Here is a 56,460-nt window from a genome sequence, read left to right on the forward strand (position 1 = left end):
GCCTTCGCGAGCAAGCCCGCTCCCACAGGGTCTCTTTCGGCAGGGAAAACATTCGGTTTTCCGAACACGACCCGCCGGTCAGTTCGGCCAGCCGGATAAACAACCGCCGAACAAACCTGAAACAAAACATTAATTAGCTTCTAAAACATAGACTTAACCAGTCGCGACTGGCCTGGCACGAGTCATGCTCTACACTCCTCGAGACGAATGCCTGTAGCCAACACAACAGGAGCTGACAGGCACTTCGAAGTACTCAGGGCCGACGAACCGGCCGGAATAAAAAAAACAATGTCGAGGAAACATCGATGCGTATCGTTCCCCATATCCTGGGCGCAGCCATTGCTGCCGCTCTGATCAGCACCCCGGTTTTCGCAGCCGAACTGACCGGCACGCTGAAAAAGATCAAAGAGTCCGGCGTCATCACGCTCGGGCATCGCGACGCTTCCATTCCGTTCTCCTACATCGCGGACGCTTCCGGCAAACCGGTCGGCTACTCCCACGACATCCAGCTGAAAGTCGTCGAAGCGCTGAAAAAAGACCTGGACCTGCCCAACCTGCAAGTCAAGTACAACCTGGTCACCTCGCAGACCCGTATCCCGCTGGTGCAGAACGGCACCGTGGACCTGGAATGCGGCTCCACCACCAACAACGTCGAGCGTCAGCAGCAGGTTGACTTCTCCGTCGGCATCTTCGAGATCGGCACCCGCCTGCTGTCCAAGAAAGATTCCAAGTACAAGGACTTCGACGACCTGAAAGGCAAGAACGTCGTGACCACCGCCGGTACCACCTCCGAGCGCCTGCTCAAGGCCATGAACGCCGACAAGCAGATGGGCATGAACGTCATCTCCGCCAAGGACCATGGCGAATCCTTCCAGATGCTGGAGTCGGGTCGTGCCGTCGCGTTCATGATGGACGACGCCCTGCTGGCCGGTGAAGCGGCGAAGGCCAAGAAAGCCGAGGACTGGGCCGTCACCGGTACCCCACAGTCCTACGAAATCTATGGCTGCATGATGCGCAAAGGCGACGAGCCGTTCAAAAAGGCCGTGGATGATGCCATCAAGGCCACCTACGCGTCGGGCGAGATCAACAAGATCTACGACAAGTGGTTCACCCAGCCGATCCCACCGAAAAACCTGAACCTGAACTTCCCGATGAGCGACGAGCTCAAGGCCTTGATCGCCAATCCGACCGACAAAGCGGCTGACGACAAGAAGTCCTGATTTTCCTGACTAACCTTATCTCCTGAAGGGGCCCGGCCCTTTCAGGGGATGGTCACTCCCAGCTGACAACAAGGAAACACTCGAACCGGTGGCTGTCGAGCCCCACGGGTGTGCCTGACCCTCAAGGTCGGGCGGGAACGGAGCTTCCCCAGGCGGGCACTTGTACATCGAACGATCTGAGGGGAGACCCTAATGAATTACAACTGGGACTGGGGCGTGTTCTTCAAGTCCACCGGCGTTGGCAGCGAGACCTATCTCGACTGGTACATCGCCGGCCTGGGCTGGACCATCGCCATCGCCGTCGTCGCCTGGATCATCGCCCTGATGCTGGGCTCGATCCTGGGCGTGATGCGCACTGTGCCGAACCGGCTGGTGTCGGGTATCGCCACTTGCTACGTGGAACTGTTTCGTAACGTACCGCTGCTGGTCCAGCTGTTCATCTGGTACTTCCTGGTGCCCGACCTGCTGCCGGAAAACCTGCAGGAGTGGTACAAGCAGGACCTGAACCCGACCACCTCGGCCTACCTGAGCGTCGTCGTCTGCCTGGGCCTGTTCACCGCCGCGCGGGTTTGCGAACAGGTGCGCACCGGTATCCAGGCACTGCCACGCGGCCAGGAATCCGCCGCCCGGGCCATGGGTTTCAAGCTGCCGCAGATCTACTGGAACGTGCTGCTGCCCCAGGCCTACCGGATCATCATTCCGCCGCTCACCTCGGAATTCCTCAACGTCTTCAAGAACTCTTCCGTGGCCTCGCTGATCGGCCTGATGGAACTGCTCGCGCAGACCAAGCAGACCGCCGAATTCTCCGCCAACCTGTTCGAAGCCTTCACCCTGGCGACGCTGATCTACTTCACCCTGAACATGAGCCTGATGCTGCTCATGCGCATGGTCGAGAAGAAAGTCGCGGTGCCCGGCCTGATCTCCGTGGGGGGTAAATAATGGAATTCGATTTCAGTGGTGTCGTCCCGGCCATTCCCGGCTTGTGGAACGGCATGGTGATGACCTTGAAACTGATGGCCCTGGGCGTCGTTGGCGGGATCGTCCTGGGGACCATCCTGGCGCTGATGCGCCTGTCCCACAACAAGCTGGTTTCCAACATTGCCGGCGCCTACGTCAACTACTTCCGCTCGATACCGCTGCTGCTGGTGATCACCTGGTTCTACCTGGCGGTGCCGTTCGTGCTGCGCTGGATCACCGGCGAAGACACGCCAATCGGTGCGTTCGGTTCGTGCGTCGTGGCGTTCATGATGTTCGAGGCGGCGTACTTCTGCGAGATCGTGCGGGCCGGCGTGCAGGCGATCCCCAAGGGCCAGATGGGCGCCGCCCAGGCACTGGGGATGAATTATGGCCAGACCATGCGCCTGATCATCCTGCCCCAGGCGTTTCGCAAGATGACCCCGCTGCTGCTGCAACAGAGCATCATCCTGTTTCAGGACACCTCGCTGGTCTACACCGTCGGCCTGGTGGACTTCCTCAATGCCTCGCGGGCCAATGGCGACATCATCGGCCGCTCCAATGAGTTCCTGATCGTCGCAGGTCTCGTGTACTTCACAATCAGCTTTGCCGCCTCGCTGCTGGTCAAGCGTCTGCAAAAAAGGTTCGCCGTATGATCTCTATCAAGAACATCAACAAGTGGTATGGGGACTTCCAGGTACTGACCAATTGCAGCACCGAGGTCAGCAAGGGTGAAGTGGTGGTGGTCTGCGGCCCATCGGGTTCGGGCAAGTCCACGCTGATCAAATGCGTGAACGCCCTGGAGCCGTTCCAGAAAGGCGACATCGTGGTCGACGGCACCTCCATCGCCGACCCGAAGACCAATCTGCCGAAACTGCGTTCGCGGGTGGGCATGGTGTTCCAGCACTTCGAACTGTTCCCGCACCTGACCATCACCGAAAACCTGACCATCGCGCAGATCAAGGTGCTGGGCCGGAGCAAGGAAGAGGCCACCAAGAAAGGCCTGCAACTGTTGGATCGGGTCGGCCTCTCCGCCCACGCCCACAAGCACCCTGGCCAGCTTTCCGGCGGCCAGCAGCAGCGCGTGGCGATTGCCCGTGCGCTGGCGATGGACCCGGTGGTGATGCTGTTCGACGAACCGACCTCGGCCCTCGACCCGGAAATGGTCAACGAAGTGCTCGACGTGATGGTGCAACTGGCCCACGAAGGCATGACCATGATGTGCGTGACCCACGAAATGGGCTTCGCCCGCAAAGTGGCGAACCGGGTGATCTTCATGGACCAGGGGCAGATCATCGAAGACTGCAAGAAGGAAGAGTTCTTCGGCGACATCAGCGCCCGCTCCGAACGTGCGCAGCATTTCCTTGAGAAAATCCTGCAGCACTAAAGCACCACTTCCTTTAGACGAGCTCCTGTGGCGAGGGAGCTTGCTCCCGCTGGGACGGTCCGACGCTTCGGGCGCAGCGACCCAAAACCGGCGAATGCGGTGTACCTGGAAGTATCGCATTTGCCGATTTTACGACTGCTTCGCAGCCGAGCGAGAGCAAGCTCCCTCGCCACGGGACCGTGTTCGAAGGGCGACCACGGCCACACTGGTTGACCCAAGGCTTCTGTGATGAAATGCGACCCCACCCTCTATCGCGCCGCGCCGCCATCACTCGCCGTGAAACCCCGCCTGATCCGCCATCTGTTCCTGCCGCCGCTGATCATCGCCCTGACGATCGGCCTGGGATATCTCGGCTTCTGGATCAGCGAGCACTATGGCGTGCGCGGCCTGGCGGAGAACGGCGAGCGCCAGCTGGAGCTGCATGCCCGGGCGGTGGAAAGCGAGATCAGCAAGTACACCTACCTGCCCAGCCTGCTGGAGCTGGAGTCCGGCGTCTCGACCCTGCTCGACGACCCGACGCCCGAGCACCGCAAGGCGGTCAATGAATACCTCGAAGGCCTGAACCGGCGCAGCCGCAGCCGGGCCATCTATGTGATGGACACCACCGGCCGGGTCATGGCCACCAGCAACTGGCGCGACGTCGACAGTTACCTGGGCGAAGACCTGTCCTTTCGCGCCTATTTCCAGAACGCCGTGCGCGGCGAACCGGGGCGCTTCTACGGCATCGGCAGCACCAACGGCGAGCCCGGCTACTACCTGGCCCATGGCCTGGAACAACAGGGCAAGATCATCGGCGTGGCCGTGGTCAAGGTCCGCCTCGAAGCCATGGAAGAGCGCTGGCAGCGGGCGCGCCTGGAGGCTTTCGTCAGCGATGAGAACGGCATCATCATTCTCTCCAGCGACCCCGCCCGACGGCTCAAGTCAGTCCGCCCGCTGAGCGACGACACCAAGGAACGCCTGGCCCGCAGCCTGCAGTACTACTGGTTCCCACTGAACGAACTGGTGCCCCTGGCCCGGGAGCGGTTGGCCGAAGGCATGGAGAAGGTGACGTTCCCGGCCAACACCGAGCTGGTATCCGATGAGCGTGCCATCAGCTACCTGTCGCAGACCCGGCCCCTGAGCGATACGCCGTGGAACTTCACCCTGCTTACCCCCCTTGAAGACCTGCGCCGCCAGGCGATCAACCAGGGAATCCTGGTGGCTGTCGCTTTCGCCCTGGTGGCGTTCCTGCTGATTGCCTGGAACGAACGGCGCAAGGTCATCGCCACCCGCCTCGCCGCCCGCGAAGCGTTGCAGGAAGCCAACAACCAGCTCGAGCGTCGGATTACCGAACGCACCACCGACCTGCGGGCCAGCAACGAACGACTCAAGAGTCAGATTCGCGAACGGCGCCAGGCCGAGGAAACCCTGCGCCGAGCCCAGGACGAGTTGGTTCAGGCCGGCAAACTGGCGGCCATCGGCCAGATGTCCACCAGCATCGCCCATGAGCTCAACCAGCCGCTGGCGGCGCTGCGGACCCTGTCCGGCAACACCGTGCGCTTCCTGGAGCGCGGCCAGCTGGACATCGCTAGCACCAACCTCAAGACCATCAACGAACTGGTTGACCGCATGGGCCGCATCACCGCCAGCCTGCGCGCCTTTGCCAGGCGTGGCGACGACCAGGGCAGGGCCAGCCTGGGCAAGGCGGTCGACGCGGCCTTGCAATTGCTCGGCGAGCGTCTCGAAAAGCTCGACCTCCAGATCCACAACGGTTTCGACGACGTACAAGTGCAAATCGACCAGACGCGCCTGGAGCAGATCCTGGTCAACCTGATCGGCAATGCCCTGGACGCCATGCAAGCCCAACCCGAGCCGCAGCTGTGGCTCGAAGGCCAGGCCGCCGATGGCAAATACCGCCTGCGGGTGCGGGACAACGGCCATGGCATTGATCCAGAAGCACGCAAGCATCTGTTCGAACCGTTCTTCACCACCAAACCCGGCGAACAAGGGCTGGGCCTGGGCCTGACGCTTTCGGCAAGCCTCGCGGCAGCGGCCGGCGGGCACCTGGGTGTCGAGTTCCCGGTGGAGCGTGGCACCACCTTTGTCCTGAGTTTACCGTTGGTAAGCCTTTTACCTGCCGAGCAGCCATGAACAACGACTTGAGCGTACTGATCGTCGAAGACGACCCCCATGTCCTGCTGGGCTGCCAACAGGCGCTGAGCCTGGAAGACATCCCGTGCATTGGCGTGGGCAGCGCCGAAGAAGCCCTGGAACGGGTCGGCGATGATTTCGCCGGCATAGTCATCAGTGACATTCGCCTCCCCGGCATCGACGGCCTGGAGCTGCTGACCCGCCTCAAGGCTCGTGATCGCAGCCTGCCGGTGGTGCTGATCACCGGCCACGGCGATATTTCCATGGCCGTTGGCGCCATGCAAAAAGGCGCCTACGACTTCATGGAGAAACCCTTCTCCCCCGAACGCCTGGTGGACGTCGCCCGCCGTGCCCTGGAACAGCGCAGCCTGGCCCGTGAGGTTTTTTCCTTGCGTCGGCAATTGGCCGAACGCGATTCCCTGGAAGGCCGGATCATTGGTCGCTCACCGGCCATGCAGCATTTGCGCGAGCTGATCGCCAACGTCGCCGACACCTCGGCCAACGTGCTGATCGAAGGCGAAACCGGCACCGGCAAGGAACTGGTCGCCCGCTGCCTGCATGACTTCAGCCGACGCCACGACAAACAGTTCGTAGCGCTGAACTGCGGCGGCCTGCCGGAGAACCTGTTCGAAAGCGAGATTTTCGGTCACGAAGCCAACGCCTTCACCGGCGCCGGCAAACGCCGGATCGGCAAGATCGAGCACGCCGATGGCGGCACGCTGTTTCTCGATGAAGTGGAAAGCATGCCCCTGCCCTTGCAGATCAAACTGCTGCGGGTGTTGCAGGAACGCACCCTCGAACGCCTGGGATCGAACCAGAGCGTGGCCGTGGATTGCCGGGTGATCGCCGCCACCAAGTCGGACCTGGACGAACTGGGCCGGGCCGGGCAGTTTCGCAGCGACTTGTACTACCGCCTCAATGTGGTGACGCTGGAATTGCCGCCCTTGCGCGAGCGGCGCGAAGACATCCTGCAATTGTTCGAGCACTTCCTCCAGCAGTCCTCGTTGCGCTTCGACCGCACGGTGCCGCAGTTGGACAACCAGACCCTGTCCAACCTCATGAGCCACGATTGGCCCGGCAACGTGCGCGAGCTGCGCAACGTCGCCGAACGCTATGCCCTCGGCCTGCCGGCCTTCAAGAAATCCGGCGCCAGTTCCGGCAGCCACGACCTGAGCTTCGCCGAGGCAGTGGAAGCGTTCGAGCGCAATCTGCTGATTGACGCCCTGCAACGCAGCGGTGGCAACCTGACCCAGGCCAGCCAGGAACTGGGCATGGCCAAGACCACGCTGTTCGACAAAGTGAAAAAATACGGCCTGAGCCACTGACCGGGACGCTGACTGTGGACTTGATTTTCAAAGCGGCGCTCGGCGCCGCCGTAGTGGTCATCCTGGCCATGCTGGCCAAGACCCGCAATTACTACATCGCCGGGCTGGTGCCGCTGTTTCCCACCTTCGCCCTGATCGCCCACTACATCGTCGGCAAGGGCCGTTCGGTGGACGACCTGAAGACCACCATCGTCTTTGGGATGTGGTCGATCATTCCGTATTTCGTGTACCTGGCGACGTTGTATGTAATGGTCGACCGGCTGCGCCTGGAGGCGTCGCTGGCGGTGGCGGCGGTCGCGTGGTTGATGGCGGCGACAGTGCTGATCAGCGTCTGGGTGAGAGTCCACGGCTGAGTGTTGGGGTCATACAGAAATGCTGGGGGCGTGTGGGAGCGAGCCTGCTCCGGGCGGCGATCCGACGATGGCGTCGGATCAGTAGCCCACAGTAAACCGCGCACGCGAAAACTGCGGCTTTTCCACCTCATCGATCAACGCAATGGCGTAGTCGGCGAAGCTGATCCAGCTGCGCCCGGTGGCGTCGAACAACAGGTGATCCTTGCCGACCCGGAACTGGCCGGTGCGCTCGGTTTCGACGAACTCCGCCGAGGGCGAGAGGAAGGTCCAGTCCAGGTCCTGTTCCTTGCGCAACACGTCCAGGAACAATGCACCTGCGGTGGCTTCGGCGAGGTACTCCTCGGGGAAACCCTCGCTGTCGATCACCCGGCTGTTGTCCGGCAGCAACAACGAACCGGCCCCGCCCACCACCAGCAGACGCTTGACCCCGGCGGCCTTCACCGGCGCGATGACCTTGTCGGCCGGCACGGTGGAGAAGTGCGCGGCGCTGACCACCACGTCGTGACCGGTGATGGCCGCGATCAGTGCCTCGCTGTCCAACACGTCCAGTTGCTTGCTGACCACCCCGGCCCTTTCACCGATTTTCGCGGTGTTACGGGCGATAGCCGTCACGCTGTGGCCGCGACGCAGGGCTTCTTCCAACAGTTGGCTGCCGGCGCGACCGGTGGCGCCGATGATTGCGATTTTGCTCATGGTGTTCTCCAGTGATTACTCATAAATGCCAGGCATGCAAACCCCTGTGGCGAGGGAGCTTGCTCCCGCTCGGCTGCGAAGCAGTCGCAAGATGGTGGGGCCGCTGCGCGACCCAGCGGGAGCAAGCTCCCTCGCCACAAAGGCTCTTCAACCAAGCTGATTCATTGCTGCGAAAGCGTCATCCACCATCGGGCCCTCACCACTTCATCTCCCCCTTGGCCACCTTGGCACTGAGCTCCAGCGAACTGTCTTCGCCCAGGTCCGGGAAGCGTTGCTTCATGGCGGCGATCAAGGCAGCGGAATCCTTGGCGCGGGCGGTCTCTTCGTCGAAGGCCTGGATGTAGGCAGCGGTGAATTTGACCGGTGCCAGGGAGCGCTCGCTCTCGCCCAGGTAATGGCCGGGAATCACCGTGCTCGGTTGCAGTTTCTCGATGCTCGCCAGGGTCGCCAGCCAATCCTGATGGGACTTCGGCGTCTGGGTGTCGGCCATCCATACATGAATGTTCTCGGCCACCACCACCCCGCCCACCACGGCCTTGATCGATGGAATCCACACGAAGCTGCGCTCCGGTTGCGGGCCGTCAAGACCGATGATCTGCAAACGCTTGCCCTCCAGGGTCAGGCTGTCGCCCCTGAGCACCTCGGGCACGATGGCTTTGGTCGGCGCGTCAGTCTTCAGGACCGGCCCCCAGTATTTAAGCTTGCCGTCGACGGTGTGCTTGATGTGCTCGACGGTCGGCGCGGACGCCAGGACCTTGGCCTCGGGAAATGCGGCGATCAGGGTTTGCAGGCCAAAATAGTAGTCTGGATCGCCGTGGCTGATGTAGATCGTGGTCAATCGCTTGCCGCTGGCGCGGATCTTTTCCACCACCTGCCCGGCCTGGGTTCTGCCGAACTGAGCGTCCACCAGGATCGCTTCCTTATCGCCACTGACCAACACCGAGCTCACGGGGAAAACCGCTGCCGCGCCAGGGTTATAGACGTCGAGGGTCAGATCGGCCGCCCAACTGTGCGCGGCGAAAGCCAACGCGGCCGTCGCCAGCAGCAGGCGCTTGAAAGAGGTCAATCCGCTCATGGTGTGCTCCGTTGTCCAAAATCCGAATGCAACAGAGCTTAGTTACCTGATTGATTCCAAAAAATGCGATGCTCCGACATAGTTTGTTTCTGAAAGCGTGCAAATCATGGACCGTCTACAAGCAATGCGAGTGTTCGTCACGGTGGTGGACCTGGGCAGCCAGTCCGCCGCAGCTGAGTATCTGGACCTTTCCAGGCCGGTGGTCTCGCGGTACCTGGCGGAGCTGGAAGACTGGGTCGGCGCCCGGCTGATGCACCGCACCACCCGCAAGCTGAGCCTGACGGCCGCCGGCACCGAGACCCTGCCGCGCTGCCGACAGATGCTGGAGTTGTCCGGTGACATGCAAGCGGCGGTCAGCACGCGGGACGACGCGCCACGGGGCATGCTGCGCATCAGCGCCAGCACCTCGTTCGGCCAGACGCAACTGGCAACCGCCATGGGCGAGTTCGTCAAGCGATACCCCGGGGTGAGTGTCGACCTGCAAATGCTCGACCGCACCGTGAACCTGGTGGATGAGCGTATCGACCTGGCGATCCGCATGAGCAACGACCTGGACCCGAACCTGATCGCCCGACGCCTCTCGGTCTGCCGCTCGGTGATCTGCGCCTCGCCCGCCTACTTGCACGAACACCCGACACCGCAGCGGGTGGAAGACCTCGGCCGGCACAACTGCCTGACCCACTCCTACGTCGGCAAGAGCCTGTGGCATTTCGAGCAGGACGGTGAACAGGTCTCGGTGCCGGTGCAAGGCAACATCAGCGCCAACGAAGCCAGCACCCTGCTACGGGCGACCATGAGCGGCGTCGGCGTGGCGATGCTGCCCAGCTTCCTGGCCGGCGCCCACATCAAGCGCGGCGAGCTGGTTCGCCTGTTGCCTCACGCTGAGCCCCGGCAAATGAACATCTACGCGGTGTACGCCTCACGCAAGCACATGCCTTCGGCGCTGCGCAGCCTGCTGGATTTTCTGGTGGTGAAGTTTCCCGAGATGCCGGAGTGGGATGTGGGGTTGTAGAAAAACTCGCCCCAACACTCCCCCCCCTTGTGGGAGCGGGCTTGCTCGCGAATGCGGCGTGCCAGTCGACATTTGATTACCTGACACACTGTATTCGCGAGCAAGCCCGCTCCCACAAGGGATTGTGCAAGCGTCGAACACTGCACCAGGATTTCACCAAAAGCCCACCCCAAGGCATACTTGCCACCCTCCGCACTCCAGAACCCGAAACCGCCCCATGCGTATCCACGTCAGTTTCATCGACCGCGTCGGCATCACCCAGGAAGTCCTGGCGTTGCTCGGTGGGCGCAATCTCAATCTGGATGCGGTGGAGATGGTGCCGCCCAACGTCTACATCGACGCCCCGACGCTCAGCCCGCAAGTGCTGGACGAGCTGCGCGAGGCGCTGTTCAGCGTGCGTGGCGTGCAAGCAGTGACCGTGGTGGACATCCTGCCGGGCCAGCGCCGGCACCTGCAGCTCGATGCGCTGCTGGCGGCCATGACCGACCCGGTGCTGGCCCTGGACAGCGCTGGCAACGTGTTGCTGGCCAACCCGGCACTGATTGCCTTGTACGGGCGCGAGCCGGCCGGGGAAAGCGTTGCCAGCCTGTTCGGCGACGAAGCGCTGCTCAGTGCCCTGCTGGAGAACGGCTTCCGCCTGCCGCTGCGGGAAATCACCCTCAACGGCCTGACCTTGCTGCTGGACGCCACGCCCATCACCGATGCCGGCGCCCTGCTCACGCTCTACCCGCCGAACCGCATGGGTGAACGCCTGTCGGCCCTGCACCACGACCATGCCGAAGGTTTTGACGCGCTGCTCGGCGAGTCGCCGGCGATCCGCACCCTCAAGGCCCGGGCCCAGCGAGTTGCAGCCCTGGACGCACCGCTGTTGATCCAGGGCGAAACCGGCACCGGCAAGGAGCTGGTGGCCCGGGCCTGTCACGCCATCAGCGCCCGTCACAGTGCACCGTTCCTGGCGTTGAACTGCGCCGCGCTGCCGGAGAACCTGGCCGAGAGCGAATTGTTCGGCTATGCGCCCGGCGCCTTCACCGGGGCGCAACGGGGCGGCAAGCCCGGGCTGATGGAGCTGGCGAACCAGGGCACGGTTTTCCTCGATGAGATCGGCGAGATGTCGCCGTACCTGCAAGCCAAACTGCTGCGCTTCCTCAACGACGGCAGCTTCCGCCGGGTCGGCGGCGACCGGGAAATCAAGGTCAACGTGCGGATCCTCAGCGCCACCCACCGCAACCTGGAAAAAATGGTCGGCGAAGGCTCGTTTCGCGAAGACCTGTTCTATCGCCTGAACGTGCTCAACGTCGAAGTCCCGCCCCTGCGTGAACGCGGCCAGGACATCCTGTTGCTGGCCCGCTACTTCATGCAACAGGCCTGCGCGCAGATCCAACGTCCGGTCTGCCGCCTGGCGCCTGGCACCTATCCGGCGCTGCTGGGCAACCGCTGGCCGGGCAACGTGCGGCAGTTGCAGAACGTGATCTTCCGCGCCGCCGCCATCTGCGAGAGCAGCCTGGTGGACATCGGCGACCTGGACATCGCCGGCACTTCGGTGGCGCGTCAGGGCGACGTGGAAGTCGAAAGCCTGGAGCAGGCAGTGGAAACCTTCGAGAAAAATCTCCTGGAAAGCCTCTACGTCAACTACCCCTCCACCCGCCAGCTCGCTAGCCGCCTGCAAACCTCCCACACCGCGATTGCCCATCGGTTGCGCAAGTACGGGATTTCCAACAAGCCGTAAGCCCACCGCTGGCCCCACTGTTGGAGCGGGCTTGCTCGCGAAAGCGGCGTGTCAGTCGACATGTAGTTACCTGACACACCGTATTCGCGAGCAAGCCCGCTCCCACAGAGTCCGGTATCAAAACCGACCCCCACCCGTACTGAAAGCGCTACAGCGGAACGATATCGCTACACCTGGCGCCAATCTGCGCCGGATAAGGCTTTGATCCCACAAAGATTTTATCCAAGCCTAGAGCTGTAGCGATTTCGCTACAGACAAGTCTACTCGCACCGCGCAGAAATCCGCCAAATCATTGATTCACAAGCACTTATCAACATTGGCCGCATTCTTGCTATCGCCATACCCATTCGGCCGGGCCATGCCCCGCGCCTTTCTTCGCGTCCACCAGACGAATCTGGCCCCAGGAGTTTCCATGAGCGAGTTGCGTTTCACTGAAGATCACGAATGGCTGCGCACCGAAGCCGACGGCAGCGTCACAGTCGGTATTACTGCGTTTGCGCAAAACGCCTTGGGCGATGTGGTCTATGTTCAGTTACCGGAACTGCAAAGCTACGACAAGGGTGCCGAAGCCGCGACCGTGGAATCGGTAAAAGCCGCCAGCGGTGTCTACATGCCCCTCAACGGTGAGGTGCTGGAGGTCAACCCGGCCCTGGAAAGCAATCCGGAACTGGTCAACGAAGATCCGCTGGGCGAAGGCTGGTTTTTCCGTTTCCAGCCCGCCAACGCCGCTGAAGTTGGCCAACTGCTGAATCAGGACGCTTACGACCGCCTGATCAAAGCCAACGCCGAAGCCTGAGGAGCCACGACATGAGTATCAATCTGGGCACCGCCAACGAATTCATCGCCCGTCACATCGGCCCACGGGCCAGCGACGAGCACGCCATGCTCGAGCGCCTGGGCTACGACTCTCTGCAAGCGTTGAGCGCCAGCGTCATCCCTGAGAGCATCAAGGGCACCAGCGTGCTGGACATGGGCGACGGCCAGAGCGAAGCCGACGCACTGGCCTCGATCAAGGCCATCGCCGCCAAGAACCAACTGTTCAAGACCTACATCGGCCAGGGCTACTACAACTGCCACACGCCAGCGCCGATCCTGCGCAACCTGCTGGAAAACCCGGCCTGGTACACCGCCTACACCCCGTACCAGCCGGAAATTTCCCAGGGCCGTCTCGAAGCGCTGTTGAACTTCCAGACCCTGATCAGCGACCTCACCGGCCTGCCGATCGCCAACGCGTCCTTGCTGGACGAAGCCACCGCCGCCGCCGAAGCGATGACCTTCTGCAAGCGCCTGAGCAAGAACAAGGGCAGCAACGCCTTCTTCGCGTCCGGCCACTGCCACCCGCAGACCCTCGACGTGCTGCGCACCCGTGCCGAGCCCTTGGGCATCGAGGTGGTGGTCGGCGACGAACGCGAACTGAGCGACGTCAGCCGCTTCTTCGGCGCATTACTGCAATACCCGGCCAGCAACGGTGACGTGTTCGACTACCGCGAACTGACCGAACGTTTCCACGCCGCCAATGCCCTGGTCGCCGTTGCGGCTGACCTGCTGGCCCTGACCCTGCTGACCCCGCCAGGCGAATTCAGCGCCGACGTGGCCATCGGCAGCGCCCAGCGCTTCGGCGTGCCACTGGGCTTCGGCGGCCCGCACGCGGCCTATTTCTCTACCAAGGATGCCTTCAAGCGCGACATGCCTGGCCGTCTGGTCGGCGTTTCCGTGGACCGTTTCGGCAAGCCGGCCCTGCGCCTGGCGATGCAGACCCGCGAGCAACACATCCGCCGCGAGAAAGCCACGAGCAACATCTGCACCGCCCAGGTATTGCTGGCCAACATCGCCAGCATGTACGCCGTGTACCACGGCCCCAAGGGCCTGGTGCAGATCGCCAACCGCATCCATCACCTGACCGCGATCCTCGCCAAGGGCCTGGACGCGCTGGGCGTCAGCGTCGAGCAGGACAGCTTCTTCGACACCCTGACCCTGCACACCGGCGCGCAAACCGCCGCCCTGCACGACAAGGCCCGTGCCCAGCGCATCAACCTGCGCGCGGTGGACGCGCAACGCCTGGGCCTGTCCCTGGACGAAACCACCTGTCAGGCCGACATCGAAACCCTCTGGAGCGTGTTGGCCGACGGCAAGGCCCTGCCGGACTTCGCTGCCCTGGCCGCCAGCGTGCAAAGCCGCATCCCGGCGGAACTGGTGCGCCAATCGGCCGTCCTCAGCCACCCGGTGTTCAACCGCTACCATTCCGAAACCGAGCTGATGCGCTACCTGCGCAAGCTCGCCGACAAGGACCTGGCCCTGGATCGCACCATGATCCCGCTGGGTTCCTGCACCATGAAACTCAACGCCGCCAGCGAAATGATCCCGGTGACCTGGGCCGAGTTCGGCGCGCTGCACCCGTTCGCGCCCGCCGAGCAGAGCGCCGGCTACCAGCAGTTGACCGACGAGCTGGAAGCCATGCTCTGCGCCGCCACCGGTTACGACGCGGTGTCGCTGCAACCCAACGCCGGTTCCCAGGGTGAATACGCCGGCCTGTTGGCGATCCGTGCCTATCACCAGAGCCGTGGCGAAGACCGTCGCGACATCTGCCTGATCCCGTCCTCGGCCCACGGCACCAACCCCGCCACCGCCAACATGGCCGGCATGCGTGTCGTCGTGACCGCCTGCGATGCCCGTGGCAACGTCGACATCGAAGACCTGCGGGCCAAGGCCATCGAGCACCGCGAACACCTCGCTGCGCTGATGATCACCTACCCGTCCACCCACGGCGTGTTCGAAGAAGGGATCCGCGAAATCTGCGGCATCATTCACGACAACGGCGGCCAGGTGTATATCGACGGCGCCAACATGAACGCCATGGTCGGCCTCTGCGCGCCGGGCAAGTTCGGTGGCGACGTGTCGCACCTCAACCTGCACAAGACCTTTTGCATCCCCCACGGCGGTGGCGGCCCGGGCGTCGGCCCGATCGGCGTCAAGTCGCACCTGGCGCCATTCCTGCCGGGCCACGCCAACATGGCACGCAAGGAGGGCGCGGTGTGCGCGGCGCCGTTCGGCAGCGCGAGCATCCTGCCAATCACCTGGATGTACATCCGCATGATGGGCGGCGCCGGCCTCAAGCGCGCCTCGCAGTTGGCGATCCTTAACGCCAACTACATCGCCCGTCGCCTGGAAGAGCGCTACCCGGTGCTCTACACCGGCAGCAACGGCCTGGTGGCCCACGAATGCATCCTCGATTTGCGCCCGCTCAAGGACAGCAGCGGCATCAGTGTCGACGACGTGGCCAAGCGCCTGATCGACTTCGGTTTCCACGCCCCGACCATGTCGTTCCCGGTGGCCGGCACGCTGATGATCGAGCCGACCGAAAGCGAATCCAAGGAAGAACTGGACCGCTTCTGCGACGCCATGATTTGCATCCGTGAAGAAATCCGCGCGGTGGAAAACGGCAGCCTGGACAAAGACGACAACCCGCTGAAAAACGCCCCGCACACTGCGGCGGAAATTGTCGGCGAGTGGACCCACCCCTACAGCCGCGAACAGGCGGTGTACCCGGTGGCGTCGTTGATCGAAGGCAAGTACTGGCCGCCGGTGGGCCGGGTCGACAACGTGTTCGGCGACCGCAACCTGGTCTGCGCCTGCCCGTCGATCGAAAGCTACGCTTGATTGTTGAGGGGTGGGTCAACCGCCCCTTCCAACAACGCCGCCTATCCCCCTGTGGGAGCGGGCTTGCTCGCGAACGCGGCAGGTCAGTCAACATCTGATTAGCTGACACACCGTATTCGCGAGCAAGCCCGCTCCCACAGGGGGCCCTGCATAACTCTCGATCATAAAAAGAAACCGGAGAAACACCATGTCGTTAAGCGTGTTCGACCTGTTCAAGATCGGTATCGGCCCGTCCAGTTCCCACACGGTCGGCCCGATGCGTGCCGCTGCCCGTTTTGTCGAGGGGCTGCGCCGTGATGACCTGCTTGAAACCATCACCAGCGTCAAGGTCGAGCTCTACGGCTCCCTCGGTGCCACCGGCAAGGGCCACGGCAGTGACAAGGCCGTGCTGCTGGGCCTGGAAGGAGAACACCCGGACACCGTGGACACCGAGACCGTCACCGCCCGTCTGCAGGACATTCGCAGCAACGGTCGCTTGAACCTGCTCGGCCAGCACCCCATCGAATTCAATGAAAAGCTGCACCTGGCGATGATCCGCAAGCCGCTGGCCTTTCACCCCAACGGCATGATCTTCCGCGCCTTCGACGGTGCCGGGCTGCAAGTGCGCAGCCGCGAGTATTACTCCATCGGCGGCGGGTTCGTCGTCGATGAAGGCGCGGCCGGCGCCGACCGTATCGTCGAAGATGCCACCGCCCTGACCTTCCCGTTCAAGAGCGCCAAGGACCTGCTCGGCCACTGCACCACCTACGGCCTGTCCATCAGCCAAGTGATGCTGACCAACGAAAGTGCCTGGCGCCCCGAAGCCGAGACCCGCGCCGGCCTGCTGAAAATCTGGCAGGTCATGCAAGACTGCGTGGCGGCCGGCTGCCGCAACGAAGGCATCCTGCCGGGCGGGCTGAAGGTCAAGCGCCGGGCCGCCGCGCTGCATCGCCAGTTGTGCAAGAACCCCGAGGCGGCGTTGCGCGACCCATTGTCGGTACTGGACTGGGTCAACCTGTATGCCTTGGCCGTGAACGAAGAAAATGCCTTTGGCGGACGGGTCGTCACCGCGCCCACCAACGGCGCAGCGGGGATCATCCCAGCCGTGCTGCATTACTACATGCGCTTCATCCCTGGCGCCAATGAGGATGGCGTGGTCCGCTTCCTGCTGACCGCCGCCGCCATCGGCATTCTCTACAAGGAAAACGCCTCGATCTCCGGCGCCGAAGTCGGTTGCCAGGGTGAGGTCGGAGTCGCCTGTTCCATGGCCGCCGGTGCCTTGTGCGAAGTGCTGGGCGGCACGGTGCAACAGGTGGAAAACGCCGCCGAGATCGGCATGGAACACAACCTCGGCCTGACCTGCGACCCTATCGGCGGCCTGGTCCAGGTGCCGTGCATCGAGCGCAACGCCATGGGCTCGGTGAAAGCCATCAACGCGGTGCGCATGGCCATGCGCGGCGACGGGCATCACTTCGTCTCCCTCGACAAAGTCATCCGCACCATGCGCCAGACCGGCGCCGACATGAAAAGCAAATACAAGGAGACCGCCCGCGGCGGTCTGGCGGTCAACATCATCGAATGCTGATGCGCCTCTCTTCATTTTTCCAGGAGCTGATATGTCCACCGAACCACTGTTGAAAACCCCGCTCCACGCGCTGCACCTCGAACTCGGCGCCCGCATGGTGCCGTTCGCCGGCTACGACATGCCGGTGCAGTACCCGTTGGGCGTGATGAAAGAACACCAGCACACCCGCGACCAGGCCGGGTTGTTCGATGTGTCCCACATGGGCCAGATCCGCCTGAGCGGCGCAGCCGCCGCCAAGGCCCTGGAAAGCCTGGTGCCGGTGGACATCATCGACCTGCCGGTGGGTATGCAGCGCTACGCCATGTTTACCAATGAGAACGGCGGCATCCTCGACGACCTAATGGTCGCCAACCTGGGCAATGACGAACTGTTCCTGGTGGTCAACGCGGCCTGCAAGGACCAAGACCTGGCCCACCTGCGCAGCCATATCGGCAACCAGTGCAGCATCGAGCCGCTGTTCGAAGCCCGCGCCTTGCTCGCCCTGCAAGGCCCGGCTGCCGTCACTGTACTTGCGCGCCTGGCGCCAGACGTGACACAGATGACCTTCATGCAATTCCAGCGCGTCACGCTGCTGGGCGTGGACTGCTTTGTCAGCCGTTCCGGCTACACCGGTGAAGACGGTTTCGAAATCTCCGTGCCCGCCGCCGACGCGGAAAAACTCGCCCGCGCCCTGCTGGCCGAGCCGGAAGTCGCCGCCATCGGCCTGGGCGCTCGTGACTCACTGCGCCTGGAAGCCGGCCTGTGCCTTTACGGCCACGACATGAACACCGAGACCACCCCCATCGAAGCCAGCCTGCTGTGGGCCATCTCCAAGGTACGACGGGCCGACGGTGCCCGCGCCGGTGGTTTCCCCGGTGCCGAGAGCGTGTTCGCCCAGCAACAGAACGGCGTCAGCCGCAAACGCGTCGGCCTGCTGCCCCAGGAACGCACACCGGTGCGCGAGGGTGCCGAGATCGTCAACGAAGCGGGAGAGATTATCGGGACAGTGTGCAGCGGTGGCTTCGGCCCGACCCTGGGCGCCCCGTTGGCCATGGGTTATCTGGACAGCGCCTATGTCGCACTGGATACGCCAGTCTGGGCGATTGTGCGTGGGAAAAAGGTGCCTCTACTTGTAAGCAAAATGCCATTCGTTCCGCAACGCTACTACCGTGGTTGATTGACTGTTTCTATAAGTAACGCAGCTGCGTTATACGTGCACTAATGTGTAACGCAACCGCCATAAAAAGGTGCATCTTTAAGCTATTGAACCGGGCTTATAACGTTCGCTACTTATTGAACTCCCCTATCGTATAAGCCCAGGCCAGCGAAGCGTCCAAATGCCAGCAAAGATGAGTAAATACGGGCTCCTCAGGGGGGTTGTTTTTTTGTTCATAGTTGGCGTAGAGTTTGGTCACTGTGTTTGCATGGGTCGCTTGGAATCGTGACCTGGGCAGTAGCTTATGAAGTTTGCTACATCCCGCTCGACGTCTCTTACTTTCCTGCAACCCAGCCCCAGTACTCTTTCAGGTGAAAGAGGCTGTCATCAATTTTAGCGTCAAAGGAAATAAGAAAATGTCCCAACGTCAGAGCGGTACCGTCAAGTGGTTCAACGACGAGAAAGGTTTTGGTTTTATCACGCCTGAAAGCGGTCCGGATCTGTTCGTGCATTTCCGCGCCATCCAGGGCAACGGCTTCAAGAGCCTGAAAGAAGGCCAGAAAGTCACTTTCGTTGCCGTACAAGGCCAGAAAGGCATGCAGGCTGACGAAGTACAAGCAGAAGCCTGATCTTCTGTAACGAAAAAGCCCCTGATACTGATATCAGGGGCTTTTTTGTGCGCGCAAATCCGTAAAATGGCTTCTTTTTTCATCCGAGGCCGTCATGCCGAAACACCTGCTCACCCCCCAGGGCGACTTTCCCCCCGCCGGCCTGGGTCGTCGCCTGGCAGCGATGTTCTATGACTTCTTGCTGTGCACGGCGCTGCTGATCGTCACCAGCGGCGCGTACAAGATGATTCAGATGGCAATCATCGGCGAAGAAAAAATGCGTGCCCTGACCGAATCCGGCGCCTTGGACGGCGACCCTCTGCTGTCCACGGTGCTGCTGTTCGTATTGTTCGGCTTTTTCGCCAAGTTCTGGACCCACAACGGCCAGACCCTGGGCATGCAGGTCTGGTGCATCCGCGTACAGAACGCCGATGGCACGGCCATCAGCCTGTGGCAGGCGCTGTTGCGGTTTGTGGTGTCGATTGCATCGTTGCTGCTGGTGGGGCTGGGCTTTATCTGGGCGCTGTTCGACAAGCGTAAGCGCAGCTGGCATGACATCTACTCGGACACCCAGTTGGTGCGGGTTCCGAAGAAGACCAAGTGAAGCCTACCTGACCGATGCTGCCCCCTGTGGCGAGGGAGCTTGCTCCCGCTCGGCTGCGCAGCTGCCGAAAAATGGCCTATGCGGGCTCATCTGAAATCACCGGCATCAGGGAAAGGGGCTGCTGCGCAGCCCAGCGGGAGCAAGCTCCCTCGCCACAAAGGTTTTATAGGCCTTGAGACCTTTGCGGTCCCAAAACCTTACTGATCAAGCATTCCCGGCCAGTTTCATCCGCGCAGCCTGGGTAAAGTCCAGCATGCGCTTGAGCGGGCGGATGGCCTGGGGAATCAGCGCCGGGTCGACGAAGATTTCATTGGCACCTTCCTGCAGGCTCTTGAGCGTGCGTTCCAGGGTGTTCATCGCCATCCATGGGCAGTGTGCGCAACTGCGACAGGCCGCGCCGTTGCCGGCGGTTGGGGCTTCGATGAAGACCTTGTCCGGGCACAACTGCTGCATCTTGTAGAAAATGCCGCGGTCGGTGGCAACGATCAACGTCTTGTTCGGCAGGCTCTGGGCGGCGGCGATCAACTGACTGGTGGAACCCACGGCGTCCGCCAGCTCGATCACGGAAGTCGGCGACTCCGGGTGCACCAGGATCGCGGCGTCCGGGTACAGCGCCTTCATGTCCTCCAACTGCTTGGACTTGAACTCTTCGTGGACGATACAGGCACCGTCCCAGAGCAACATGTCGGCGCCGGTCTTGCGCTGGATGTAGGTTCCCAGATGCTTGTCCGGACCCCAGATGATCGTCTCGCCGTTGTCCATCAGGCTTTCGACGATTTCCAGTGCACAACTGGACGTTACCACCCAGTCGGCCCGCGCCTTGACCGCCGCCGAAGTGTTGGCATACACCACCACGGTGCGCTCCGGATGCTGGTCGCAGAACGCCGAGAACTCATCCACCGGGCAACCCAGGTCCAGCGAGCAGGTGGCCTCCAGCGTCGGCATCAGCACGCGCTTCTCGGGGTTGAGGATCTTGGCGGTCTCGCCCATGAACTTAACCCCGGCCACCACCACGGTCTTGGCCGGATGGGCGTTGCCGAAGCGGGCCATTTCCAGGGAGTCGGACACACAGCCGCCGGTCTCTTCGGCCAGGGCCTGGATGATCGGATCACAGTAGAAGTGCGCAACCAGCACCGCGTCCTGAGCCTTGAGCTCGGCGGCGATGGCGGCGCGGTACCAGGCCTCTTGTTCGGCGCTCAGCGGCTTGGGCTGCTTGGCGTCGAGGTGGGCCTGGACCAGAAGGCGTTCGGAAATTTGCGTCATGTTCGCAAGACCTGCAAGCGCGTTTAGCGCGAAAGTCGAGTATACACCCCGGCTCCGGACCACTCGGGTACCGCCGGGAAAGTGGGTATCAATCAGGCACGGGACAGCGTGAAGCCGGCAAGGCTACAGAATATCCCGTCGATGCAAAAGATGATTCTGACCTGTGCCCGACCCTGGACCCGGACGCACGCCCCAGCAAGAGCAAGCTGACCGAAATGTAATCACCTGCCCGGCCGGCTTATGTCATCTTCTTTTCAAAGCGACACCGGGATATTGGCCCGTATTCGCTGCGAATCGACTGACGGACTTACATCGTATGCAAACAAAAACATCCCGGCGAACCTTCGTAAAGGGCCTGGCTGCCGGTGGCATCCTCGGCGGCCTGGGCTTGTGGCGCGCGCCTGTCTGGGCAGTCAACGGCCCGGGCCAGCCCAACGTCCTGAGCGGCACCGAGTTCGATCTGTTCATCGGCGAAAGTCCGGTCAACTTCACCGGCACTCCACGTACCGCCCAGACCATCAACGGCGGCATTCCCGGCCCGCTGCTGCGTTGGCGTGAAGGCGACACCGTCACCCTGCGGGTGCGCAATCGCTTGAAGGATACGACCTCCATCCACTGGCACGGCATCCTGCTGCCAGCCAACATGGACGGCGTTCCGGGGCTGAGCTTCAAGGGCATCGAGCCCGACGGCCTGTACACCTATCAGTTCAAGGTCCGGCAAAACGGCACCTACTGGTACCACAGCCACTCCGGTTTCCAGGAGCAGTCCGGGGTCTACGGCCCGCTGGTGATCGACGCCAGGGAACCGGAGCCCTTCCAGTACGAACGGGACTATGTGGTGATGCTCACCGACTGGACCGATGAGGACCCCGGCCACATCCTCCGCAAGCTCAAGAAACAATCGGACTACTACAACTACAACAAACGCACCGTCGGCGACTTCATTGACGATGTGGGCAAGAACGGCTGGGCTAGCACCGTGGCGGATCGCAAGATGTGGGCGGAGATGAAGATGAATCCCACTGATCTGGCCGATGTCAGTGGCGCCACCTACACCTACCTCATGAACGGCCAGGCGCCGGACATGAACTGGACCGGCCTGTTCAAGCCTGGCGAACGTCTTCGCCTGCGCTTTATCAACGGCTCGTCCATGAGCTATTTCGACGTGCGTATTCCCGGTTTGAAGATGACAGTGGTGGCGTCCGACGGCCAATACGTCAAACCGGTGAGCGTTGACGAGTTCCGGATCGCGGTGGCCGAAACCTACGACGTCATCGTCGAACCGACCCAAGAGGCCTACACCCTGTTCGCCCAGTCCATGGACCGCACCGGCTATGCCCGCGGCACCCTCGCGGCCAGGGCCGGGTTGTCGGCACCGGTGCCGCCCCTGGACCCGCGTCCATTGGTGACCATGGACGACATGGGCATGGGTGGCATGGACCACGGCTCGATGCAGGGCATGGATCATAGCCAGATGCAGGGGATGGGCGACATGGCCGGTATGGATCACGGCGCCATGCAAGGCATGGACGGCATGCTGTCGCATCCCGACACCGAGAAAGACAACCCCCTGGTGGACATGCAGGCCATGAGCGTCAAACCCAAGCTCGACGACCCGGGCATGGGGCTGCGCAACAACGGCCGCAAAGTGCTGACCTACTCAGACCTGCGCAGCGCGTTCCCCGACCCCGACGGTCGCGAGCCGGCCCGTACGATCGAGCTGCATCTGACCGGGCACATGGAGAAATTCGTCTGGTCGTTCAACGGCGTGAAATTTTCCGACGCCGCGCCGCTGCTGCTCAAGTACGGCGAGCGACTGCGCATCGTGCTGATCAACGACACCATGATGACCCATCCCATCCACCTGCACGGAATGTGGAGCGACCTGGAGGACGAGAACGGCCAGTTCATGGTGCGCAAGCACACCATCGACGTGCCACCGGGTGCCAAGCGCAGCTACCGGGTGACCGCCGATGCCCTCGGACGCTGGGCGTACCACTGTCATCTGCTGTTTCACATGGAGATGGGGATGTTCCGTGAAGTTCGGGTGCAGGAATGAGGAGCCGACCATGACCACTGTTTTTCAATACCCCATGGCACTCATTGCCAGCCTGACCCTCGGCGCCACCACCTCGGTCTGGGCGGCGGGCAACGACATGCAAGGCATGGATCACAGTCAGATGCCCGGGATGGACCATAGTCAGATGCAAGGTATGGACTCGATGCAAGGCATGGATTCGATGCAGGGTATGGAACCCATGCAATCAGCGCCGACCAGCAGCCGCACACCGATCCCGGAACTGACCGCCGCCGACCGCGCCGCCGTCTACGAGGATCATGGCGGACACGCGGTGCATGACAGCGCCATCAATTCGTTTTTCCTCATCGACCAGCTGGAGTGGCAGGACGCCGACGACGGCAGCGCCCTGAACTGGGATGCCTCCGGCTGGATCGGTGGCGACATCGACCGCTTGTGGCTGCGCTCCGAAGGTGAACGCCTCAACGGCAAGACCGAAGAAGCGGAACTTCAGGCCCTGTGGGGCCACGCCATCAGCCCCTGGTGGGACGTGGTGGCCGGCGTGCGCCAGGACTTCAAGCCAGGCGATTCACAAACCTGGGCCGCCTTCGGCGTGCAAGGCATGGCGCTGTACAACTTCGAAGCAGAGGCCACCGTGTTCATAGGTGAGAGCGGCCAGAGTGCGGCGCGCCTGGAAGGCGACTACGACATCCTGCTGACCAATCGGCTGATCCTGCAGCCCACCGCCGAGGCCAATTTCTACAGCAAGAACGATCCCGCCCGTGGGGTCGGCTCAGGGCTGTCGGACACCGAACTCGGCGTACGGCTGCGCTATGAGATACGCCGCGAGTTTGCCCCCTACGTCGGCGTCACCTGGAACCGGGCCTACGGCAACACCGCCGATTACGCTCGCGAAGAAGGCGAAGACCGCAGTGAGGCGCGCCTGGTGCTGGGGCTGCGCATGTGGTTCTGACCACTGACCTGTTTCGCTAAAAACTAAAAAACCAAGTTGTAGGAGTCCTTGCATGTCCTTGATCAAAAAAGCGGTCATTGCTGTTGCCCTGTCCACTGGCCTGATAGCCTGCGGTCTGGCCCAGGCCCACCCGAAACTGCTGTCCTCGACGCCCGCCGAAGGTGCGGATGCGACAGCGCCAGCAAAAATAGAGCTGCACTTCTCTGAGAACCTGATGACCAAGTTCTCCGGTGCCAAGCTATTGATGACCGAAATGCCCGGCATGGCGGCTCATTCGCCGATGCCCATGCCGGCCAAGGTATCCGGCAGCGATGACCCGAAAACCATGGTCATTACCCCGAATACCCCACTCACCGCAGGCACCTATCAGGTCCAGTGGCGCGCGGTGTCGTCCGATACTCACCCAATCACCGGTAACGTCACGTTCAAGGTGAAGTGAGTTGATGAGCGACTCGATCAACATCGCCCTGCGTTTTGCCCTGTATCTGGATCTGATGTTGCTGTTCGGCCTGGCCGCGTTCGGGCTCTATAGCCTGCGAGGCCAGGAGCGGGTGTCGGGCGCGCAGTTGCCTTTCACACCGCTGCTGGTGACCACGGCGGTGCTGGGCGGGCTGCTCTCCTTCGCCGCCATGGCGTGCATGGCCTGGGCCATGAGCGGTGTTTCAGACTGGGCCGAACTGTGGCCGCACATTGAAATGATGGTGTTGGAGACCGACGTCGGCTCGAGTTGGACACTGCGGATAGTGGCGCTGCTGCTGGCGGGTGTCGCCGTGACGCTCAATAAACGTTGGCCGACTGCCAGCCTGGGCCTGGTCACGCTCGGCGGGGCCATGGCCTTGGCAACGCTGGCCTGGGCAGGGCACGGCGCAATGGACGAAGGCACGCGCCGCAACTGGCACTTCATCACCGACTTCCTGCACCTATGGGCGGCGGGTGGCTGGGTCGGGGCCTTGGCCGCGTTTGTCCTGCTGCTTCGCCAGGCTGAACCGCAGTTGGCGGTACTGGCCCGGACGTTGACCGGATTTGAAACCGCCGGGGCGGTGATCGTGGCGGTCATCAGCGTGACGGGGGTGGTGAATTATCTGTTCATCGCTGGCCCAAGCGTCGAAGGGCTGCTGGACAGCACCTACGGTCAGTTGCTGGCGCTCAAGCTCATCTTGTTCGCCGCCATGCTGGCGTTCGCCGCGTTGAACCGCTTTCACCTGGGCCCACTGCTGGAGCAGGCTCGAAAGACCGGCGAGCACAGGGTCGCGGTAAATGCCCTGCGGCGCAGCATGGGCCTGGAGTTCGCTGTGGCGGTGATCATCCTGGGGTTGGTGGCGTGGCTGGGGACGCTGAGCCCGCTGCCGGACTAAACCGTCCCCCCTGTGGGAGCGAGCTTGCTCGCGATAACGTTGGGTCAGTTCGTATTGATGTAGAGGTATTGCCGCATCGCGAGCAAGCTCGCTCCCACAAGGAATAGGCATTGCGCTCTTGGGCAAGCGCCTGTAGCGCCATCGAATTTTTAAATAGCTCTTTCCAGTTTTCAGTTTGCCCATCGCAAGGTGCCCTGGCCTAAATGGGGCTTTATCCAGCCAAGGCCCTGCTATGGAAAACATTCGAACCTCAACCACCCACGCCATCTGGCTGATGGTCAGCATCGTCTTGGTAGCGCTGAACCTGCGTCCCTCGATGGCGGCGGTCGGGCCGCTGTTGTCAGCCATTCGCGGTGAGATACCCCTGAGCTTCAGCAGCGCTTCGCTGCTTACAATGCTGCCGGTCATGGCCATGGGGCTGGCGATGTTCGTGGGCATGCGCATCGCCCTGCGCATCGGCGAACACCGCACCATCGTGTTGTCGTTGCTGATCATTGGCATCGCCACGGCCTCGCGCTTGTACCTGGACAGCGCCGCGGGGTTGATTGCCAGCGCTATCGTAGCCGGGATCGGCATCGCGCTGATCCAAGCCGTGATGCCGGCACTGATCAAGTCGCGCTTCACCGACAACGTATCCCTGTTCATGGGCTTGTACGTCACCTCCATCATGGGCGGGGCGGCGATTGCCGCATCGTTTTCACCCTTTGTCCTGACGCAGACTGGCAGTTGGCGCGTCGGCCTGGCGATCTGGGCAGTATTGGCGTTGGTCGCCTTGGGCTGCTGGTACGCCCAGCATTCGAACATCACGCCCTTGCCCGAAACAGCGTCCCGGCGTCACGAAGCGTTTTCCAGCAACGCTCGGGCCTGGCTCCTGGCGATTTTCTTTGGCTTGGGCACCGCCTCCTACACCTGCGTGCTCGCCTGGCTGGCGCCGTACTACGTGGAAAAAGGCTGGAGCGAACAGCACGCGGGCCTGCTGCTGGGGTTCCTCACGGCGATGGAAGTGTTATCCGGCCTGGTCACTCCGGCGATTGCCAACCGCAGCCGGGATAAACGCTGGGTGTTGGCGGCCCTGCTGGCCCTGATCATCGGCGGTTTCTGCGGTCTGATCCTCAGCCCGGAACGTTTCAGTCTGCTGTGGCCGTGCTTGCTGGGCCTGGGTATCGGTGGCCTGTTCCCCATGAGCCTGATCGTCTCCCTCGATCACTTGGACAACCCACGCCGGGCCGGCGGCCTGACGGCATTCGTTCAAGGAATCGGTTACCTCATCGCCGGACTTTCGCCCCTGATTGCCGGGATGATCCGTGATCAGTTGGGAAGCTTCGAGTGGGCCTGGTGGTCGCTGACGGCGGTCATGGCGCTGATGCTGCTGATGGTGTTGCGACTGGACCCCAGGCACTACGCCCAGCACATCCGCTAATAAGGTGAGCTATCCGGAACCGCACGGCAGGTTCCGGATCAGCCCGATCACTTTTCAGCAGGCAAAAAAAAATCCGGAAATCCTCACTTTCGTGGGCCTTCCAGACTTTTAAAACTGCTAAAAATGGTGGGTCGTGTGGGATTCGAACCTACGACCAATTGGTTAAAAGCCAACTGCTCTACCAACTGAGCTAACGACCCGCTGTGTGGTGGCGCGTATAATACTGATTTCTAAGGACTATTCAACACTTAATTTGAAATAAATCAAAAATAAGGGGTTGGATCGCTCACGCCCGCCGCTGCGAAGCCTTCTGCCCGCAGGCGGCAGCTGTCGCACTTGCCGCAAGCGCGGCCCTGATCGTCGGCCTGGTAGCAGGAAACGGTCAGCCCGTAGTCCACGCCAAGCTTCACGCCCGCCTTGACGATGGCGGCCTTGCTCAGATTCTGCAACGGCGCCTGGATACGGAACCCCTGCCCCTCTACGCCGGCCTTGGTCGCCAGGTTGGCCATGCGCTCGAACGCTTCGACGAACTCCGGGCGACAGTCCGGGTAGCCGGAATAATCCACCGCATTGACCCCGATGAAGATGTCACGGGCGCCCAGGACTTCGGCCCAACCCAAGGCCAGGGACAGGAATACGGTGTTGCGCGCCGGCACATAAGTCACCGGGATGCCTTCGCTCGGAGCCTCGGGTACGTCAATGGAACTGTCGGTCAGGGCCGAGCCGCCGATGCCGTTGAGGTTCAGGCCGATCACCTTGTGTTCCACCACGCCCAGGTCCCGGGCCACCCGCTCGGCGGCTTGCAGTTCGGCGCGGTGGCGCTGGCCGTAGTCGAAACTCATGGTGTAGCAACAGTAGCCTTCGGCACGGGCCATGGCCACGACGGTGGCCGAGTCGAGGCCGCCGGACAACAGGATGACCGCACGTTTTTCCAAAGTGTTCGATTGCTCAGTCATATCAGCGCCCCGGCTCGTCGTTCCAAAGATATTTATGCAACTGCAATTGCAGGCGCACCGGCAGGTTATCCGCCACCACCCAATCCGCCAGCTCCCGGGCGTTCAAGTCGTGATGACTCGGCGAGAACAAAACCTCGCCGGCCCGCTGGTCGAGCCCGTACTGGATGAGCTTGGACACGGCCCAGTCGTAGTCCTCCCGCGAGCAGATCACGAACTTGACCTGATCGTTAGGCGTCAGCAGCTCGATGTTTTCGTAACGGTTGCGATGCGCTTCCTTTGAACCTGGGGTTTTCAGGTCCAGGACTCGACTGACGCGGGTATCGACCGCCGAGATGTCCAGCGCGCCACTGGTTTCCAGCGAGACCTCGTAGCCGGCATCACACAGCCGCTTGATCAAGGGAATGGCATTGGGTTGTGCCAATGGCTCGCCGCCGGTGACGCAGACATAGCGCGGACGGTAGCCGGCCACTTGTTCAAGGATGTCGTCGAGGGTGCGCAAAGTGCCGCCGCTGAAAGCGTAGGCACTGTCACAGTATTGGCAGCGCAACGGACAACCGGTAAGGCGCACAAATACTGTGGGCAGCCCGGCCGTTCGCGTTTCACCCTGTAACGAGTAAAAAACTTCGGTGATTCTCAATGTGTCTTGCATAGTCGCCACGGGCGTAACAGCTAAACAGGCTGTCCGCCTCCGTCAGGCACTTCAAGGAACCCCGCCAACGCGTAGATCCCAAAAAGCGTGTTTCATAAAAGGGCGTGAATTCTAACGAAAAAACCCGCGACAGGCGCGGGTTTCTTCAATACGGGATCAAACCCGGTTACATGCGCTGCAAATCGCGCTGGGCCAACTGAGCAGCGGAAGTGCCCGGGTACTGGGCCACCACCTGCTGCAGAATGCCCTTGACCTTGTCGGTGTGACCGAGGCGGCGTTCTACATCAGCCAGCTTGTATAGCGAATCCGGCACCTTGGCGTGCTTGGGATACAGCTGGGACACCTTGGCAAACGCCTGGCCGGCGCCTTGCAGGTCGCCCTTGGCCAGGTTCACTTCACCCAACCAGTATTGGGCATTGCCCGCGTACTGGCTGTTGGGGTACTTGCGCAGGAAAGCGGCAAAGGCCTGGCTGGCCTTGTCGAAATCCTTGGCCTTGATCAGGTCGAAGGCAGCATCGTAATAGAGCTTTTCCTTCGCCGGATCGGCCGGCTCGCCACTGGCGGCAGGTGCTGCCGGAGCAGCAGCGCCGGCGCCAGCGGCTGCGCCGGGGGCGTTCAAGTCGCCACCGGCACCAGAATTCTCAGGAGTCGCGGCAGGTGCAACGCCGGTTCCTATGCGCCGATCAAGATCCTGGTATCGCTCCAGGTTTTCCTGCTTCATGCGCGAAATATCATTCTGCAGAACTTCGATCACGCCTTGCTGGCGCGACAGTTGATCCTGCATTTGCTGGAGCTGGTTGAACAGCTCGCCCTGTGCCGAGACAGGGGCCGAAACCCCTCCCCCGGCATAGGCGCCGTTCGTACCGTAACCCGCAGGCGGATAGCTGCTCCCGCTATTGTTATAGCCGGCATCGTTATCGACCACAGGAACCGCAGCCCACGCCGCAAGCGGCGCGAGGCTGAGAGCCAGAACAGTTACAGCACGACGGCACGTTCGCATGACGAATTACTTACGCAGTTCGACGCGACGGTTTTGAGCCCAGGACTGCTCGTCGTTGCCGGTAGCAACTGGACGCTCTTCGCCGTAGGAAACCAGTTCCAGCTGAGCTGGGGAAACACCTTGCAGTACCAGGTAGCGTTGAACGGCTTTCGCACGACGCTCGCCCAGTGCCATGTTGTACTCACGAGTACCACGTTCGTCGGTGTTGCCTTCCAGAACAACGCGAGCGCCGTTTGCTTTCAGGTCTTTGGCGTGAACGTCCAGAGCGCGCATGGCTTCTGGCTTCAGGTCCGAGCTGTCGTATTCGAAGTAGAAGGTGGTGATTGCGCGCAGAGCAGCTTCTTCGCTCAGGGAGCCATCAACAGCACCAGTGTTAGCGCCGTAACCAGCGTTTGGATCAACAGCGCCTTCACCGGCGTTGTCGCCGCCTTTGGACGAGCAACCTACAGCTACAGCCATGGCCAGAGCCAGCGCAGCAAATTTACCAAACTTCAGCATTTCCATCGTGAAACTCCTAATGAACCCCAGTGTGTTAAGTAAAACGTATTGCGCCGCGTCAGTTCAGGTAAGGGGACCAGGACGGTTCTCTGACTTCGCCTTGTGCGGTAGGAAGCGGGAGCCTCACGCGTCCATTAATGGACACGAGCATCAAGACTCCCCGGCCCTGCTGGCGGGTGGCGTAGATTACCATGGTGCCGTTGGGCGCAACAGTAGGTGACTCGTCCAGAGTGCTATCAGTGAGGATTTTTACGCTACCGCGCTGCAAATCCTGGGCCGCCACCTTGAAATTGGTGAAACCGTCCTGGCGATGGATCATCACCAGGGTCTTTTCGTCCGCCGACAGTTTAGGGTTGGCGTTGTAGTTACCGACGAACGTCACGCGTTCGGCACCGCCGCCACCGGCACTGGTCTTGTAGATCTGCGGCTTGCCGCCACGGTCGGAGGTGAAGTAGATGGTCGAGCCATCCTTGCCCCAGAACGGTTCGGTGTTGATACCCGGGCCGTTGGTGACGCGCGAGATCGAACGCGAAGCCAGGTTCATCACGTAGATGTCCGGGTTACCGTCCTTGGACAGCACGAACGCCAGGCGCGAACCGTCAGGCGACCAGGATGGCGCGCCGTTCAGGCCTTCGAAGTTGGTGATCTGCTCGCGGCGACCGGTATCGATATGCTGCACGAAGATGCGCGGACGCTTCTGCTCGAACGAGACGTAGGCGATACGCTTGCCATCGGGGGCAAAGCGCGGCGACAGGATCGGCTCGCGCGATTGCAGCAGGGTCACCGCGCGGGCACCGTCATAGTCGGAGCGCTGCAGGGTGTAGCGGGTGTTGTTTTCCGAGAAACGCTCGGCCGTCACGTAGAGCATGCGGGTGGAGAACGCGCCCTTGATGCCGGTGAGTTTTTCGAACGACTGGTCGGCGATGTAGTGCGACATGTCGCGCAACTGGTCGACGCTGCCCGACACGCTGCCGGTCAGTACCTGCTGCTCGGTGGCGACGTTGAACAGGGCGTACTGCACCTGCAGGCGACCGCCGGCCGGAACGATGCTGCCGACCATGATGTACTGGGCACCCAGGGCCTTCCAGTCACGGTAGATGACTTCGCTGGCCTGGGTTGGCAGGCTGATCATGTTCTGCTTCGGAATCGGCGCGTAGTAACCCGAGTTGCGCAGGTCGTTGCCGATGATTTCCGCCATGTCGTCCGGCAGGACGCTACCGCCCTGCCAGCCGAACGGTACGACGGCGATCGGGGTGGCCCGGTCGCTGCCGCTGGTGACCAGAATGTTCTTTTCCTCTGCTACCGCCATCCCTGCCAGGCAGCAGATAACGACAAGCATTGATCGAAGAATGTTTCTCACAAGGCTAGATCCTCAGGTGTGAATGTCATCTTGAACGAACGATAGGGAGCAAAGTCGCTCGGTTTCATTCCTTGCATTTCCGTCAATCGTCCAATGTTCTTGACCGCTGCGACCGCCGAAGCATCGAACGGGCCGTCACCGCTGGACTTGGCCACGCTGACCGAGGTAACCGTACCGTCGGGCAACATGCCGATTTGCAATACTACCGTCATGCCTTTGCGTGCCGAAGGTGGACGAGCCCAGCCTTCTGCCGCTCGGGCGCGAATCAGATCATCGTAACTGCCGGCGACTTCATCGCCCTGCTCGTCCGCCAATGCCTGCTGACGCTCCGGCTTGTCGGAAAGCAGGTCTGCCAGGGCCTGGGCCTTTTTGTCTTCGGCAGATTTACGCGCTGCGTCCTGGGCCTTTTTCTTGGCGGCGTCGGCGGCGGCTTTCTTCTTCGCGTCTTCGGCGACTTTCTTCTTCGCCTCGTCAGCTTCAGCTTTCTTCTTGGCGTCTTCGGCCGCTTTCTTCTTCGCGTCCTCGACAATCTTTTTCTTCGCTTCTTCAGCGGCCGCTTTCTTGGCCTCTTCTTCAGCGGCTTTCTTGGCTTCTTCCTCGGCTTTCTTCTTGGCTATATCAGCCAATTGTTTCTCTTCTGCCTTTTTCGCCTCGGCGGCTTTCTTCGCGTCGTCGGCTTTCTTGGCTTCGTCAGCCTTTTTCGCCTCGTCCGCTTTTTTCGCCTCATCGGCCTTCTTGGCTTCTTCGGCCTTTTGAGCAGCTTCCTCTTTCTTTTGTTCCGCGGCCTTTATCGCTTCCTGCTCGACCTTTTTCTGCTCCATCTGCTCGACTTCGGTCTGCCGTGCGGCGGACTTCTTGGCCTCACCGGCCAGCTTCTGGTTGGTCTGGGTCGTGGCCTGGCTTTTGGACTTGAGCTGGTACAACGTCGCCTGCACGATCGGTTTGGCCGGCGGCAACTCAGGCGTCATGGCAAAACTGACGAACAGCATGCCGAACACCAGCACATGCAGGCCGATTGCCAGGACGCTGGGCCAGAAGTAGCTTTCCGACGCAGAGGGCTCTCGCTGTTGCTGCATCAGGGGGCCTCGGTGATCAAGCCAACATTACCGACCCCGGCTTTCTGCAGACCGCCCATCGCGCCCATCACGGCGCCGTAGTCGACGGTCTTGTCGCCGCGAATGAACACCTGGGTACGCTTGCCGGCGTCGTTGCCGACACGAATGATCTTGGTCACCGCATCGGTCATCTGCGGCAAGGTCATGGCCCGGTCCTGCTGCTTCTCGGTGTCGACTTCACTGCCAAGGTTCCAGTAATAGGTCTTGTCAGCCTTGATCGAAATGGTCAGGACCTGGGTGTTGTTGTCCTGCGGCAAGGCTTCGCTGGAAACCTTGGGCAGATCGACCTTCACGCCCTGATTGAGCATCGGCGCGGTCACCATGAAGATGACCAGCAGCACCAGCATCACGTCGATGTAGGGCACCACGTTCATCTCGGCAACCGGCTTGCGCTTGTTTCGGGCTCGAGCGATTAAAGCCATCGGGAAATACCTGCTTATTCTTCGCTGGTGTGCACTTTACGGTGCAGGATCGCCTGGAATTCATCGGCGAAGGTGTAGTAACGGCCGATCAGCGTTTCGCTGCGAGCGGCGAAGCGGTTGTAGGCGATGACGGCCGGGATGGCCGCGAACAGGCCGATGGCGGTGGCGACCAGCGCCTCGGCGATGCCCGGGGCCACGGTGGCCAGGGTCGCCTGCTGGGCGGAGGCCAGGCCACGGAAGGAGTTCATGATCCCCCATACGGTACCGAACAGGCCGATGTACGGGCTGACCGAACCGACGGTGGCCAGGAACGGCAGGCTCTGCTCGAGCTTTTCTTCCTCGCGGGAGATCGCCACGCGCATGGCACGGGCCACGCCTTCCATCACCGCTTCGGGGTCGACGCCCGGCTGCTGGCGCAAACGAGAGAATTCCTTGAAGCCGGCGCGGAAAATCTGCTCGACGCCTGAGTCCGGATCCGGGTTGCTGCCAGCCTGGCGGTAGAGTTTGGACAGGTCGATACCCGACCAGAAGCGCTCTTCAAAGCTCTCCAGGGCACGGCGACCGGCGCGCAGCAGGTTGCTGCGCTGAAAAATCATGATCCATGAGGTCACCGATGCGGCTACCAGGGTCAGCATTACCAGTTGCACCACGACGCTGGCATTGCTGACCAGGCTCCACATGGAGGTATGGTCGACGACGTTAGCTTCCACGCTTTATCTCCTGCTCTGAGTGTGTACCCGCGCCGCTCACGCCGGCAAAGGCCGCACGTAGAGCTTCGGGAATGGCCCGGGGTTTCAAACTATGGGTGCGCACACAGGCCACCAAAAACTGCCCTTCGCAGAGCAGCACATTATCCGCAGCCCGCCTGACCTGCTGCTTGAAGCGCAGGCTGACGCGGTTCAATTCGATGACATCGGCACTTACCACCAGTTCGTCGTCCAGTCGCGCCGGCGCGTGGTAGCGCGCTTCGCTGGAATGCACGACGAATAACAGGTCCTCCCCTGCCAGCGCGGATTGGGCAAAACCCAGTTCCCGCAGCCGTTCGGTTCGAGCCCGTTCCATAAACTTGAGGTAATTGACGTAGTAAACGATGCCGCCGGCATCGGTGTCCTCGTAATAAACGCGACAGCGATGTGCGAACGACTCCAGCCCGTTTTGCGCGCGCATACTCTAGTGCTTACTCCTCAGGTTGCCAATCGGCCAGGCAACTGTTTTTTTCATTCTCGAACCCATTGACGCTCCAGGCGTGGTCTGGGACAGCACCAACCGGAAAAAAGTCGTCGTAAATGACTCGCTCAATCGTCCACGGCATCGAGGAACTCGTCTACCACTGGCATCTCACCCATTCGTGTCGGGATGTTTAAGCCAAAATGCAGGTAAGCATGGCGGGTCACCACGCGCCCGCGAGGTGTGCGCATGATGTAGCCCTGCTGGATCAGGTACGGTTCCAGCACGTCTTCAATGGTGTGACGCTCTTCACTGATGGCCGCCGCCAGGCTGTCCACGCCCACCGGGCCACCGTCGAATTTCTCGATCATGGTCAACAGCAGGCGCCGGTCCTGGTGGTCGAAACCGCGTTCGTCGATGTCCAGCAGGTTCAGCGCCAGGTCGGCAATCGGCTTGGTGATGTGGCCCTTGGCCCGGACTTCGGCAAAGTCGCGAACCCTGCGCAACAACCGGTTGGCGATCCGCGGCGTGCCCCGGGCCCGACGAGCTACCTCATAGGCACCGTCCGGATCCAGTGGCAAGCCAAGGATGCCGGCCGAACGACTGACAATCGTCGCCAGGTCGGCGTTGCTGTAGAACTCCAGGCGTTGGACGATACCGAAACGGTCGCGCAGCGGGTTGGTCAGCATGCCAGCACGAGTGGTCGCGCCCACCAGTGTAAAAGGTGGCAGGTCCAGCTTGATGGAGCGCGCCGCCGGCCCTTCGCCGATCATGATGTCGAGCTGGAAATCTTCCATGGCCGGATACAGCACTTCCTCGACGATGGGCGACAACCGGTGGATCTCGTCGATGAACAGCACGTCGTGGGGTTCAAGGTTGGTCAGCAACGCCGCCAGGTCGCCCGGCCGCTCGAGGACGGGCCCCGAGGTGCTTTTGATCGACACCCCCATTTCCTGGGCGATGATGTTCGCCAGGGTGGTCTTGCCCAGGCCCGGCGGGCCGAAGATCAGGGTGTGGTCCAGCGATTCGCTGCGTCCACGGGCCGCCTGGATGAACAGCTCCATCTGCTCGCGCACGGTCGGCTGGCCGATGTAGTCCGCCAGGCTGACGGGACGAATCGCCCGGTCCTGGACTTCCTCGCGGTCACGGGGCGCGCCCGTGGCGGCGATCAGACGGTCTGCTTCAATCACTTAAATCATTCCCTTCAGGGCACGACGAATCATGTCTTCAGTGCTCAAGCCTTTTTCCTTGATGGCGGAGATCGCCTTGCTGGCCTCCTGGGGCTTGTAGCCCAGGGAGATCAGCGCGGTCACCGCGTCGTTCTCGGCGCTGGCCGCAGGCACCGGCGCGTCCGGCTGGTTCGGCACCAGCGCGAACATCGCCGGCACCGCTTCCCAGGCCTTGAAACGATCCTTGAGTTCGACCAGCAGGCGCTCGGCGGTTTTCTTGCCCACGCCCGGTACCTTGGTCAGCGCCGAGGTGTCCTGGGACTGCACGCAACGCACCAGTTCGTCGACCTCCAGGCTCGACATCAAGGCCAGGGCCAGTTTCGGCCCCACCCCATTGAGACGGATCAACTCACGAAAAAAGTCTCGCTCACGCTTGCCGACGAAACCATAGAGTAACTGCGCATCCTCGCGTACGACCAAATGGGTATGCAGCGTCAGCGGCTCGCCGACCGACGGCAAGCGATACAGCGTGGTCATGGGCACTTCCAGCTCATAGCCCAGCCCGTTTACATCCAGAATCAGGTGCGGCGGCTGTTTCTCAGCCAGGGTGCCGCGCAAGCGTCCAATCACGTTTCAGATCCTTGGGGGTTGGCCAACCACTGGCTGGCGAGTAGCAGCCCGGGCATAAAAGGCCGACGACACAGGCGCAGAATTGCTCGGGCTCGTGAATAATTGCGCTGATGCTATCAGAGACGCAGGCGCCCGCCACGACTGCGTGCGGTTCCCAAGCCATGAGGCAACAGGCTGGAACGGGTATGGGCATGGCAAATGGCAATGGCCAGGGCGTCAGAGGCATCGATCTGCGGCTTGCTGACCAGTTTCAGCAGATGCATCACCATCATTTGCACCTGCTCCTTGTTCGCCGCCCCCGTTCCCACCACGGCCTGCTTGACCTGGGTCGCGGTGTACTCGGCGATTTCCAGGCTTTCCTCGGCGCCGGCCACGATGGCCGCCCCCCGGGCCTGCCCCAGTTTCAAGGCAGAATCGGCGTTGCGCGCCATGAAGACTTTTTCAATGCCCATGGTCACCGGGCCGTAGGTCTGGATGACTTCGCGCACGCCGCGATAAACAATCTGCAGGCGCTCGTGCAATTCACCGGCGCCGGTGCGGATACAGCCGGACGCGACGTACACGCAGCCGCGCCCGGTATCACGAACCACGCCATAGCCGGTGATGCGCGAACCGGGGTCGATACCAAGGATTAGAGTCATAGCGCCTGCGAAGAGTAATGCGGGTACAAGAGAATACAGTTCATCAAAGGCTTACAGTGAATATCCGTGGCGAGGGAGCTTGCTCCCGCTGGGCTGCGCAGCAGACCCTGTTTTGTGAGCGCTTCGCGCTCAAACGGGAGCAAGCTCCCTCGCCACAAGCAAGCTCCCTCGCCACAATGATTTCAAACAACCTTAAGTGAGCGGTATCAAGCCTGTCACCCAAGCTGTTCAGCCACCGACTCCGGAATATCGGCATTGGAATAAACGTTCTGCACGTCGTCCAGGTCCTCCAGCATATCGATCAGCTTGAGCACCTTCTCGGCGCCTTCAAGGTCCAGTTCGGCGCTGGTGGTCGGCTGCATCACGATTTCCGCGTCGGCGGGCTTGAAACCAGCCGCCTCCAGGGCGTTGCGCACGGCATAGAAGCTGGCGAACGAAGTGAACACCTCGAACGAGCCGTCTTCATGGCTGACCACGTCGTCAGCGTCGGCTTCCAGGGCGGCTTCGGTCAGGGCGTCTTCATCGAGGCCCGGGGCGAAGCTGATCTGCCCCTTGCGCTCGAACAGGTAGGCCACCGAGCCGTCGGTGCCCAGGTTGCCACCGCATTTGCTGAACGCGTGACGCACGGCAGCGGCCGTGCGGTTGCGGTTGTCGGTCATGCATTCGACCATCACCGCCACGCCACCCGGGCCATAACCTTCGTAGGTCAGTTCTTCAACGTTATCCGCCTCGGTCGCACCGGCGCCACGGGCGATGGCCCGGTCGATGATGTCGCGGCTCATGTTCGCGCCCAGCGCCTTGTCCAGGGCCAGGCGCAGGCGCGGGTTGGAACCCGGGTCGCCGCCACCCTGGCGGGCCGCGACCGTCAGCTCACGGATCCACTTGGTGAAGATCTTGCCTCTCTTGGCATCCTGACGTTCTTTGCGGTGCTTGATGTTCGCCCACTTGGAATGACCTGCCATAACTCGCTCCGGTTTTTCTTTGAAACATTGCCCGCCCTGCGCTCGCGCGGTGGCAGGCAAGCAGAAATATCGACACCAACGAAAAGGCGCATCCGAAGATGCGCCTTCAGGTGTCAGCCTTACTCAGCCTTTGGCTGTTCACGCAGGCGGATGTGCAGCTCGCGCAGCGCCTTGGCGTCCACTTCGCCCGGAGCCTGGGTCATGACATCGGCCGCGCTCTGGGTTTTCGGGAACGCGATCACTTCACGGATCGATTGGGCGCCGGTCATCAGCATCACCAGGCGGTCCAGGCCGAAGGCCAGGCCACCGTGGGGCGGAGCACCGAACTTCAGGGCGTCCAGCAGGAAGCCGAATTTCTCTTCCTGCTCCGCTTCTTCGATGCCCAACAGGCGGAACACGGCCTGTTGCATTTCCTTGCGGTGGATACGGATCGAACCGCCACCCAGCTCGGTACCGTTCAGGACCATGTCGTAGGCGCGGGACAAAGCGGTCGCCGGGTTGGCTTCCAGCTCCTCAGGCGAGCACTTCGGCGCGGTGAACGGGTGGTGCAGCGCGGAGAAGCTGCCGTCGTCGTTTTCTTCGAACATCGGGAAGTCGACAACCCACATCGGTGCCCACTCGCAGGTCAGCAGCTTCAGGTCGTGACCGAGCTTGATGCGCAGCGCGCCCAGGGCTTCGCTGACGATCTTGGCCTTGTCGGCGCCGAAGAACACGATGTCACCATCGACCGCACCGACGCGATCGAGGATCACGTTGAGGTTGGCTTCAGGAATGTTCTTCACGATCGGTGATTGCAGGCCATCGATGCCCGCGGCGCGCTCGTTGACCTTGATGTACGCCAGGCCCTTGGCACCGTAGATGCCGACGAACTTGGTGTAGTCGTCGATCTGCTTGCGCGGCATGCTGGCCCCGCCTGGAACACGCAGGGCGGCGATACGGCATTTCGGGTCGTTGGCCGGACCGCTGAAGACCTTGAACTCGACGTCCTTGAGCTGGTCGGCCACGTCCACCAGTTCCAGCGGGTTACGCAGGTCCGGCTTGTCGGAACCGTAGCGACGCATGGCCTCCTCGAAGGTCATGTGCGGGAATTCGCCGAATTCCAGACCCAGCACTTCCTTGAACAGGTTGCGGATCATGCCTTCGGTCAGGCCCATGATGTCTTTTTCATCGAGGAAGCTGGTTTCGATGTCGATCTGAGTGAACTCAGGCTGACGGTCGGCACGCAGGTCTTCATCGCGGAAGCACTTGGCGATCTGGTAGTAGCGGTCGAAGCCAGCCACCATCAGCAGTTGCTTGAACAGCTGTGGCGATTGCGGCAGGGCGAAGAAGCTGCCGGGGTGGGTGCGGCTCGGCACCAGGTAATCGCGAGCACCTTCCGGGGTGGCACGGGTCAGGATCGGCGTCTCGACGTCGAGGAAGCCGTTCTCGTCCAGGTAGCGACGGATGCTGGTGGTCATGCGCGAACGCAGGCGCAGCTTCTCGGCCATTTCCGGACGGCGCAGGTCGATGAAGCGATAGCGTAGGCGGGTTTCTTCGCCCACGTCGGAATATTCGTTGAGCGGGAACGGCGGGGTTTCCGCTTCGTTGAGCACTTCCAGCTCATAGCCCAGCACTTCGATCATGCCGGACGCCATGTTGGCATTGCCGGCACCGGCCGGACGCAGGCGCACCTTGCCGGTGATCTTGACCACGTATTCGCTGCGCACGCGGTCGGCGGTGGCGAAGGTTTCAGCGCGGTCCGGATCGAATACCACCTGGGCCAGGCCTTCACGATCACGGATGTCGAGGAAAATCACCCCGCCATGGTCACGGCGACGATGGACCCATCCGCAAAGAGTAACTTCCTGACCTTCCAGGCTTTCGTTCAGTTGGCCGCAATAATGGCTGCGCATCATGGTAGTGGTTTCACTTCTCGTAATTCGACATTCGGTTGGAGGCCCTGCCCGTGCAAGAACTCGCGCGTATTCAACTCAGTCAGCTTTGTCGCCACCGGCCAGGTTTTTCTTGGCGCCGGTCTTGAAATCGGTTTCGTACCAGCCTGTGCCGCCGAGGCGGAAACCAGGCATGGAGAGCATTTTCTTCAGTTCCGGCGCCTGGCAGGCAGGGCAGTCGACCAGCTTTGCGTCGCTGATCTTTTGAATGACTTCCATCTGATGACCACAGGAAGCACATTGATAGTCGTACATCGGCATGGGGTTGTCTCGGCGATCAGGTTACACGCGCAAGGGCTGGGCCTTGCGACAAAGGGCGAGATTATAGCCATTAAATGCGGCCTGTGCAGCCGTAAGACCGCACAGGCCGCACCGTCGGGTTCCGGGCATCACCAGGCTTGCGCGGTCAATGACGACCGGGGACTTGTATCCCGGTCTCCTTCAAGCCGTGCACCACGCAGACCACTCGCACCAAGCCGCTGAAATTGCGTACCCCACCATGTCGCAGATGCACCTCCCGGTCCACATGGGACAGCAAGGTGCTGATGGAACAGCGGTTGAGCCGGGCCATGTCGCCGAGGATATCCCAATACACCTGCTCCAGCCGCAGGCAGGTGGCGAACCCATTCAGACGAATGGACCGGGCCCAGGGCCGGGCCAACTGCATATCGAACCCCCGGACGAACGGGTCGACACTGATGGATTGAAAGCGCCCCCGCACGCCTTCCCCGGGATCTTTTCCTTGAATCATACCGTTGACACTCCTTTGCCATACGAGCCTGCGGGTTGGAACAACCAACCCGTGGCCCTATGGAAGCGCAACGGCAGCGCCAGTTCCAGATGACTTTATGACCATCGACGTAGGACAAGCCAACAGCAGGCAGGCGACGAGTTACACGGTCCTACACCCAACGTGCAGGCAATATCGTTGCCCCAGGTAATCCCGTGGCGAGGGAGCTTGCTCCCGTTCGGCTGCGCAGCAGCCGTAAGACCTGTGTCTGACAGGGTTTGGGGCTGCTACGCCCGAGGCGTCGGACCGTCCCAGCGGGAGCAAGCTCCCTCGCCACAGGGCATAGCGGGTGCCCCTTACTGGTTTTCCAACAGCGAGCGCAGCATCCACGCGGTCTTTTCATGCACCTGCATGCGCTGGGTCAACAGGTCGGCGGTAGGCTCGTCGCTGACTTTGTCCAATAACGGAAAGATGCCGCGGGCGGTACGCGTCACGGCCTCCTGGCCTTCGACCAGCTGTCGGATCATGTCTTCGGCGTTCGGCACACCCTCCTCTTCCTTGATGGAAGACAAGCGTGCATACACCGAATACGCACCAGGAGCAGGAAAGCCCAGGGCCCGGATTCGCTCGGCGATCGAATCCACCGCCAGTGCCAGTTCGTTGTATTGCTCCTCGAACATCAGGTGCAAGGTGCGAAACATCGGCCCGGTGACGTTCCAATGGAAATTATGGGTCTTGAGGTACAGCACATAGGTGTCCGACAGCAGGCGCGAAAGCCCGTCGACGATGGACTTGCGGTCTTCTTCACTGATTCCGATATCAATGGCCATGGTGGGTTGATCTCCTGATGGTGATGAATTCGACAGCGACCGTTCACTCTAGTGGATATGGCCGCCTGCAGCCTGCGACAGATCGTCAGCCCTCCTGAACCGACAAGGCAGGGCGCCAGCGGTTCCGATACTCAGTGGGAATTCAACGCGCTTTGCCTGGCACCTTCAAGCGCATGCCGGTGCTTTTCCAGCCGACGAACAGCGCGGTACGTGCCCTCAACGAGTTTGAGAAGGCCAGGGCTTTACTGTTAAATAGGCAGTGTGTCGCTACGCCTATTCTGCCGGGCATGGCGCATAGGCTGATTCGGGTACGTGTCCACCGCCTCTTAATTGTTCCGAAGCGAACCGCCCCCGACCAGCTCTTCCTTGTGATCTGTCTTAACCGTGAGCCAATCAAAATGTTGAAAATCGTCCACTTGCTAATGGGCGCAGCTGCCCTGCTGCTGTCCTTCATCCCTAGCCTGGGTTCCGAAGCCACACCTTACCTGCAACACCCCGATGCACTGTACCTGGCCTTTTTCGGCCTGCTCAACCTGACCCTCGCGCCTGCCATTCCATACTGGAACAAAGGTCCACGTCATCAACTGCAAAACCTGGTCAGTGCCCTGCTGGTACTGGCGGTTGCCCTGCAGACCCTGGCGCTGCTGGCGCCAATGCCGGAAATCGGCGGTCAACCGGCCATTGTGTTCAGCCTCGGCTGCGCACTGCTCGCCGTGGCCCTGCACCTGGCCATCAGCTTCTATAAGAAGTCTTCGCCAGCCGCCGCGCCGCAGAACTACGACATGTCCAACCGCGATACCGGCACCGTGAAGTGGTTCAACACTTCCAAAGGTTTCGGCTTTATCTCCCGCGACTCCGGCGATGACATCTTCGTGCATTTCCGGGCCATTCGTGGCGAAGGCCACCGCGTCCTGGTAGAAGGCCAGCGCGTGGAATTCTCCGTGATGAACCGCGACAAAGGCCTGCAAGCCGAAGACGTGATCGCGGCACTGCCGCGTCGCTGATTCCTGCCGTAAAAAAAACCGCGATGCAGCTGCGCTGCTCGCGGTTTTTTAATGCCTGCCAATCGACGCCAGGTCCGCAGCTTCCTGTGGGAGCGAGCTTGCTCGCGAAAGCGGTGGGTCAGTCGGTTGCAATGCTGGCTGATCCGCCCTCTTCGCGAGCAAGCCCGCTTTCACAAGGATTGTGGCACTAGTAATGCGGAGGCGGTGCCTCTTCTTCGAAAGATTCGAATTGCCCGACCATTTCCTCCTGGCGCTTGAGCAATGCCGCCATCTGTAGCTGCAACCGCTCGACCACCCTCTGTTGCTCCACCAGCACGTCGTTCAATGCCTGGATGGTGTCATCCTGAAACGCCAGGCGACTTTCAAGCTCGGTAACACGTTCCTCAAGGTTCATGGCATCAGCCCTCCAGAAACTTGAAATCATCGGTCAGGGCCATTCGCAGACGCTCGCGGACAGCCGTAACCTGCACCTCAGTATAAGGCACGGCCGAATGTTTGCCCCAGACCGGGGCAGGCCAGGCGGCATCATCACGCTTGCGTACGATGACATGCATATGCAGCTGGCTGACCACGTTACCCAAGGTTGCAACGTTCATTTTGTCGGCATCGAACGAATCTTTCAGTGTTTCAGCCAACGCCGTGGTTTCTTTCCACAACTGTTGCTGATCAATGTCATCCAACTGAAACAATTCACTGATATTTTCCCGCCGCGGTACGAGGATGAACCACGGGTAGTTGGAGTCATTGGACAACAGCAACCGGCACAGCGGGAAATCACCGATGGGCAGTGTGTCTTGTTGCAGTCGTGGGTCTAAGGCAAACACCGTGCGTACTCCTCGTTGTTGATCCTGCCCGGATGGGCGGCCCGCAGGCCTGCCTTGGGCGCAGACCCGCAGCATACCTGCGAACGCCGGAACGTTCACTGCGTACCGTCCGAGGCAGGCCCGACACTGATCTCCCTGAATTTTTATCCAGACGCGCCATTAACCGGTGCAGCGCCCCGCACCCATTCGGCGCATGCGGCAGCTGTCCGGCCCTGGCCGGAGTGATACCTGCTGCGGCAGTTGTAGGTTTTTCGCACAACTTGAAAAATTTTTGCACCAAAACAGCACAGTGCGTCTACGCTCAGTGCACGAAGTATCCGGGATTTACCCACCGAATGGGGTGAACCGGTAACGCTTTTGGTTGTCTCGCGAGGTTTTCGAACGGCAACCATGGCACCTGCGCAGCAGTCAACCCTATTTAAAACAAGGCCTTTGGAGCCCGGTTTCATGAGGTTTCACCGCGACCGCAGCGAGGATGTGAAAAAAATGTGAATGGAAATCGGATTTGTGCATGCTTGTTGCATTCATCCACACATCGTCTGGATGGGCCTGCCGGAACGCGGACCCTCAAGACCTGAAAATTAAAGTGGCAAGGCTGCCCAAGGAGCTTCAAGCGCGGTAATGATGGACTCTTTACACCGATGCCGGAAAAAGAAAAACAACATTAAAGTTGTGAGTCCGAGTGCATGGGTTCAGCCCAAATGCGACATGGATCGAGCCATTGGCGACAGGGTCGTAAAGAAGCTGAAAGGTTGTATGGGCAAGTATCGCCAATAGGGTCGGCGTGATATAAGTTTGCGCCGGCACAATAAAGAAAGAGCCGCCCAGATAATAAAACAGGTGGGACGGCAGTACTCTTCTAAAACCAAAGGAGCAAATCACGATGCGCGTGATGAAGTGGAGCATGATCGCACTGGCCGTTGCTGCAGCAGCCAGTACTCAAATGGCTACGGCCGCACCTTTCGTAAGTGACCAGTCTGAAGCCAAGGGCTTCGTTGAAGATGCCAGCGCCAAATTGCTGCTGCGCAACTACTACTTCAACCGTGACCGCAAAGACGGCGCGACCGATCAAAAAGACTGGACTCAGGGCATCTGGGGTAACTTCAACTCCGGTTACACCCAAGGCACCGTCGGCGTCGGCGTTGACGCATTCGGTTACCTGGCAGTCAAACTGGACGGCGGCGACGGTACCGGCGGCACCGGCAACATGAGCCGCGACGCCGACGGCGATGTCAACGACAGCCAAGGCAAAGCCGGCGCAGCCATCAAGTTCCGCGTATCCAAAACCGAACTGAAAATCGGTGACCAGCAGCCAAGCACTGCTCCAGTGTTCGCTGTCGGTGGCTCCCGCGTCCTGCCTCAAACTGCCAGCGGTTTCCAACTGCAGAGCAGTGAAGTCAAAGACCTCGACCTCGAAGCCGGTCACTTCTACTCGGGTACCAGCCAGGACCGCAACGCCCGTGACGGCGGCCTGTATGCAACCTACGCTGGCGTAGAAGCCAACACCATCGACTACGCAGGTGGTAAATATTCCTTCACTGACAACCTGAGCGCATCGATCTACGGCGCCCAGTTGGAAGACATCTGGAACCAGTACTACGGTAACCTGAACTACACCATTCCAATGGGTGGTGATCAGTCGCTGAACCTGGACGGTAACATCTACCGCACCACCGACACCGGCAGCTCCAAAGCCGGCGACATCAGCAACACCGCGTTCTCCCTGGCTGCTGCGTTCTCGTTCCTGAAAGCGCACACCATCACCGTTGCCTTCCAGAAAATCAACGGCGACACTCCGTTCGACTACATCGGTGTGGGCAAGAACAACCGTGGCGGCGACTCGATCTTCCTCGCCAACTCCATCCAGTACTCTGACTTCAACGCCCCAGGCGAGAAGTCTGCCCAGATCCGTTACGATCTGAAAATGGCTGAGTACGGCGTTCCTGGCCTGAGCTTCATGACCCGCTACGTCAAAGGTTGGGACATCGACGGCACCAACACCCCAGCAGGCAGCCCTTACGCTGGTCTGTACGGTGAAGACGGCAAGCACAACGAAACCAACTTCGAAGCCAAGTACGTTGTTCAGTCTGGCCCGGCCAAAGATCTTTCCTTCCGTGTTCGTCAAGCCTGGCACTACGCTAACGCTGACGAAGGTGAAGGCGATATCAAAGAGTTCCGCCTGATCGTCGACTACCCGATTTCGGTTCTGTAATTGCCGAAAGCTAGTTCGCGGTAATCAAAAAAAGGCCCATCTTCGGATGGGCCTTTTTCATGGGGTCTACTTCGTGGGAACCCTGACCGAAGGGATAGGCAAGTACCGGAGGATCATTGCGCCGAGGAGGATTCCTGAACTACCCGAATCACCCGCTGGGGAAACGGAATATCAATCCCCGCATCCTTCAAGCGATCCCGGGCCTGTTCATTGAGCATGAACATCACACTCCAGTAATCCGCCGTCTTCACCCAAATCCGCAACGACACGGTGATCGAGCTGTCGCCCAAGGTGGAAATCACCGCTTCAGGCGCCGGGTCAGCCAGTACGCGCTCATCCTTCGCCAGGTCGAGCAACACCTGCCGGGCCTTTTGCAGGTCGGCCTGATAGTCCACGCCCACGTCGAACACCACTTTGCGGGTCGGCTGGCGATTGGTGTTGGTGATGATGCCGTTCGACAGGTTGCCGTTGGGCACGATGACGGTCTTGTTGTCACCGGTGCGCAGCACGGTGTGGAAGATCTGGATGCTGTCGACCGTGCCGGCCACGCCCTGGGCCTCGATCCAGTCACCGATGCGGAATGGACGGAACAACAGGATCAGCACACCACCGGCGAAGTTCGCCAGGCTGCCCTGCAAGGCCAGGCCAATCGCCAGGCCGGCTGCGCCAATGGCGGCGACGAACGAGGTGGTCTCTACACCGATCATCGACGCGACACTGACGATCAGCAGGATCTTCAGGATGATATTCGCCAGGGTACTGATAAACCCCTGCAACGCCAGGTCAGCATTACGCAGGGCCAGCAGCGCGCCCAGTTTCTGGGTCACCTTGTTGATCAGCCACCAACCGATGGCCAGGGTGATGATCGCCAGCAGCACACGGCTGCCGTACTCCATGATCATCGGAATCCAGGCCTGGGAGGCCTTGACCAAGTGGTCCACTTCAGCGTTCAAGTCCATCGTGTTCTCCTTTTCCTGTAGCGAGCGGCATTGTGGCGAGGGAGCTTGCTCCCGCTTGGGTGCGTAGCGCCCACTGATAAGAGGCTGCTACGCAGCCAGCGGGAGCAAGCTCCCTCGCCACAGGGTCTCCATGAAACTGAAATATCAGTCGCGGAAGTTGTTGAATTGCAGCGGCATGCCGAATTCCTTGCCGCGCAAGGCGGCGATGGCTTCTTGCAAGTCGTCTCGCTTCTTGCCGGTCACCCGGACCTGCTCGCCCTGGATGGCAGCCTGGACCTTGAGCTTGGCGTCCTTGATGTGAGCGACAATCTTCTTCGCCAGTTCCTTGTCGATGCCTTCCTTGAGCACGGCTTCCTGTTTCATCAGCTTGCCCGAAGCGAACGCGTCCTTGACCTCCAGGCACTGCACGTCGATCTTGCGCTTGACCAGCGCCAGCTTGAGGATCTCGATCATCGCCTCGAGCTGGAAGTCGGCCTCGGCGGTCAGGTTGACGGTCAGGTCCTTTTCCTTGAACTCGAAACTGCCCTTGCCCTTGAGGTCATAGCGACGGTCGAGTTCCTTGACGGCGTTTTCAACGGCGTTGGTGACTTCGTGTTTGTCCAGTTCGGATACCACGTCGAATGACGGCATGTAGTGTTCTCCAATAAAAAAGGCGCGCCGGTAACAAAGGCGCGCGCTTGGCTTGTGGTTGAAATCGGGCTCATTATAACGGGTCTTTTCCTGCTGACACTGCGAGCCCCCGGATGCCTGCGCTAAACCGAGTAAAAAACTGATGTCCACCACCTGGCATGTCCTGGGCGCCGGCAGCCTCGGTACGTTATGGGCCGCGCGCCTGGCCCGGGCCGGTCTGCCGGTGCGGCTGGTGCTGCGCAATGACGACCGATTGCAGGCGTATCGGGCCGCCGGCGGGCTGACGCTGGTGGAACAGGGCCAGGCGCAGTGTTACCCGGTGCCCGGCGAAACAGCGGACAACCCTGAACCGATCAAGCGCCTGCTGTTGGCCTGCAAAGCCTATGACGCAGAGGCGGCGGTAAGCTCGGTGGCCCATCGCCTGAGCGCCGAGTCGGAAATGATCCTGTTGCAGAACGGCCTCGGCAGCCAGGACGCGGTAGCCAACCGTGTCCCCCTGGCCCGCTGCATCAGCGCTTCCAGCACCGAAGGCGCGTTTCGCGACGGTGACTGGCGCGTGGTCTTCGCCGGTCACGGCTACACCTGGCTCGGCGACCCCGCGCACCCGGTGGCGCCGTTCTGGCTGGACGACCTCAAGGCCGCGGGCATTCCTCACGAATGGAGCGCCGATATCCTCACCCGGCTCTGGCGCAAACTGGCGCTCAACTGTGCGATCAATCCGCTGACCGTCCTGCACCACTGCAACAATGGCGGTTTGCAGAACCATCGTTGCGAAGTCGCCACCCTGTGCGCGGAACTCACCGACCTGCTCGAACGCTGCGGCCAACCCGCTGCGGCCGAAGACTTGCTGCCGGAAGTCGAACGGGTGATCCAGGCCACCGCCGCCAATTACTCCTCGATGTACCAGGACGTCAGCCATCGGCGCCGCACCGAAATCAGCTATTTGCTCGGCCACGCCTGCAAGGCGGCCCAACGCCATGGGTTGGTGGTTGCGCACCTGGAACAACTGCGACAGCGACTGATTGCCCACCTGGACAACCTCGGATTGCCCAGCGACTGAGCAGCGGCTACGCTGGCCTCGTGTTCCTTTGCAGCGACGACTCTGATGCCATTGCGCCAGCGCCTTGAAAACCTCCCGGTCGGCCAGAAACTGCTGGCCGCCCTGTTGGTGTTATTGACCACCGTTCTTTTGGTGGCCAACCTGACCTTTATCAGCGCCGCCTACTACATTTCCCAGGAAAGCATGGCCCCCCAGGCCCTGCAGACCATCGGCCGACTGGTGGCGAACCCGAGCCTGATCGCCGACGCGCTGCAATCGCCGCAAACCGCCAAGCGCCTGCTCGACGAACTCAACAGCTATGCACCATTGCGGGCCGCTGCCTTGTATGACGGCGAAGGCGAGCGCCTGGCGCAACTGCAACAGGGCGAAAAGCTCAAGCTGCCGGACCACTTCCGCAAGATGCAGACATGGCAGGCCGGTGAATTTCGCAGCAACCAGGTGATCACCCTGCCCCGCCCCGGCACAACGCCGGGCCATCTGCTGCTGGTGGCCAGCAGCGAATTGCCGACGGCGTTCTACACCGGCACCCTCACCGCCAGCCTCGGCATCCTGATCTTCAGCGTGCTGCTGTGGCTGGTCATTGCCCAGCAGATCAAGCGCCTGATCACCCAGCCGATTCATCAGCTCGAAGAGCTGTCACGCCAGGTCACCCGCGAGGAGAACTACGCCCTGCGCGCCGCCCGGGGCAACCACGACGAGATCGGCAGCCTGGCCGAAGCGTTCAACACCATGCTGTCGCGGATCGAAGCCCGGGAACAACAGCTCAAGCGCGCCCGGGACGATTCCCAGGCCGCTTACGACCAGGCCCAGGGCCTGGCGGAAGAAACCCGCCATACCAACCGCAAGCTGGAGTTGGAAGTCCAGGTGCGCAGCAAGATCGAGAAAAAACTCACCGGTTTCCAGAACTACCTCAACAGCATCATCGACTCCATGCCCTCGGCGCTGATCGCCCTCGACGAACAGCTCTACGTCACCCAATGGAACCAGGAGGCCAGCGCGCTCTCCGGCACCCGCCTGGACGAGGCTTTGAACCAGCCGATCTTCCTCGCCTTCGAGCCGCTCAAGCCGTACCTGCCGCAGCTCAAGCAGACCGTCGAGCAACACACGGTGGCGAAGATCGAACGGGTCACCTGGACCAAGGACGATGAAGCGCGGCACTACGCCCTGACCTTCTACCCATTGATGGGCGGCGCCGGGCGCGGGGTGGTGATCCGCATCGATGACATCACCCAGCGCCTGTCGCTGGAAGAAATGATGGTGCAATCGGAAAAAATGCTTTCGGTCGGTGGTCTCGCGGCCGGCATGGCCCACGAAATCAACAACCCGTTGGGCGCGATCCTGCACAACGTACAGAACATCCGCCGGCGCCTGTCGCCGGACCTGCCGAAGAACCTCGAACAGGCCGAACAACTGGGTATCGAGCTGCAGGAGGTCAATCGCTACCTGGAAGGCCGGGAGATCCCGCAGTTGCTCGACGGCATCCAGCAGGCCGGCGCCCGGGCGGCGAAGATCGTTACCCACATGCTCAGCTTCAGCCGCCGCAGCACGCGGCAGATGGCGCCTTGCGACCTGCCGGCGCTGATCGACCAAGCGGTGGAAATTGCCGGCAACGACTTTGACCTGGCAATCGGCTTCGACTTCAAGGGCCAGGCGATCATCCGTCAATTCGACCCGAACCTCGGCCCGGTTCCCGGCACCGCCAACGAGCTGGAACAGGTGCTGCTCAACCTGTTGAAAAACGCCGCCCAGGCGATTCACCAACGCCAGGACGACAGCGAACCGGGGCGCATCATCCTGCGCACCCGGCTGAATCCGCCGTGGGCGGAAATCCAGGTGGAAGACAACGGCATTGGCATGAGCGAAAACGTCCGTAAACGGACCTTCGAGCCGTTCTTCACCACCAAGGAGATCGGCCAGGGCACGGGCCTGGGGCTGTCAGTGTCGTATTTCATCATCACCAATAACCACAAGGGCCAGATGGAAGTGCAATCGGCGCCGGGCCAGGGCACTTGCTTTACCCTGCGCCTGCCCTTGGCCGGCACGTCTCTCACCCAGCAGGAAAACATCCAACTGGAGCGCTGAGCATGGGCTTTCGCCTGTCGAAGATTTACACCCGCACCGGCGATACCGGTGAAACCGGATTGGGCGATGGCCGCCGCGTGGCGAAGGACCACCCGCGAATCGAGGCCATCGGCGAAGTGGATACGCTGAACAGCCAGTTGGGTTTGCTACTGGCCGGGCTTGCCGCCGAAACCACGCGACACCCGGATTTGCAGGAGATCATCGATGTGCTGACGCCTTGTCAGCATCGATTGTTCGACCTCGGCGGAGAGCTGGCAATGCCGGCTTATCAGGCCCTGACCACGGCAGAAGTCGAACGACTGGAAGCGGCGATTGACCGCTGGAACGAGGAGTTGGGGCCACTGGAAAACTTCATCCTGCCCGGCGGCTCGACCCTGATCGCCCTCGCGCACGTCTGCCGCAGCCTGGCCCGCAGCGCTGAACGTCGTTGCCAGCAGTTGAACACGGTCGAGCCACTGGCCGGGCCCGGGCTGGCCTACATCAATCGGTTATCGGATCTGCTGTTCGTGGCGGCGCGGGTGATTGCCCGGCGCCAAGGGGTTGCCGAGGTGCTTTGGGAGGCGGCGGCCAAGCCTCAGGAGTGATCACAAGGATGTATCGCCTGGCAGGCCGCCTTCGCGAGCAAGCCCGCTCCCACAGTTGATCGGGTTTCTTCAGAAAGAATGCACTCCAACTGTGGGAGCGGGCTTGCTCGCGAAGGGGCCAGCAGCCACTCTATAAAATCAGGCTTCAGGCCAAAACGCCCGAATCCCCGCCACACCCTGGGCCCCAGCCTCCCAGGCTTTTTCCCGGTCATCAGGCCCGACCCCGCCCAACAGATAGACCGGCTTGTTGAAGCCTTCGATCAACCGCGCCGCCTCATCCCACCCCAACGGCACTGCCTCGGGATGGGTCTGGGTCGGCTGGACGGGCGAGAGCGTGACGAAATCCACGTCCATCTGCCGGGCCAGGGCCAGTTCCTCAGCGTTATGGCAGGACGCCGCCAACCAACGCTCCTTGCCGAACGGACGACCCGCCGCTGCGTGCTTGCGCAATTGCGCTGCGGTGATGTGCCAGCCGGCGGACGGGAAATCCCCCAGCCACTCGAACGGCCCCTTGAGCATCAATTGTGCCTTGCCGGCGCACAACCCCGCCGCATCCACCGCCAGGTCACGGTATTGCGGGTCATAGCCATTGGGCGCGCGCAGTTGCACCAGCTTGATGCCACCGGCGATCGCCTTCTGCAGGCCGCGCAGCAAGGCCGGTGTCTCAAGGCCTTCAGGGGTGATCAAGTATTCGCCCGGCAAGCGGGCCGCGGCGACAATCGGTTGATTGGCGGCCGGAAACTCATAGTTCGGCAGATCGCGGGCCATCACCCAGGCCAAAGGCTGCCCTTCGGCGCCGTGGGCCTGGCCGGTGAACGCCGAGACTTCCCAGACATCCAGCAATACCTGCTTGTCCGGGTAATCGTGACGCACCTTGATCAGCGGCCGAGCGGCGCCGACCACAATCCCCAGCTCTTCATGAAGTTCCCGGGCCAGGGCCGTCTCGACGGTCTCGTCGGCCTCGACCTTGCCACCGGGAAACTCCCACAGGCCACCCTGGTGCTGGGTATCGGCCCGTCGGGCGATCAGGATCTTGCCGGCAGCATCACGAATGACCGCCGCCGCTACGTGTATTCGTTTCACCGCGTTGCTTCCTCCAGGCCGTCTTCGCGAGCAAGCCCGCTCCCACAATGGATTTGTGGTGCGAACACTTTGCAGGTCACCCAGCAGGTCCCTGTGGGAGCGGGCTTGCTCGCGAAGGCGGCGACTCGGTCTTAAGTCCGATACTCAGCGTTGATTTTCACGTACTCGTGGGACAAGTCAGTGGTCCAGATCGTTTCGCTGCAATCACCACGCCCCAGTTCGATGCGGATGGTGATTTCTTCCTGCTGCATCACCGCCGCGCCCTGGGCCTCGGTGTAGGTCGCAGCACGGGCACCCTGGCTGGCGATGCAGACTTCACCGAGGAACACGTCGATCTTGCTCACGTCCAGCTCCGGCACGCCGGCACGACCGACCGCGGCGAGGATTCGGCCCCAGTTCGGGTCGGAAGCAAACAGCGCCGTCTTGATCAGCGGCGAGTGCGCCACGGTGTAGCCGACATCCAGGCATTCCTGATGATTGCCACCGCCGTTGACCTGCACAGTGACGAACTTGGTCGCGCCTTCGCCGTCACGCACGATGGCCTGGGCCACTTCCATGCACACTTCGAACACAGCCTGTTTCAGGGCGGCGAACAGCGGGCCGCTGGCTTCGGTAATCTCCGGCAGATTGGCCTTGCCGGTGGCGATCAGCATGCAGCAGTCGTTGGTGGAGGTGTCACCGTCGATGGTGATGCGGTTGAACGACTTGTTGGCACCGTCGAGCATCAAGTCTTGTAGCACCTGGCGCGAAACCTTGGCGTCGGTGGCAATGTAGCCGAGCATGGTCGCCATGTTCGGCCGGATCATGCCCGCGCCTTTGCTGATACCGGTAACGGTGACGGTCACGCCATCGTGCTGGAACTGACGGCTCGCGCCCTTGGGCAGGGTGTCGGTGGTCATGATCCCGGTGGCGGCCGCGGCCCAGTTGTTCTCCGACAGGTCATCGAGAGCGGCCTGCAACGCGCCTTCGATTTTCTCGACCGGCAGTGGCTCGCCGATCACACCAGTGGAGTACGGCAGCACCTGGTTGGCATCGACACCGGTCAGCTCGGCCAGTTTCGCGCAAGTACGCTCGGCGGCGGCCAGGCCTGGCGCGCCGGTGCCGGCGTTGGCATTGCCGGTGTTGGTCAGCAGATAGCGCACCGGCCCCTGCACGCGCTGCTTGGCGAGGATGACCGGCGCTGCGCAAAAGGCGTTGAGGGTGAAGACGCCGGCGACCGTCGAGCCTTCGGCGCAACGCATTACCACGACATCCTTGCGCCCGGGGCGCTTGATGCCCGCCGAAGCGATACCGAGTTCAAAACCGGCAACCGGGTGCAACGTTGGCAACGGACCAAGACCAACAGCCATGAATGCGCTCCTTATAGATGTATGTCTGCGCCGCTCTCGTCGGGACGGCTAATCAAATGGCAAAACGCCGCGAGCCGTTTGAAACCGGTCGCGGCGTGGAGGGTTCAGCGTTGAAACGGGGTTATTGGATCTGCCCGTGGCAATGCTTGTATTTCTTGCCCGAACCGCAGTAGCACAGTTCGTTACGGCCCAGTTTCTGCTCGTTACGCACCGGCGCGGTGGCCGTCGCCAGGGCGACATCGACATCGACGCCCTCGTCAGCCACGACATCCAGGCCAGGGGCTTCGGCGTGCTCGAACTGCATGCGGGCGGCCAGGGCTTCAGCTTCCTGGCGCAGGCGAGCTTCTTCCTCGGCCGGGTCTTCGCGGCGGACCTGAACGTGGGACAGCACACGGATCGAGTCGCGCTTGATCGAATCCAGCAGATCGGAGAACAGCGTGTAGGACTCGCGCTTGTACTCCTGCTTCGGGTTCTTCTGGGCATAACCGCGCAGGTGGATACCGTGACGCAGGTGATCCATGGTCGACAGGTGGTCTTTCCACAGGTCGTCCAGTACCCGCAGCACAATCTGCTTCTCGAAGGAGCGCAGCGCTTCGGCGCCGGCCTGGTCTTCTTTCTCGTTGTACGCGGCGATCAGTTCGGCCAGCAGCCTTTCACGCAGGGTCTCTTCGTACAGGTGGTCATCCTCGTCGAGCCACTGCTGGATCGGCAAGGACACGCCGAAGTCGCTGCGCAAGGCCGCTTCCAGGCCGGCGATGTCCCACTGCTCCGGCAACGATTGCGGCGGAATGTGGGCGCTGACGGTGGCGTTGAGCACGTCCTGGCGGAAATCGGCGATGGTCTCGCCGATATTGTCGGCGGCCAACAAACTGTTACGCATGTGATAGATCACTTTACGTTGTTCGTTGTTGACGTCGTCGAACTCGAGCAACTGCTTACGGATATCGAAGTTGCGCCCTTCGACCTTGCGCTGGGCCTTCTCGATGGCATTGGTCACCATGCGGTGCTCGATGGCCTCGCCCGGCTGCATGCCCAGGGCCTTCATGAAGTTCTTCACCCGGTCAGAGGCGAAGATACGCATCAGGCTGTCTTCCAGCGACAGGTAGAAACGGCTGGAACCGGCGTCGCCCTGGCGACCGGCACGGCCACGCAGTTGATTGTCGATACGCCGCGATTCGTGGCGCTCGGATGCGATCACCTGCAAGCCGCCGGACTCCAGCACCTGCTGGTGGCGCTTCTGCCAGTCGGCCTTGATCTGCGCGATCTGCTCCGGAGTCGGGTTTTCCAGGGAGGCGACTTCCACCTCCCAGTTGCCGCCCAGCAGGATGTCGGTACCACGACCGGCCATGTTGGTGGCGATGGTCAGCGCACCCGGGCGACCCGCCTGGGCGATGATCTCGGCTTCCTTCTCGTGGAACTTGGCGTTGAGCACCTTGTGCTCGATGCCTTCCTTGTTGAGCAGCGCAGACATGTGCTCGGACGTTTCGATGGTGGCGGTGCCCACCAGTATCGGACGCCCCTGGGCCATGCCTTCCTTGATGTCATTGATGATCGCCGCGTATTTCTCTTCGGCGGTCAGGAACACCAGGTCGTTATAGTCCTTGCGGGCCAGCGGCTTGTTCGGCGGGATCACCACCACTTGCAGGCCGTAGATCTGGTGGAACTCGAACGCCTCGGTGTCAGCGGTGCCGGTCATGCCGGACAGCTTGTTGTACAGGCGGAAGTAGTTCTGGAACGTGGTCGAGGCCAGGGTCTGGCTCTCGGCCTGGATGTTCAGGTTTTCCTTGGCTTCGATGGCCTGGTGCAGGCCTTCGGACAAACGACGACCGGGCATGGTACGGCCGGTGTGTTCGTCCACCAGGACCACCTGGCCGTCCTGCACGATGTATTCGACGTTGCGATGGAACAGCTTGTGGGCACGCAGGCCGGCATAGACGTGGGTCAGCAGGCCCAGGTTGTGCGCCGAATACAGGCTCTCGCCTTCCGCCAGCAGGCCGACGCGGGTGAGCATTTCTTCGATGAACTGGTGACCGGCTTCGTTGAGTTCGACCTGACGGGTCTTCTCATCGATGGTGTAGTGCCCGGCCTGGGTCACTTGGCCTTCGACTTCCTCGACGTGCAACTTGAGCTGCGGGATCAGCTTGTTGATCTCGATGTACAGCTTGGAGCTGTCCTCGGCCTGACCGGAAATGATCAGGGGGGTACGGGCTTCGTCGATGAGGATGGAGTCGACTTCGTCGATCACGGCAAAGTTGAGTTCACGCTGGAATTTTTCTTCCATGCTGAACGCCATGTTGTCGCGCAGGTAGTCGAAACCGAATTCGTTGTTGGTACCGTAGGTGATGTCGGCGGCGTAGGCGGCGCGCTTCTCTTCCGGCGGCTGGAACGGCGTGACGACGCCGACGGTCAGGCCGAGGAATTCGTAGAGCGGGCGCATCCAGTTGGCGTCGCGGCGGGCCAGGTAGTCGTTGACCGTTACCACGTGCACGCCCTTGCCGGACAGTGCGTTGAGGTAGACGCCCAGGGTCGCCACGAGGGTCTTGCCCTCACCGGTGCGCATTTCAGCGATCTTGCCTTCGTGCAGGGTCATGCCGCCGATCAACTGAACGTCGAAGTGGCGCATGCCCATGATCCGCTTGCCGGCTTCGCGGGCCACCGCAAACGCTTCGGGCAGGAGCTGGTCAAGGGTTTCCCCCTTGGCGATGCGGTCCTTGAATTCGGCAGTCTTGGCGCGTAACTGATCGTCCGAAAGGGCCACCATTTGCTCTTCGAAGGCATTGACAGTCTGTACCGTCTTGAGCATGCGCTTGACTTCACGCTCGTTCTTGCTTCCAAAAAGTTTCTTTAACAAAGGCGCAAACATATCGGCAGGATCTTCCACACTAAAGGGATGGAGGGCGGCCCCGTGAGTCGCCCGTGCAGCCCTCATGGCCGCATGCGAACGAGCATTCTACCCGGAAACGATGGTGAGGAAAGTGGCGTTATTCCACGATGCTGGCACAGCGCTGTGACGGGGCTTGCTTAAAATAAGGGCTTTTGAGCGAACTTCAACCCATAAAGTGCTGAAGTTACCAGCGTTTGTGTCAGTAAAACGCCTCGGATCGACTGCGCCGAGGCTTACCGGGTGCTTTCTGCTACCATGGCGCCTCTGTCACTTGTGGTATTCGTCCATGGCCTTTCGCCCTCTTCCAGCCAAGGCTCCCGCCGTCCTGCTGCGCGAAGCCAAACCGCTGAAAGCCATCTTCGGCCACGCCCGGCGCCTGGGCCATTTGCAGCGCCTGCTGGACAGCCAGTTGCAACCTGCCGCTCGCGAGCATTGCCATGTGGCGTCCTGGCGCGAAGGCTGCCTGCTGCTGATCGTCACCGACGGCCATTGGGCCACGCGCTTGCGCTACCAGCAAAAACGCCTGCTGCGGCAATTGCAGGCCTTCGAAGAGTTCGCCAACCTGACGCGGATCCTGTTCAAGGTCCAACCGCCCACGGTGCAGGCCCGTGCCAAAGGCCACACGCTAGACCTGTCCAGCGAAGCCGGCGCAACCATCCAGGCCACGGCCGATGGCATCAGCGATCCGCAACTGCGGGCGGCGCTGGAACGCTTGGCGGCACATGCCCGGCCCAAGCCTTGAGTTCGTGCATCGGCGGTTAGATCGCTATCGCGAGCAGGCTCGCTCCCACAGGGGATCTTCAGCGGATACAAAATTTGTGTTCAGCCCGGCCCTCCTGTGGGAGCGGGCTTGCTCGCGAAAGCGGACTGTCAGTCAATGATGAGTTAGCTGACCCGACGCCTTCGCGAGCAAGCCCGCTCCCACAAGGTTTTTCAGCGGGCACATAATCCGGGCACAGCCGAGTTCCCTGTGGGAGCGGGCTTGCTCGCGATAGCCGCGCCCCGGTCCCCCGACTAGCGACGCTTATTGCCCCCCAGCAACGACCCCATCAACCCGCGCACCAATTGCCGGCCCAGTTGGTTGGCGGCCTGGCGCATCGCAGACTTCAGTGCCTGGCCGGCTGCGGTGCCGAGGAACTCTCCGGCTTTGTCGGCGAAACTCGGTTCTTCGGCCGGCGGTTTGCCCGGCGCTTGAGCCTGGGGTTCAAGCCCCTTGCGGCCCATCAGCACTTCATAGGCTGATTCCCGATCGACCGGC

At 61.5% G+C, this 56,460-nt stretch carries 54 protein-coding genes and 1 tRNA gene (1 of these 55 only partly in view); 26 read left to right on the forward strand and 29 right to left on the reverse strand.

Translation table 11 applies throughout. The annotated features are described in order from the left end of the window. Positions 1–305: 305 nt before the first annotated feature. From RGM2987_RS16010 to RGM2987_RS16040, 7 genes are all read left to right on the forward strand, one after another. Complete coding sequence (locus RGM2987_RS16010) at positions 306–1,220, forward strand: glutamate/aspartate ABC transporter substrate-binding protein (protein WP_245142945.1); 915 nt, start codon at positions 306–308, stop codon at positions 1,218–1,220. Positions 1,221–1,412: 192 nt separating this feature from the next. Further along, positions 1,413–2,159, forward strand: a complete 747-nt coding sequence (locus RGM2987_RS16015; RefSeq protein WP_042730391.1) for an amino acid ABC transporter permease — start codon at positions 1,413–1,415, stop codon at positions 2,157–2,159. Then, complete coding sequence (locus tag RGM2987_RS16020; RefSeq protein WP_245142948.1) at positions 2,159–2,830, forward strand: ABC transporter permease subunit; 672 nt, start codon at positions 2,159–2,161, stop codon at positions 2,828–2,830. The genes RGM2987_RS16015 and RGM2987_RS16020 overlap by 1 nt, the downstream gene beginning before the upstream one ends. Next, a complete protein-coding gene (locus RGM2987_RS16025) occupies positions 2,827–3,561 on the forward strand; it encodes an amino acid ABC transporter ATP-binding protein (protein ID WP_245142950.1) in 735 nt (244 codons plus the stop codon). The genes RGM2987_RS16020 and RGM2987_RS16025 overlap by 4 nt, the downstream gene beginning before the upstream one ends. A gap of 228 nt (positions 3,562–3,789) precedes the next feature. Then, complete coding sequence (locus RGM2987_RS16030; protein ID WP_245142952.1) at positions 3,790–5,691, forward strand: ATP-binding protein; 1,902 nt, start codon at positions 3,790–3,792, stop codon at positions 5,689–5,691. Next, positions 5,688–7,016 (forward strand): sigma-54 dependent transcriptional regulator, encoded by a 1,329-nt coding sequence (locus RGM2987_RS16035; RefSeq protein ID WP_280639952.1) that lies wholly within the window; start codon positions 5,688–5,690, stop codon positions 7,014–7,016. The genes RGM2987_RS16030 and RGM2987_RS16035 overlap by 4 nt, the downstream gene beginning before the upstream one ends. 23 nt (positions 7,017–7,039) lie before the next feature. Further along, positions 7,040–7,369, forward strand: coding sequence for a GlpM family protein (locus RGM2987_RS16040; protein ID WP_245143088.1), 330 nt, complete (start codon positions 7,040–7,042; stop codon positions 7,367–7,369). Positions 7,370–7,447: 78 nt separating this feature from the next. Here RGM2987_RS16040 and RGM2987_RS16045 read toward each other — a convergent pair whose 3' ends face one another. Together RGM2987_RS16045 and RGM2987_RS16050 are read right to left on the reverse strand one after the other, a co-directional pair. After that, positions 7,448–8,062 carry an NAD(P)-dependent oxidoreductase gene (locus tag RGM2987_RS16045; protein ID WP_245142956.1) on the reverse strand — a complete coding sequence of 205 codons (615 nt, stop codon included), beginning with the start codon at positions 8,060–8,062 and terminating at the stop codon, positions 7,448–7,450. A gap of 196 nt (positions 8,063–8,258) precedes the next feature. Continuing rightward, positions 8,259–9,137, reverse strand: coding sequence for an MBL fold metallo-hydrolase (locus RGM2987_RS16050; RefSeq protein ID WP_245142958.1), 879 nt, complete (start codon positions 9,135–9,137; stop codon positions 8,259–8,261). A 106-nt stretch (positions 9,138–9,243) separates the two neighbouring features. Here RGM2987_RS16050 and RGM2987_RS16055 point away from each other — a divergent pair, with 106 nt between their 5' ends. The 8 genes from RGM2987_RS16055 to RGM2987_RS16090 all read left to right on the forward strand — a co-directional run bounded on the left by RGM2987_RS16055 (position 9,244) and on the right by RGM2987_RS16090 (position 19,443). After that, complete coding sequence (locus RGM2987_RS16055; protein WP_245142960.1) at positions 9,244–10,149, forward strand: LysR family transcriptional regulator; 906 nt, start codon at positions 9,244–9,246, stop codon at positions 10,147–10,149. Positions 10,150–10,366: 217 nt separating this feature from the next. Then, positions 10,367–11,875 (forward strand): sigma-54-dependent transcriptional regulator, encoded by a 1,509-nt coding sequence (locus RGM2987_RS16060; protein ID WP_245142964.1) that lies wholly within the window; start codon positions 10,367–10,369, stop codon positions 11,873–11,875. Positions 11,876–12,287: 412 nt separating this feature from the next. Next, the gene (gene gcvH, locus RGM2987_RS16065) at positions 12,288–12,671 is read left to right on the forward strand and encodes a glycine cleavage system protein GcvH (protein ID WP_245142966.1); all 384 of its coding nucleotides are present in this window, start codon (positions 12,288–12,290) and stop codon (positions 12,669–12,671) included. An 11-nt stretch (positions 12,672–12,682) separates the two neighbouring features. Beyond that, positions 12,683–15,532 carry an aminomethyl-transferring glycine dehydrogenase gene (gene gcvP / locus RGM2987_RS16070; protein WP_245142969.1) on the forward strand — a complete coding sequence of 950 codons (2,850 nt, stop codon included), beginning with the start codon at positions 12,683–12,685 and terminating at the stop codon, positions 15,530–15,532. Positions 15,533–15,719: 187 nt separating this feature from the next. Continuing rightward, positions 15,720–17,096, forward strand: coding sequence for an L-serine ammonia-lyase (locus tag RGM2987_RS16075; protein ID WP_245142971.1), 1,377 nt, complete (start codon positions 15,720–15,722; stop codon positions 17,094–17,096). 31 nt (positions 17,097–17,127) lie between these two features. After that, the gene (gene gcvT, locus RGM2987_RS16080) at positions 17,128–18,252 is read left to right on the forward strand and encodes a glycine cleavage system aminomethyltransferase GcvT (RefSeq protein WP_245142973.1); all 1,125 of its coding nucleotides are present in this window, start codon (positions 17,128–17,130) and stop codon (positions 18,250–18,252) included. Between the two features lie 395 nt (positions 18,253–18,647). Further along, positions 18,648–18,860, forward strand: coding sequence for a cold shock domain-containing protein (locus tag RGM2987_RS16085; protein WP_003175786.1), 213 nt, complete (start codon positions 18,648–18,650; stop codon positions 18,858–18,860). A 94-nt stretch (positions 18,861–18,954) separates the two neighbouring features. Further along, on the forward strand, positions 18,955–19,443 hold the full coding sequence (locus RGM2987_RS16090; RefSeq protein WP_245142975.1) for an RDD family protein: 489 nt from the start codon (positions 18,955–18,957) through the stop codon (positions 19,441–19,443). A 204-nt stretch (positions 19,444–19,647) separates the two neighbouring features. On the opposite strand, the gene nadA is transcribed toward RGM2987_RS16090, so the two are convergent. Then, positions 19,648–20,706, reverse strand: a complete 1,059-nt coding sequence (gene nadA / locus RGM2987_RS16095) for a quinolinate synthase NadA (protein WP_047736635.1) — start codon at positions 20,704–20,706, stop codon at positions 19,648–19,650. Positions 20,707–21,022: 316 nt separating this feature from the next. Here nadA and RGM2987_RS16100 point away from each other — a divergent pair, with 316 nt between their 5' ends. From RGM2987_RS16100 to RGM2987_RS16120, 5 genes are all read left to right on the forward strand, one after another. Beyond that, positions 21,023–22,765: a copper resistance system multicopper oxidase gene (locus RGM2987_RS16100; RefSeq protein ID WP_245142977.1), complete on the forward strand. Its 1,743-nt coding sequence runs from the start codon at positions 21,023–21,025 to the stop codon at positions 22,763–22,765. A gap of 10 nt (positions 22,766–22,775) precedes the next feature. Continuing rightward, positions 22,776–23,696 (forward strand): copper resistance protein B, encoded by a 921-nt coding sequence (locus tag RGM2987_RS16105; RefSeq protein ID WP_245142981.1) that lies wholly within the window; start codon positions 22,776–22,778, stop codon positions 23,694–23,696. A 52-nt stretch (positions 23,697–23,748) separates the two neighbouring features. Continuing rightward, complete coding sequence (copC, locus tag RGM2987_RS16110; RefSeq protein ID WP_245142983.1) at positions 23,749–24,135, forward strand: copper homeostasis periplasmic binding protein CopC; 387 nt, start codon at positions 23,749–23,751, stop codon at positions 24,133–24,135. Between the two features lie 4 nt (positions 24,136–24,139). Beyond that, entirely contained in the window at positions 24,140–25,051 is a 912-nt protein-coding gene (gene copD, locus RGM2987_RS16115; protein WP_245142985.1) for a copper homeostasis membrane protein CopD, read from the forward strand. A 232-nt stretch (positions 25,052–25,283) separates the two neighbouring features. Continuing rightward, positions 25,284–26,471 carry a cyanate transporter gene (locus RGM2987_RS16120; protein ID WP_245142988.1) on the forward strand — a complete coding sequence of 396 codons (1,188 nt, stop codon included), beginning with the start codon at positions 25,284–25,286 and terminating at the stop codon, positions 26,469–26,471. Between the two features lie 124 nt (positions 26,472–26,595). Here RGM2987_RS16120 and RGM2987_RS16125 read toward each other — a convergent pair. The 18 genes from RGM2987_RS16125 to RGM2987_RS16210 all read right to left on the reverse strand — a co-directional run bounded on the left by RGM2987_RS16125 (position 26,596) and on the right by RGM2987_RS16210 (position 40,531). After that, a tRNA-Lys gene (locus RGM2987_RS16125) sits at positions 26,596–26,671 on the reverse strand. Between the two features lie 63 nt (positions 26,672–26,734). Then, a complete protein-coding gene (gene queC, locus RGM2987_RS16130) occupies positions 26,735–27,427 on the reverse strand; it encodes a 7-cyano-7-deazaguanine synthase QueC (RefSeq protein ID WP_245142990.1) in 693 nt (230 codons plus the stop codon). A gap of 1 nt (position 27,428) precedes the next feature. After that, positions 27,429–28,076 carry a 7-carboxy-7-deazaguanine synthase QueE gene (gene queE / locus RGM2987_RS16135; protein WP_245142993.1) on the reverse strand — a complete coding sequence of 216 codons (648 nt, stop codon included), beginning with the start codon at positions 28,074–28,076 and terminating at the stop codon, positions 27,429–27,431. Between the two features lie 166 nt (positions 28,077–28,242). Next, the gene (ybgF, locus tag RGM2987_RS16140) at positions 28,243–29,076 is read right to left on the reverse strand and encodes a tol-pal system protein YbgF (protein WP_245142997.1); all 834 of its coding nucleotides are present in this window, start codon (positions 29,074–29,076) and stop codon (positions 28,243–28,245) included. A 6-nt stretch (positions 29,077–29,082) separates the two neighbouring features. Then, positions 29,083–29,580 (reverse strand): peptidoglycan-associated lipoprotein Pal, encoded by a 498-nt coding sequence (pal, locus tag RGM2987_RS16145; protein ID WP_003178634.1) that lies wholly within the window; start codon positions 29,578–29,580, stop codon positions 29,083–29,085. Between the two features lie 52 nt (positions 29,581–29,632). Then, entirely contained in the window at positions 29,633–30,913 is a 1,281-nt protein-coding gene (gene tolB / locus RGM2987_RS16150) for a Tol-Pal system beta propeller repeat protein TolB (protein WP_245142999.1), read from the reverse strand. Between the two features lie 17 nt (positions 30,914–30,930). Further along, positions 30,931–32,010 (reverse strand): cell envelope integrity protein TolA, encoded by a 1,080-nt coding sequence (tolA, locus tag RGM2987_RS16155; RefSeq protein WP_245143001.1) that lies wholly within the window; start codon positions 32,008–32,010, stop codon positions 30,931–30,933. Beyond that, on the reverse strand, positions 32,010–32,462 hold the full coding sequence (tolR, locus tag RGM2987_RS16160; RefSeq protein ID WP_161796096.1) for a protein TolR: 453 nt from the start codon (positions 32,460–32,462) through the stop codon (positions 32,010–32,012). The genes tolA and tolR overlap by 1 nt, the downstream gene beginning before the upstream one ends. Positions 32,463–32,485: 23 nt before the next feature. Next, positions 32,486–33,181: a protein TolQ gene (tolQ, locus tag RGM2987_RS16165; RefSeq protein WP_042728759.1), complete on the reverse strand. Its 696-nt coding sequence runs from the start codon at positions 33,179–33,181 to the stop codon at positions 32,486–32,488. Then, positions 33,171–33,638 (reverse strand): tol-pal system-associated acyl-CoA thioesterase, encoded by a 468-nt coding sequence (ybgC, locus tag RGM2987_RS16170; RefSeq protein WP_245143004.1) that lies wholly within the window; start codon positions 33,636–33,638, stop codon positions 33,171–33,173. Before ybgC ends, tolQ begins: the two co-directional genes overlap by 11 nt. Before the next feature lie 128 nt (positions 33,639–33,766). After that, the gene (gene ruvB / locus RGM2987_RS16175) at positions 33,767–34,828 is read right to left on the reverse strand and encodes a Holliday junction branch migration DNA helicase RuvB (RefSeq protein ID WP_175363048.1); all 1,062 of its coding nucleotides are present in this window, start codon (positions 34,826–34,828) and stop codon (positions 33,767–33,769) included. Continuing rightward, positions 34,829–35,437 (reverse strand): Holliday junction branch migration protein RuvA, encoded by a 609-nt coding sequence (gene ruvA, locus RGM2987_RS16180; protein WP_024779454.1) that lies wholly within the window; start codon positions 35,435–35,437, stop codon positions 34,829–34,831. A gap of 116 nt (positions 35,438–35,553) precedes the next feature. After that, positions 35,554–36,078, reverse strand: coding sequence for a crossover junction endodeoxyribonuclease RuvC (gene ruvC, locus RGM2987_RS16185; RefSeq protein WP_024776477.1), 525 nt, complete (start codon positions 36,076–36,078; stop codon positions 35,554–35,556). A 215-nt stretch (positions 36,079–36,293) separates the two neighbouring features. After that, positions 36,294–37,040 carry a YebC/PmpR family DNA-binding transcriptional regulator gene (locus RGM2987_RS16190; RefSeq protein ID WP_215006579.1) on the reverse strand — a complete coding sequence of 249 codons (747 nt, stop codon included), beginning with the start codon at positions 37,038–37,040 and terminating at the stop codon, positions 36,294–36,296. 119 nt (positions 37,041–37,159) lie between these two features. Then, entirely contained in the window at positions 37,160–38,935 is a 1,776-nt protein-coding gene (gene aspS, locus RGM2987_RS16195; protein ID WP_245143006.1) for an aspartate--tRNA ligase, read from the reverse strand. A gap of 75 nt (positions 38,936–39,010) precedes the next feature. Beyond that, positions 39,011–39,232 carry a zinc ribbon domain-containing protein gene (locus tag RGM2987_RS16200; protein ID WP_245143008.1) on the reverse strand — a complete coding sequence of 74 codons (222 nt, stop codon included), beginning with the start codon at positions 39,230–39,232 and terminating at the stop codon, positions 39,011–39,013. A gap of 145 nt (positions 39,233–39,377) precedes the next feature. After that, positions 39,378–39,722, reverse strand: a complete 345-nt coding sequence (locus RGM2987_RS16205; RefSeq protein ID WP_245143010.1) for a ribbon-helix-helix domain-containing protein — start codon at positions 39,720–39,722, stop codon at positions 39,378–39,380. A 335-nt stretch (positions 39,723–40,057) separates the two neighbouring features. Further along, positions 40,058–40,531, reverse strand: a complete 474-nt coding sequence (locus tag RGM2987_RS16210) for a Dps family protein (RefSeq protein WP_245143012.1) — start codon at positions 40,529–40,531, stop codon at positions 40,058–40,060. A gap of 398 nt (positions 40,532–40,929) precedes the next feature. Here RGM2987_RS16210 and RGM2987_RS27550 point away from each other — a divergent pair, with 398 nt between their 5' ends. Then, positions 40,930–41,535, forward strand: a complete 606-nt coding sequence (locus tag RGM2987_RS27550; RefSeq protein ID WP_280639953.1) for a cold-shock protein — start codon at positions 40,930–40,932, stop codon at positions 41,533–41,535. 187 nt (positions 41,536–41,722) lie between these two features. On the opposite strand, the gene RGM2987_RS16220 is transcribed toward RGM2987_RS27550, so the two are convergent. Then, positions 41,723–41,929, reverse strand: coding sequence for a SlyX family protein (locus RGM2987_RS16220; protein WP_245143014.1), 207 nt, complete (start codon positions 41,927–41,929; stop codon positions 41,723–41,725). A 4-nt stretch (positions 41,930–41,933) separates the two neighbouring features. Continuing rightward, complete coding sequence (locus tag RGM2987_RS16225) at positions 41,934–42,359, reverse strand: HIT domain-containing protein (RefSeq protein ID WP_245143090.1); 426 nt, start codon at positions 42,357–42,359, stop codon at positions 41,934–41,936. An 883-nt stretch (positions 42,360–43,242) separates the two neighbouring features. On the opposite strand from RGM2987_RS16225, the gene RGM2987_RS16230 reads away from it, so the two are divergent. Beyond that, a complete protein-coding gene (locus RGM2987_RS16230; RefSeq protein ID WP_245143016.1) occupies positions 43,243–44,571 on the forward strand; it encodes an OprD family porin in 1,329 nt (442 codons plus the stop codon). 113 nt (positions 44,572–44,684) lie between these two features. Here RGM2987_RS16230 and RGM2987_RS16235 read toward each other — a convergent pair whose 3' ends face one another. Both RGM2987_RS16235 and RGM2987_RS16240 read right to left on the reverse strand, forming a co-directional pair. After that, the gene (locus tag RGM2987_RS16235) at positions 44,685–45,530 is read right to left on the reverse strand and encodes a mechanosensitive ion channel family protein (protein WP_245143019.1); all 846 of its coding nucleotides are present in this window, start codon (positions 45,528–45,530) and stop codon (positions 44,685–44,687) included. Between the two features lie 144 nt (positions 45,531–45,674). Continuing rightward, entirely contained in the window at positions 45,675–46,160 is a 486-nt protein-coding gene (locus RGM2987_RS16240) for a YajQ family cyclic di-GMP-binding protein (protein ID WP_042728748.1), read from the reverse strand. Between the two features lie 142 nt (positions 46,161–46,302). Here RGM2987_RS16240 and RGM2987_RS16245 point away from each other — a divergent pair, with 142 nt between their 5' ends. From RGM2987_RS16245 to RGM2987_RS16255, 3 genes are read left to right on the forward strand one after another with little or no spacing between them, the layout of a single operon-like run. Then, positions 46,303–47,220 carry a putative 2-dehydropantoate 2-reductase gene (locus tag RGM2987_RS16245; protein ID WP_245143021.1) on the forward strand — a complete coding sequence of 306 codons (918 nt, stop codon included), beginning with the start codon at positions 46,303–46,305 and terminating at the stop codon, positions 47,218–47,220. Positions 47,221–47,265: 45 nt separating this feature from the next. Beyond that, positions 47,266–49,302 (forward strand): ATP-binding protein, encoded by a 2,037-nt coding sequence (locus RGM2987_RS16250; RefSeq protein ID WP_245143024.1) that lies wholly within the window; start codon positions 47,266–47,268, stop codon positions 49,300–49,302. Between the two features lie 2 nt (positions 49,303–49,304). Further along, on the forward strand, positions 49,305–49,886 hold the full coding sequence (locus RGM2987_RS16255) for a cob(I)yrinic acid a,c-diamide adenosyltransferase (RefSeq protein ID WP_245143027.1): 582 nt from the start codon (positions 49,305–49,307) through the stop codon (positions 49,884–49,886). 138 nt (positions 49,887–50,024) lie between these two features. Here the strand turns inward: RGM2987_RS16255 and RGM2987_RS16260 are convergent, their stop codons facing one another. From RGM2987_RS16260 to secA, 3 genes are all read right to left on the reverse strand, one after another. Continuing rightward, a complete protein-coding gene (locus tag RGM2987_RS16260) occupies positions 50,025–50,969 on the reverse strand; it encodes a Nudix family hydrolase (protein WP_245143031.1) in 945 nt (314 codons plus the stop codon). 131 nt (positions 50,970–51,100) lie between these two features. Then, positions 51,101–52,318 carry a bifunctional glutamate N-acetyltransferase/amino-acid acetyltransferase ArgJ gene (argJ, locus tag RGM2987_RS16265; RefSeq protein WP_245143035.1) on the reverse strand — a complete coding sequence of 406 codons (1,218 nt, stop codon included), beginning with the start codon at positions 52,316–52,318 and terminating at the stop codon, positions 51,101–51,103. A gap of 121 nt (positions 52,319–52,439) precedes the next feature. Then, positions 52,440–55,181, reverse strand: coding sequence for a preprotein translocase subunit SecA (gene secA, locus RGM2987_RS16270; RefSeq protein ID WP_245143037.1), 2,742 nt, complete (start codon positions 55,179–55,181; stop codon positions 52,440–52,442). Positions 55,182–55,488: 307 nt separating this feature from the next. Here secA and RGM2987_RS16275 point away from each other — a divergent pair, with 307 nt between their 5' ends. After that, on the forward strand, positions 55,489–55,944 hold the full coding sequence (locus RGM2987_RS16275; RefSeq protein ID WP_245143040.1) for a DciA family protein: 456 nt from the start codon (positions 55,489–55,491) through the stop codon (positions 55,942–55,944). Between the two features lie 272 nt (positions 55,945–56,216). Here the strand turns inward: RGM2987_RS16275 and RGM2987_RS16280 are convergent, their stop codons facing one another. Continuing rightward, on the reverse strand, positions 56,217–56,460 hold the 3' end of the coding sequence (locus RGM2987_RS16280) for a helicase HerA-like domain-containing protein (RefSeq protein WP_245143042.1). The gene runs 1,241 nt beyond the window's last position; 244 of the gene's 1,485 nt are visible here — the last part of the coding sequence; the start codon falls outside the window, past its right edge; its stop codon occupies positions 56,217–56,219.

The sequence above is a fragment of the Pseudomonas sp. RGM2987 genome, assembly GCF_022952855.1.
Lineage (GTDB): Bacteria > Pseudomonadota > Gammaproteobacteria > Pseudomonadales > Pseudomonadaceae > Aquipseudomonas.

Excerpts from the sequence above, each read along its gene's own strand:
- RGM2987_RS16010 (WP_245142945.1), top strand. The coding sequence starts at position 306 with ATGCGTATCGTTCCCCATATCCTGGGCGCAGCCATTGCTGCCGCTCTG.
- RGM2987_RS16015 (WP_042730391.1), top strand. The coding sequence starts at position 1,413 with ATGAATTACAACTGGGACTGGGGCGTGTTCTTCAAGTCCACCGGCGTT.
- RGM2987_RS16020 (WP_245142948.1), top strand. The coding sequence starts at position 2,159 with ATGGAATTCGATTTCAGTGGTGTCGTCCCGGCCATTCCCGGCTTGTGG.
- RGM2987_RS16025 (WP_245142950.1), top strand. The coding sequence starts at position 2,827 with ATGATCTCTATCAAGAACATCAACAAGTGGTATGGGGACTTCCAGGTA.
- RGM2987_RS16030 (WP_245142952.1), top strand. The coding sequence starts at position 3,790 with ATGAAATGCGACCCCACCCTCTATCGCGCCGCGCCGCCATCACTCGCC.
- RGM2987_RS16035 (WP_280639952.1), top strand. The coding sequence starts at position 5,688 with ATGAACAACGACTTGAGCGTACTGATCGTCGAAGACGACCCCCATGTC.
- RGM2987_RS16045 (WP_245142956.1), bottom strand. The coding sequence starts at position 8,062 with ATGAGCAAAATCGCAATCATCGGCGCCACCGGTCGCGCCGGCAGCCAA.
- RGM2987_RS16050 (WP_245142958.1), bottom strand. The coding sequence starts at position 9,137 with ATGAGCGGATTGACCTCTTTCAAGCGCCTGCTGCTGGCGACGGCCGCG.
- RGM2987_RS16055 (WP_245142960.1), top strand. The coding sequence starts at position 9,244 with ATGGACCGTCTACAAGCAATGCGAGTGTTCGTCACGGTGGTGGACCTG.
- RGM2987_RS16060 (WP_245142964.1), top strand. The coding sequence starts at position 10,367 with ATGCGTATCCACGTCAGTTTCATCGACCGCGTCGGCATCACCCAGGAA.
- gcvH (WP_245142966.1), top strand. The coding sequence starts at position 12,288 with ATGAGCGAGTTGCGTTTCACTGAAGATCACGAATGGCTGCGCACCGAA.
- gcvP (WP_245142969.1), top strand. The coding sequence starts at position 12,683 with ATGAGTATCAATCTGGGCACCGCCAACGAATTCATCGCCCGTCACATC.
- RGM2987_RS16075 (WP_245142971.1), top strand. The coding sequence starts at position 15,720 with ATGTCGTTAAGCGTGTTCGACCTGTTCAAGATCGGTATCGGCCCGTCC.
- gcvT (WP_245142973.1), top strand. The coding sequence starts at position 17,128 with ATGTCCACCGAACCACTGTTGAAAACCCCGCTCCACGCGCTGCACCTC.
- RGM2987_RS16085 (WP_003175786.1), top strand. The coding sequence starts at position 18,648 with ATGTCCCAACGTCAGAGCGGTACCGTCAAGTGGTTCAACGACGAGAAA.
- RGM2987_RS16090 (WP_245142975.1), top strand. The coding sequence starts at position 18,955 with ATGCCGAAACACCTGCTCACCCCCCAGGGCGACTTTCCCCCCGCCGGC.
- nadA (WP_047736635.1), bottom strand. The coding sequence starts at position 20,706 with ATGACGCAAATTTCCGAACGCCTTCTGGTCCAGGCCCACCTCGACGCC.
- RGM2987_RS16100 (WP_245142977.1), top strand. The coding sequence starts at position 21,023 with ATGCAAACAAAAACATCCCGGCGAACCTTCGTAAAGGGCCTGGCTGCC.
- RGM2987_RS16105 (WP_245142981.1), top strand. The coding sequence starts at position 22,776 with ATGACCACTGTTTTTCAATACCCCATGGCACTCATTGCCAGCCTGACC.
- copC (WP_245142983.1), top strand. The coding sequence starts at position 23,749 with ATGTCCTTGATCAAAAAAGCGGTCATTGCTGTTGCCCTGTCCACTGGC.
- copD (WP_245142985.1), top strand. The coding sequence starts at position 24,140 with ATGAGCGACTCGATCAACATCGCCCTGCGTTTTGCCCTGTATCTGGAT.
- RGM2987_RS16120 (WP_245142988.1), top strand. The coding sequence starts at position 25,284 with ATGGAAAACATTCGAACCTCAACCACCCACGCCATCTGGCTGATGGTC.
- queC (WP_245142990.1), bottom strand. The coding sequence starts at position 27,427 with ATGACTGAGCAATCGAACACTTTGGAAAAACGTGCGGTCATCCTGTTG.
- queE (WP_245142993.1), bottom strand. The coding sequence starts at position 28,076 with ATGCAAGACACATTGAGAATCACCGAAGTTTTTTACTCGTTACAGGGT.
- ybgF (WP_245142997.1), bottom strand. The coding sequence starts at position 29,076 with ATGCGAACGTGCCGTCGTGCTGTAACTGTTCTGGCTCTCAGCCTCGCG.
- pal (WP_003178634.1), bottom strand. The coding sequence starts at position 29,580 with ATGGAAATGCTGAAGTTTGGTAAATTTGCTGCGCTGGCTCTGGCCATG.
- tolB (WP_245142999.1), bottom strand. The coding sequence starts at position 30,913 with ATGCTTGTCGTTATCTGCTGCCTGGCAGGGATGGCGGTAGCAGAGGAA.
- tolA (WP_245143001.1), bottom strand. The coding sequence starts at position 32,010 with ATGCAGCAACAGCGAGAGCCCTCTGCGTCGGAAAGCTACTTCTGGCCC.
- ybgC (WP_245143004.1), bottom strand. The coding sequence starts at position 33,638 with ATGCGCGCGCAAAACGGGCTGGAGTCGTTCGCACATCGCTGTCGCGTT.
- ruvC (WP_024776477.1), bottom strand. The coding sequence starts at position 36,078 with ATGACTCTAATCCTTGGTATCGACCCCGGTTCGCGCATCACCGGCTAT.
- RGM2987_RS16190 (WP_215006579.1), bottom strand. The coding sequence starts at position 37,040 with ATGGCAGGTCATTCCAAGTGGGCGAACATCAAGCACCGCAAAGAACGT.
- aspS (WP_245143006.1), bottom strand. The coding sequence starts at position 38,935 with ATGATGCGCAGCCATTATTGCGGCCAACTGAACGAAAGCCTGGAAGGT.
- RGM2987_RS16200 (WP_245143008.1), bottom strand. The coding sequence starts at position 39,232 with ATGCCGATGTACGACTATCAATGTGCTTCCTGTGGTCATCAGATGGAA.
- RGM2987_RS16205 (WP_245143010.1), bottom strand. The coding sequence starts at position 39,722 with ATGATTCAAGGAAAAGATCCCGGGGAAGGCGTGCGGGGGCGCTTTCAA.
- RGM2987_RS16210 (WP_245143012.1), bottom strand. The coding sequence starts at position 40,531 with ATGGCCATTGATATCGGAATCAGTGAAGAAGACCGCAAGTCCATCGTC.
- RGM2987_RS27550 (WP_280639953.1), top strand. The coding sequence starts at position 40,930 with ATGTTGAAAATCGTCCACTTGCTAATGGGCGCAGCTGCCCTGCTGCTG.
- RGM2987_RS16220 (WP_245143014.1), bottom strand. The coding sequence starts at position 41,929 with ATGAACCTTGAGGAACGTGTTACCGAGCTTGAAAGTCGCCTGGCGTTT.
- RGM2987_RS16230 (WP_245143016.1), top strand. The coding sequence starts at position 43,243 with ATGCGCGTGATGAAGTGGAGCATGATCGCACTGGCCGTTGCTGCAGCA.
- RGM2987_RS16235 (WP_245143019.1), bottom strand. The coding sequence starts at position 45,530 with ATGGACTTGAACGCTGAAGTGGACCACTTGGTCAAGGCCTCCCAGGCC.
- RGM2987_RS16240 (WP_042728748.1), bottom strand. The coding sequence starts at position 46,160 with ATGCCGTCATTCGACGTGGTATCCGAACTGGACAAACACGAAGTCACC.
- RGM2987_RS16245 (WP_245143021.1), top strand. The coding sequence starts at position 46,303 with ATGTCCACCACCTGGCATGTCCTGGGCGCCGGCAGCCTCGGTACGTTA.
- RGM2987_RS16250 (WP_245143024.1), top strand. The coding sequence starts at position 47,266 with ATGCCATTGCGCCAGCGCCTTGAAAACCTCCCGGTCGGCCAGAAACTG.
- RGM2987_RS16255 (WP_245143027.1), top strand. The coding sequence starts at position 49,305 with ATGGGCTTTCGCCTGTCGAAGATTTACACCCGCACCGGCGATACCGGT.
- argJ (WP_245143035.1), bottom strand. The coding sequence starts at position 52,318 with ATGGCTGTTGGTCTTGGTCCGTTGCCAACGTTGCACCCGGTTGCCGGT.
- secA (WP_245143037.1), bottom strand. The coding sequence starts at position 55,181 with ATGTTTGCGCCTTTGTTAAAGAAACTTTTTGGAAGCAAGAACGAGCGT.
- RGM2987_RS16275 (WP_245143040.1), top strand. The coding sequence starts at position 55,489 with ATGGCCTTTCGCCCTCTTCCAGCCAAGGCTCCCGCCGTCCTGCTGCGC.